Source organism: Bacillus sp. LR_5 (genome assembly GCF_042709275.1).
In genome coordinates this window covers 1-53,078 of sequence record NZ_JAVAXX010000020.1, presented here as the reverse complement: position 1 = coordinate 53,078, position 53,078 = coordinate 1, and the positions used below count along the sequence as shown (strand labels likewise).

59 protein-coding genes are annotated in these 53,078 nt (G+C 45.3%); 8 read left to right on the top strand and 51 right to left on the bottom strand.

What is annotated here, in order from left to right; genetic code table 11:
* From artM to brxB, 4 genes are all read right to left on the bottom strand, one after another.
* The coding region (gene artM, locus RAC86_RS07120) for an arginine ABC transporter ATP-binding protein ArtM (protein ID WP_377885452.1) at positions 1–660 on the bottom strand (660 nt) is incomplete at its 3' end.
* On the bottom strand, positions 653–1,312 hold the full coding sequence (gene artQ, locus RAC86_RS07115; protein ID WP_003230340.1) for an arginine ABC transporter permease ArtQ: 660 nt from the start codon (positions 1,310–1,312) through the stop codon (positions 653–655). The genes artQ and artM, both read right to left, overlap by 8 nt.
* Positions 1,313–1,391: 79 nt before the next feature.
* Positions 1,392–2,159, bottom strand: a complete 768-nt coding sequence (gene artP, locus RAC86_RS07110; RefSeq protein ID WP_080529520.1) for an arginine ABC transporter substrate-binding protein ArtP — start codon at positions 2,157–2,159, stop codon at positions 1,392–1,394.
* 256 nt (positions 2,160–2,415) lie between these two features.
* Positions 2,416–2,853: a bacilliredoxin BrxB gene (brxB, locus tag RAC86_RS07105; RefSeq protein ID WP_003226477.1), complete on the bottom strand. Its 438-nt coding sequence runs from the start codon at positions 2,851–2,853 to the stop codon at positions 2,416–2,418.
* Positions 2,854–3,012: 159 nt separating this feature from the next.
* Between brxB and RAC86_RS07100 the strand changes: the two genes are divergently transcribed.
* The 3 genes from RAC86_RS07100 to bmrR all read left to right on the top strand — a co-directional run bounded on the left by RAC86_RS07100 (position 3,013) and on the right by bmrR (position 6,057).
* A complete protein-coding gene (locus RAC86_RS07100; protein WP_014114322.1) occupies positions 3,013–3,897 on the top strand; it encodes a YegS/Rv2252/BmrU family lipid kinase in 885 nt (294 codons plus the stop codon).
* Positions 3,898–3,978: 81 nt separating this feature from the next.
* A complete protein-coding gene (gene bmr / locus RAC86_RS07095) occupies positions 3,979–5,148 on the top strand; it encodes a multidrug efflux MFS transporter Bmr (RefSeq protein ID WP_014114323.1) in 1,170 nt (389 codons plus the stop codon).
* Between the two features lie 72 nt (positions 5,149–5,220).
* A complete protein-coding gene (gene bmrR, locus RAC86_RS07090) occupies positions 5,221–6,057 on the top strand; it encodes a multidrug efflux transcriptional regulator BmrR (RefSeq protein ID WP_061186907.1) in 837 nt (278 codons plus the stop codon).
* Between the two features lie 60 nt (positions 6,058–6,117).
* Here bmrR and RAC86_RS07085 read toward each other — a convergent pair whose 3' ends face one another.
* The 8 genes from RAC86_RS07085 to RAC86_RS07050 form a co-directional block, all read right to left on the bottom strand.
* Positions 6,118–7,395 (bottom strand): dihydrolipoamide acetyltransferase family protein, encoded by a 1,278-nt coding sequence (locus tag RAC86_RS07085; protein WP_072566524.1) that lies wholly within the window; start codon positions 7,393–7,395, stop codon positions 6,118–6,120.
* 21 nt (positions 7,396–7,416) lie between these two features.
* On the bottom strand, positions 7,417–8,400 hold the full coding sequence (bfmBAB, locus tag RAC86_RS07080) for a 3-methyl-2-oxobutanoate dehydrogenase subunit beta (RefSeq protein WP_061186905.1): 984 nt from the start codon (positions 8,398–8,400) through the stop codon (positions 7,417–7,419).
* 13 nt (positions 8,401–8,413) lie between these two features.
* Complete coding sequence (gene bfmBAA / locus RAC86_RS07075; protein ID WP_072566525.1) at positions 8,414–9,406, bottom strand: 3-methyl-2-oxobutanoate dehydrogenase subunit alpha; 993 nt, start codon at positions 9,404–9,406, stop codon at positions 8,414–8,416.
* A 21-nt stretch (positions 9,407–9,427) separates the two neighbouring features.
* Positions 9,428–10,852, bottom strand: a complete 1,425-nt coding sequence (gene lpdA, locus RAC86_RS07070) for a dihydrolipoyl dehydrogenase (RefSeq protein WP_072566526.1) — start codon at positions 10,850–10,852, stop codon at positions 9,428–9,430.
* Positions 10,853–10,873: 21 nt separating this feature from the next.
* A complete protein-coding gene (buk, locus tag RAC86_RS07065; RefSeq protein ID WP_014114329.1) occupies positions 10,874–11,965 on the bottom strand; it encodes a butyrate kinase in 1,092 nt (363 codons plus the stop codon).
* A gap of 18 nt (positions 11,966–11,983) precedes the next feature.
* Positions 11,984–13,078: a branched-chain amino acid dehydrogenase gene (gene bcd, locus RAC86_RS07060; RefSeq protein WP_003236852.1), complete on the bottom strand. Its 1,095-nt coding sequence runs from the start codon at positions 13,076–13,078 to the stop codon at positions 11,984–11,986.
* An 11-nt stretch (positions 13,079–13,089) separates the two neighbouring features.
* Positions 13,090–13,989, bottom strand: coding sequence for a phosphate butyryltransferase (yqiS, locus tag RAC86_RS07055; protein WP_014114330.1), 900 nt, complete (start codon positions 13,987–13,989; stop codon positions 13,090–13,092).
* Positions 13,990–14,113: 124 nt separating this feature from the next.
* Positions 14,114–16,189 (bottom strand): sigma-54 interaction domain-containing protein, encoded by a 2,076-nt coding sequence (locus RAC86_RS07050; RefSeq protein ID WP_014114331.1) that lies wholly within the window; start codon positions 16,187–16,189, stop codon positions 14,114–14,116.
* A gap of 152 nt (positions 16,190–16,341) precedes the next feature.
* Between RAC86_RS07050 and RAC86_RS07045 the strand changes: the two genes are divergently transcribed.
* Entirely contained in the window at positions 16,342–16,578 is a 237-nt protein-coding gene (locus RAC86_RS07045) for a DUF2627 domain-containing protein (RefSeq protein ID WP_072566527.1), read from the top strand.
* A gap of 43 nt (positions 16,579–16,621) precedes the next feature.
* Here RAC86_RS07045 and prpB read toward each other — a convergent pair whose 3' ends face one another.
* The 9 genes from prpB to RAC86_RS07000 form a co-directional block, all read right to left on the bottom strand.
* Positions 16,622–17,527 (bottom strand): methylisocitrate lyase, encoded by a 906-nt coding sequence (prpB, locus tag RAC86_RS07040; RefSeq protein ID WP_072566528.1) that lies wholly within the window; start codon positions 17,525–17,527, stop codon positions 16,622–16,624.
* A 19-nt stretch (positions 17,528–17,546) separates the two neighbouring features.
* Positions 17,547–18,965: a bifunctional 2-methylcitrate dehydratase/aconitate hydratase gene (locus RAC86_RS07035; RefSeq protein WP_072566529.1), complete on the bottom strand. Its 1,419-nt coding sequence runs from the start codon at positions 18,963–18,965 to the stop codon at positions 17,547–17,549.
* 21 nt (positions 18,966–18,986) lie between these two features.
* Positions 18,987–20,105, bottom strand: coding sequence for a citrate synthase (gene mmgD, locus RAC86_RS07030; RefSeq protein ID WP_072566530.1), 1,119 nt, complete (start codon positions 20,103–20,105; stop codon positions 18,987–18,989).
* Positions 20,106–20,137: 32 nt separating this feature from the next.
* On the bottom strand, positions 20,138–21,277 hold the full coding sequence (locus RAC86_RS07025; protein WP_014114336.1) for an acyl-CoA dehydrogenase: 1,140 nt from the start codon (positions 21,275–21,277) through the stop codon (positions 20,138–20,140).
* A 27-nt stretch (positions 21,278–21,304) separates the two neighbouring features.
* Positions 21,305–22,168 carry a 3-hydroxybutyryl-CoA dehydrogenase gene (locus tag RAC86_RS07020; RefSeq protein ID WP_072566531.1) on the bottom strand — a complete coding sequence of 288 codons (864 nt, stop codon included), beginning with the start codon at positions 22,166–22,168 and terminating at the stop codon, positions 21,305–21,307.
* Between the two features lie 25 nt (positions 22,169–22,193).
* A complete protein-coding gene (locus RAC86_RS07015; RefSeq protein WP_072566532.1) occupies positions 22,194–23,375 on the bottom strand; it encodes an acetyl-CoA C-acetyltransferase in 1,182 nt (393 codons plus the stop codon).
* A 127-nt stretch (positions 23,376–23,502) separates the two neighbouring features.
* On the bottom strand, positions 23,503–24,234 hold the full coding sequence (locus RAC86_RS07010) for a glycerophosphodiester phosphodiesterase (protein WP_014114340.1): 732 nt from the start codon (positions 24,232–24,234) through the stop codon (positions 23,503–23,505).
* A 79-nt stretch (positions 24,235–24,313) separates the two neighbouring features.
* Complete coding sequence (locus RAC86_RS07005; protein WP_072182040.1) at positions 24,314–24,934, bottom strand: N-acetylmuramoyl-L-alanine amidase family protein; 621 nt, start codon at positions 24,932–24,934, stop codon at positions 24,314–24,316.
* Between the two features lie 18 nt (positions 24,935–24,952).
* Positions 24,953–25,249, bottom strand: a complete 297-nt coding sequence (locus RAC86_RS07000) for a hypothetical protein (protein WP_014114342.1) — start codon at positions 25,247–25,249, stop codon at positions 24,953–24,955.
* 324 nt (positions 25,250–25,573) lie between these two features.
* Between RAC86_RS07000 and RAC86_RS06995 the strand changes: the two genes are divergently transcribed.
* Positions 25,574–25,708, top strand: a complete 135-nt coding sequence (locus tag RAC86_RS06995; protein WP_152024368.1) for a hypothetical protein — start codon at positions 25,574–25,576, stop codon at positions 25,706–25,708.
* A 72-nt stretch (positions 25,709–25,780) separates the two neighbouring features.
* Complete coding sequence (locus RAC86_RS06990; protein ID WP_072566533.1) at positions 25,781–26,899, top strand: NADH-dependent flavin oxidoreductase; 1,119 nt, start codon at positions 25,781–25,783, stop codon at positions 26,897–26,899.
* Positions 26,900–27,115: 216 nt separating this feature from the next.
* On the opposite strand, the gene RAC86_RS06985 is transcribed toward RAC86_RS06990, so the two are convergent.
* The 28 genes from RAC86_RS06985 to RAC86_RS06850 all read right to left on the bottom strand — a co-directional run bounded on the left by RAC86_RS06985 (position 27,116) and on the right by RAC86_RS06850 (position 50,254).
* Positions 27,116–27,295, bottom strand: a complete 180-nt coding sequence (locus tag RAC86_RS06985; RefSeq protein WP_061186895.1) for a hypothetical protein — start codon at positions 27,293–27,295, stop codon at positions 27,116–27,118.
* 146 nt (positions 27,296–27,441) lie between these two features.
* On the bottom strand, positions 27,442–28,245 hold the full coding sequence (gene spo0A / locus RAC86_RS06980) for a sporulation transcription factor Spo0A (RefSeq protein ID WP_003226427.1): 804 nt from the start codon (positions 28,243–28,245) through the stop codon (positions 27,442–27,444).
* 276 nt (positions 28,246–28,521) lie between these two features.
* Positions 28,522–29,802, bottom strand: coding sequence for a SpoIVB peptidase (gene spoIVB, locus RAC86_RS06975; RefSeq protein WP_014114356.1), 1,281 nt, complete (start codon positions 29,800–29,802; stop codon positions 28,522–28,524).
* Between the two features lie 175 nt (positions 29,803–29,977).
* Complete coding sequence (gene recN, locus RAC86_RS06970) at positions 29,978–31,708, bottom strand: DNA repair protein RecN (RefSeq protein ID WP_072182046.1); 1,731 nt, start codon at positions 31,706–31,708, stop codon at positions 29,978–29,980.
* 35 nt (positions 31,709–31,743) lie between these two features.
* Positions 31,744–32,193 (bottom strand): arginine repressor ArgR, encoded by a 450-nt coding sequence (argR, locus tag RAC86_RS06965; protein ID WP_014114358.1) that lies wholly within the window; start codon positions 32,191–32,193, stop codon positions 31,744–31,746.
* A 96-nt stretch (positions 32,194–32,289) separates the two neighbouring features.
* Positions 32,290–33,135 (bottom strand): TlyA family RNA methyltransferase, encoded by an 846-nt coding sequence (locus tag RAC86_RS06960; RefSeq protein WP_072566534.1) that lies wholly within the window; start codon positions 33,133–33,135, stop codon positions 32,290–32,292.
* The gene (dxs, locus tag RAC86_RS06955) at positions 33,132–35,033 is read right to left on the bottom strand and encodes a 1-deoxy-D-xylulose-5-phosphate synthase (protein ID WP_072182048.1); all 1,902 of its coding nucleotides are present in this window, start codon (positions 35,031–35,033) and stop codon (positions 33,132–33,134) included. Before dxs ends, RAC86_RS06960 begins: the two co-directional genes overlap by 4 nt.
* Positions 35,034–35,213: 180 nt before the next feature.
* Positions 35,214–36,104 (bottom strand): polyprenyl synthetase family protein, encoded by an 891-nt coding sequence (locus RAC86_RS06950; RefSeq protein ID WP_072182049.1) that lies wholly within the window; start codon positions 36,102–36,104, stop codon positions 35,214–35,216.
* A complete protein-coding gene (locus tag RAC86_RS06945; protein ID WP_003226409.1) occupies positions 36,094–36,348 on the bottom strand; it encodes an exodeoxyribonuclease VII small subunit in 255 nt (84 codons plus the stop codon). Before RAC86_RS06945 ends, RAC86_RS06950 begins: the two co-directional genes overlap by 11 nt.
* The gene (gene xseA, locus RAC86_RS06940) at positions 36,345–37,691 is read right to left on the bottom strand and encodes an exodeoxyribonuclease VII large subunit (protein ID WP_072566535.1); all 1,347 of its coding nucleotides are present in this window, start codon (positions 37,689–37,691) and stop codon (positions 36,345–36,347) included. The genes RAC86_RS06945 and xseA overlap by 4 nt, the downstream gene beginning before the upstream one ends.
* 137 nt (positions 37,692–37,828) lie before the next feature.
* A complete protein-coding gene (gene folD, locus RAC86_RS06935) occupies positions 37,829–38,680 on the bottom strand; it encodes a bifunctional methylenetetrahydrofolate dehydrogenase/methenyltetrahydrofolate cyclohydrolase FolD (protein WP_072566536.1) in 852 nt (283 codons plus the stop codon).
* A gap of 11 nt (positions 38,681–38,691) precedes the next feature.
* Positions 38,692–39,087, bottom strand: a complete 396-nt coding sequence (gene nusB, locus RAC86_RS06930; RefSeq protein ID WP_014114366.1) for a transcription antitermination factor NusB — start codon at positions 39,085–39,087, stop codon at positions 38,692–38,694.
* 264 nt (positions 39,088–39,351) lie between these two features.
* Positions 39,352–39,759, bottom strand: coding sequence for a fatty acid biosynthesis protein YqhY (gene yqhY, locus RAC86_RS06925; protein WP_003236896.1), 408 nt, complete (start codon positions 39,757–39,759; stop codon positions 39,352–39,354).
* A gap of 20 nt (positions 39,760–39,779) precedes the next feature.
* The gene (gene accC, locus RAC86_RS06920; RefSeq protein WP_014114367.1) at positions 39,780–41,132 is read right to left on the bottom strand and encodes an acetyl-CoA carboxylase biotin carboxylase subunit; all 1,353 of its coding nucleotides are present in this window, start codon (positions 41,130–41,132) and stop codon (positions 39,780–39,782) included.
* Between the two features lie 11 nt (positions 41,133–41,143).
* Positions 41,144–41,626, bottom strand: a complete 483-nt coding sequence (gene accB, locus RAC86_RS06915) for an acetyl-CoA carboxylase biotin carboxyl carrier protein (RefSeq protein ID WP_014114368.1) — start codon at positions 41,624–41,626, stop codon at positions 41,144–41,146.
* Positions 41,627–41,782: 156 nt separating this feature from the next.
* Positions 41,783–42,439 carry a stage III sporulation ratchet engulfment protein SpoIIIAH gene (gene spoIIIAH / locus RAC86_RS06910; RefSeq protein WP_014114369.1) on the bottom strand — a complete coding sequence of 219 codons (657 nt, stop codon included), beginning with the start codon at positions 42,437–42,439 and terminating at the stop codon, positions 41,783–41,785.
* Complete coding sequence (spoIIIAG, locus tag RAC86_RS06905; protein WP_014114370.1) at positions 42,440–43,129, bottom strand: stage III sporulation protein AG; 690 nt, start codon at positions 43,127–43,129, stop codon at positions 42,440–42,442.
* On the bottom strand, positions 43,122–43,742 hold the full coding sequence (spoIIIAF, locus tag RAC86_RS06900; RefSeq protein ID WP_014114371.1) for a stage III sporulation protein AF: 621 nt from the start codon (positions 43,740–43,742) through the stop codon (positions 43,122–43,124). The genes spoIIIAG and spoIIIAF overlap by 8 nt, the downstream gene beginning before the upstream one ends.
* Positions 43,743–43,755: 13 nt before the next feature.
* On the bottom strand, positions 43,756–44,955 hold the full coding sequence (gene spoIIIAE, locus RAC86_RS06895) for a stage III sporulation protein AE (protein WP_014114372.1): 1,200 nt from the start codon (positions 44,953–44,955) through the stop codon (positions 43,756–43,758).
* 18 nt (positions 44,956–44,973) lie between these two features.
* Positions 44,974–45,375, bottom strand: a complete 402-nt coding sequence (gene spoIIIAD / locus RAC86_RS06890) for a stage III sporulation protein AD (RefSeq protein WP_003230228.1) — start codon at positions 45,373–45,375, stop codon at positions 44,974–44,976.
* Positions 45,376–45,381: 6 nt separating this feature from the next.
* Entirely contained in the window at positions 45,382–45,588 is a 207-nt protein-coding gene (spoIIIAC, locus tag RAC86_RS06885) for a stage III sporulation protein AC (protein ID WP_003153142.1), read from the bottom strand.
* A 22-nt stretch (positions 45,589–45,610) separates the two neighbouring features.
* The gene (spoIIIAB, locus tag RAC86_RS06880; protein WP_003226383.1) at positions 45,611–46,126 is read right to left on the bottom strand and encodes a stage III sporulation protein SpoIIIAB; all 516 of its coding nucleotides are present in this window, start codon (positions 46,124–46,126) and stop codon (positions 45,611–45,613) included.
* Positions 46,120–47,043, bottom strand: a complete 924-nt coding sequence (spoIIIAA, locus tag RAC86_RS06875) for a stage III sporulation protein AA (RefSeq protein ID WP_072566537.1) — start codon at positions 47,041–47,043, stop codon at positions 46,120–46,122. The genes spoIIIAB and spoIIIAA overlap by 7 nt, the downstream gene beginning before the upstream one ends.
* A gap of 75 nt (positions 47,044–47,118) precedes the next feature.
* On the bottom strand, positions 47,119–47,400 hold the full coding sequence (locus RAC86_RS06870; RefSeq protein WP_003226379.1) for a YqhV family protein: 282 nt from the start codon (positions 47,398–47,400) through the stop codon (positions 47,119–47,121).
* A gap of 143 nt (positions 47,401–47,543) precedes the next feature.
* Positions 47,544–48,101, bottom strand: coding sequence for an elongation factor P (gene efp, locus RAC86_RS06865; RefSeq protein WP_003226377.1), 558 nt, complete (start codon positions 48,099–48,101; stop codon positions 47,544–47,546).
* Between the two features lie 24 nt (positions 48,102–48,125).
* Complete coding sequence (gene papA, locus RAC86_RS06860; RefSeq protein WP_014114376.1) at positions 48,126–49,187, bottom strand: aminopeptidase PapA; 1,062 nt, start codon at positions 49,185–49,187, stop codon at positions 48,126–48,128.
* A gap of 2 nt (positions 49,188–49,189) precedes the next feature.
* Positions 49,190–49,630: a type II 3-dehydroquinate dehydratase gene (aroQ, locus tag RAC86_RS06855; protein WP_014114377.1), complete on the bottom strand. Its 441-nt coding sequence runs from the start codon at positions 49,628–49,630 to the stop codon at positions 49,190–49,192.
* A gap of 87 nt (positions 49,631–49,717) precedes the next feature.
* Entirely contained in the window at positions 49,718–50,254 is a 537-nt protein-coding gene (locus RAC86_RS06850) for a YqhR family membrane protein (protein ID WP_014114378.1), read from the bottom strand.
* Positions 50,255–50,479: 225 nt separating this feature from the next.
* On the opposite strand from RAC86_RS06850, the gene RAC86_RS06845 reads away from it, so the two are divergent.
* Positions 50,480–51,436: a DUF1385 domain-containing protein gene (locus RAC86_RS06845; protein WP_061186885.1), complete on the top strand. Its 957-nt coding sequence runs from the start codon at positions 50,480–50,482 to the stop codon at positions 51,434–51,436.
* A gap of 39 nt (positions 51,437–51,475) precedes the next feature.
* Positions 51,476–51,871 (top strand): SA1362 family protein, encoded by a 396-nt coding sequence (locus tag RAC86_RS06840; protein ID WP_014114380.1) that lies wholly within the window; start codon positions 51,476–51,478, stop codon positions 51,869–51,871.
* Here RAC86_RS06840 and RAC86_RS06835 read toward each other — a convergent pair.
* Both RAC86_RS06835 and RAC86_RS06830 read right to left on the bottom strand, forming a co-directional pair.
* Positions 51,868–52,743 (bottom strand): patatin-like phospholipase family protein, encoded by an 876-nt coding sequence (locus RAC86_RS06835; RefSeq protein WP_014114381.1) that lies wholly within the window; start codon positions 52,741–52,743, stop codon positions 51,868–51,870. The two genes, RAC86_RS06840 and RAC86_RS06835, sit on opposite strands and share 4 nt — an antisense overlap.
* A 124-nt stretch (positions 52,744–52,867) precedes the next feature.
* On the bottom strand, positions 52,868–53,078 hold a 211-nt coding region (locus tag RAC86_RS06830), incomplete at its 5' end, for an iron dependent repressor, metal binding and dimerization domain protein (RefSeq protein ID WP_377885448.1).

The window sequence follows — 53,078 nt, the reverse complement described above, 5'->3', positions numbered from 1 at the left end:
CGGATTGCCGTCTTCGACAATCATTCCTTGGTCCATAAACAGCACACGGTCTGCCACTTCTTTTGCGAAGCCCATTTCATGTGTGACAATCACCATGGTCATGCCGGTTTCGACCAGCTCTTTCATGACCTGTAGCACTTCTTTGACCATCTCTGGATCAAGGGCGGAGGTCGGCTCGTCAAACAGCATGATGTCCGGATTCATCGCAAGAGCCCTGGCAATCGCGACACGCTGTTTTTGTCCGCCAGACAAACGGTTTGGATAGTCATTTCGCTTTTCAAACAAACCGACTTTGCGGAGCAGGTCCTCAGCTTTCTCCTTTGCAGCCTGTTTTGATTCTTTTTTTACATTGACAGGCGCGTACATGATGTTTTCGAGAACCGTTTTGTGCGGAAAGAGATGAAAATGCTGAAAAACCATCCCGATGTTTTCCCGGACCTTTAATGTGTTGGTTTTTGGCTTCGTAATCTCTGTGTCTTTTATTGTAATGGTTCCGCCGTTAGGCTTTTCCAACAGGTTTAAACAGCGTAAGAACGTTGATTTGCCTGAGCCTGAAGGACCGATCACGGCAACAACCTCACCCTCAGCGATTGTTGTTGAAATGTTTTTTAATACTTCGTGTTTCCCAAATGATTTTGACAGCTTTTCAACCTTAATCATTGGATTTCAGCTTCCTTTCTACAGCCTTGCCGATAAACGTTAAAATCAGGACAAGCACATAATAAATCAATCCCGCGATAATAAGCGGCTCAAGGTAATTGTAAGTGGCGGCGCCAGCTTGATATGCGCGTCTCATGACATCACCAAGCCCGATGACGGTGACGATCGCCGATTCTTTTGTTAACGTAATTAATTCATTCACAATTGCAGGTGATATATTTTTGAAGGCCTGCGGCAGCAGCAGATCCTTCATCATTTTTCCATACGGGACACCGAGTGCAACAGCAGCTTCTTTTTGCCCTTTATCAATGGCATTGATTCCGGCTCTGATAATTTCCGATACATAAGCGGCGGAATTCAAAGACAATGCGACAACCGCAGCCCAAAACTGGTCAATTTGAAATCCGAGCAGCTGAGGAAGGCCAAAATAGACAATCATAAGCTGCAGCACTAAAGGCGTGCCTCGGAACACTGATGTATAAAAATCAGCGATCCAGATAAACGGGCGGAATGTGCTGATCTTGCATAAGCTTAGCACAATACCGAGTATAAGTCCGATAATAGCAGATACAACAACAATTTTTAATGTAATTGCCAAGCCTTCTAATATAAAAGGAATTTGGGGGATCGTTGCTGAAAAATCCAAATTCATAGCCTTTGTCTCCTTTTCTTACAGGAAAAAGTTTCCTATTCAATAAAAAGGCTCAACGAAAAAGTTGAGCCGCTTTTTTTTACTTCTCGCCAGTGAACCATTTTTTCTTCAATTTCTCAAGCTCTCCGTTATCTTTCATTTCCTTGAGCGCTTTATTGAATTTGTCTGTCAGTTCACTGTCCTTTCTGAAAGCAATTGCTGAACCGGCTTCTTCCGCTTTCGCATCAGGAATCACAAAGCCTTGCAGGTCATCATTTGATTTGAAATACCCTTCTGCAACAATGTCTTCAATAATCGCGGCATCGAAACGGTCAGATTTGATTTCCTGCACCAAATCAGAAATTCTGTTGCGGTCTTCTGTTTTAAAACCATATTCCGGAGAAAGCTCTTTCCCCTTCTCTTCCTGAATAGAGCCAAGCTGAACGCCAACTGTTTTTCCTTTCAGGTCTTTCAAAGATTGAATGCCGCTGTCTTTTTTGCTGACAATCATATGGTTCGCTGTGTAATACACATCGGAAAAATCAACTTGTTTTTTACGCTCAGGCGTTGGTGTCATTCCTGACAGAACGAGATCCACCTGTTTTGATTTAAGCGCTGTAATTAAGCTGTTGAAGTCCATATCCTGCACTTCAATTTCATAGCCTGCCTTCTTTGCCAGAGCTTTTGCCAGCTCTACATCAAAGCCGACAATATTATCTCCTTCTTTATATTCAAACGGTTTGTAATCCGCCGAAGTACCCATAATTAATTTTTTCTTTCCGCTTTCTGAACCTGAATTGCTTGAGCCGCACGCAGTTAATGCAAAGGTGATGCAAGCAGCTACAAGTAATAAGAGCCATTTTTTCATGATCCATTTCCCCCGTATTCATTACTTTTGGTGTATTTGAATATTTATTCGTTAATTTGTATTTTAAACAGTTTCTCATTTTTATGCAATACTATTTTTAAAAATTATCTTCAAGCTTATTTTTCCAACGGTATTACTAGATAAAAATAGATTCATTGCATAATTGGATTGAATAATCTCTTAATATTTATTCATATCTCTTTGGGATTTTATGCATAAAAAAACCGGGGCCGCTTAGGCACCCGGGTTTTTCGTCTTATACTTCTTCACAATATTCTTCAAAAGCTTCTTGCAGCTTTGCCACTACTGCCATCGGCTCATGGCCTTCAATTTCATGGCGCTCTACCATTTTCATGATTTTTCCGTCTTTCAAAATCGCAAAGGACGGAGAAGATGGCGGATATCCTTCAAAATAGTCACGCGCTCGCGCTGTCGCTTCTTTATCCTGTCCGGCAAAGACGGTAACGAGCTGATCAGGTCTTTTATCATAGTGAACGGAATGGTATGCAGCCGGTCTTGCAATTCCTCCGGCGCATCCGCAAACAGAGTTTACCATGACTAACGTCGTTCCTTTTTTCGTAAGTGCCTCATCCACCTCTTCAGCGGTTTTCAGCTCAGTGTATCCGGCAGCGGTAATTTCTTGTCTCGCTTGGCGGACAATATCATTCATAAATAAATTAAAGTCCATGTTCAATGAAGACCTCTCCTTTTTCATCATCTGTTCTTATGATAGCAAGGAAACGCCCATATCGGCAAATAACATTGCTTGACCGTACACTTTTTTGGTCTCCGTTTACAGCTTACAGAAAAAGGGGATTATATAACCAGATGTAAAATAAAGGAGCAGTTTTGTATGAGCCACCGGAAAGCGTTACTGATTCATAACGGAAATGCCGGCAACAAAAATATAGAAAAAGCGTTAGGGGCTGTGGTACCGGTATTATCACAAGCTTTAGATGAGGTGATCATTAGACAGACAAAGAAAAAAGACGATGCGTATTATTTTTGCCAATCCATTGATGATTCTGTCGACACCGTCTTTATTCTCGGCGGCGACGGTACAGTCCATCAATGCATTAATGGCATCAGCGCTTTAGAAAGAAAGCCTGCGGTCGGGATTTTGCCCGGCGGAACATGCAATGACTTTTCAAGAGTGCTGGGCATCCCTCAAAATCTCGCAAAGGCGGCGGAAGCACTTGTGTCAGGAAAAAAAACAAGCGTAGACGTATGTCAGATGAACGAGCGTTATTTTTTAAATTTCTGGGGGATCGGTCTGATTACAGAAACGTCGAATCAAATCAACGAAACCTCAAAAGCATTATTGGGAAAAATCAGCTATTTTACAAGTGCACTCCGAACAGTCTCATCTGCCGGATCGTTTCCGATGACATTAAAAATTGATGGAAAAGAAATTAAAGAAGAAGCCGTTATGCTGCTAGTTATGAACGGACAATACATTGGAACGAACCGAATTCCCCTGCCGGATGCCAGTATAGATGACGGCTTACTCGATATCCTCATTTGCCGCGGCACCAATCTCTCCGCATTGCGGGAGCTGATGAGCATGGAACAGGGCACAATTGATCGTTTTACCGGAGAGCTGTCCTATATCCAGGCCTCTCGTATCGAAATTGAAACAGACACTGTCAAAAAGGCTGATACAGATGGAGAAGTCTATACTCATACGCCCGCGGTAATTCAAGTCCTGCCGCGGCACATTGATATGCTAGTCCCGTAAAGATTTTGTAAATCCGTTGACTCTCCTCTAAGAGGAGGCATTAGAGTATAAGGGATACACTTTCGAAAAAGGGGAAGTTACATGGAGAAACAAAATATCACCTTAACAATATTATTAACCAATTTATTTATTGCGTTTTTGGGGATCGGACTTGTGATTCCGGTAACACCTACCATTATGAATGAGTTGCATTTATCGGGCACCGCGGTCGGCTATATGGTTGCCTGCTTCGCTGTTACACAGCTCATTATTTCACCAATAGGCGGACGATGGGTTGACCGCTTCGGACGTAAAATTATGATCGTGATCGGCCTGTTGTTCTTTAGTGTTTCGGAGTTTTTATTCGGCATCGGAAAAACAGTTGAGGTTTTATTTATCTCCCGTATGCTTGGCGGTGTCAGCGCTGCCTTTATTATGCCTGGGGTCACGGCTTTTATCGCTGACATCACGACCATTAAAACAAGGCCGAAAGCGCTAGGTTATATGTCAGCCGCTATTTCAACAGGCTTTATTATCGGTCCTGGCATCGGGGGGTTTTTAGCGGAAATCTATTCCCGTTTGCCTTTTTTCTTTGCGGCAGCCTTTGCCTTGCTAGCAGCCATTTTATCAATGCTCACGCTGCGCGAGCCGGAACGAAATCCTGAAAATCAGGACATAAAAGGGCAGAAGACAGGCTTCAAACGAATTTTTGCACCCATGTATTTCATTGCTTTTCTCATTATCCTGATTTCGTCTTTTGGTTTAGCGTCATTTGAATCTTTATTTGCGTTATTCGTTGACCATAAATTCGGATTTACGGCCAGCGACATTGCTATTATGATTACAGGAGGAGCGATTGTTGGCGCCATTACGCAAGTCGTCTTATTCGACCGCTTTACAAGGTGGTTTGGCGAAATCCATTTAATTCGGTATAGCTTAATTCTCTCGACGAGCCTGGTATTCTTAATGACATTCGTGAATTCTTATGTTGCGATTCTGCTAGTTACAGTCACCGTATTTGTCGGATTTGATCTCATGCGGCCTGCGGTAACGACTTATCTGTCAAAGATTGCGGGAAATGAACAGGGGTTCGCCGGCGGTATGAATTCAATGTTTACAAGTATCGGCAATGTATTCGGGCCTATTATCGGCGGAATGCTGTTCGATATTGATGTAAACTACCCATTCTACTTTGCAACGGCAGCTTTAGCCATAGGCATTGCGCTGACCATTGCTTGGAAAGCGCCTGCACATCTCAAAGCCAGCACATAATAAAAAGCGCATTCTTTGTGTACTGCAAAGTATGCGCTTTTTCATTATACTGATCATAGAAGGAGTGGTGGCATGAAAGAATCGTATTACTCAATTGGAGAAGTTTCAAAACTGGCAAACGTGTCGATTAAAGCGCTCCGTTATTACGATAAAATTGATTTATTTAAACCCGCCTACGTCGACCCGGATACCAACTACCGCTATTATACAGATTCTCAGCTCATTCATCTGGATCTGATCAAATCATTGAAATATATCGGCACACCTTTAGAAGAGATGAAAAAGGCACAGGACTTAGAAATGGGAGAACTATTTGCTTTTTATACAGAGCAAGAGAAGCAAATCAGGGAGAAATTGGACTTTTTATCAGCATTGGAAGAAACCATTTCACTGGTGAAAAAGCGGATGAAACGGCAGATGGAATACCCTGCGCTCGGCGAGGTGTTTGTTTTAGATGAAGAAGAAACACGTATCATTCAGACAGAGGCAGAGGGAATCGGGCCTGAAAACGTGCTCAACGCCTCCTACAGCAAATTAAAAAATTTTATCGAATCAGCAGATGGATTTACGAACAATAGCTACGGTGCCACTTTTTCATTTCAGCCGTACACCAGCATTGATGAAATGACTTACCGCCATATCTTTACGCCTGTATTGACGAATAAACAAATTTCTGCCATTACGCCGGATATGGAAATCATAACGATTCCTAAGGGCAGATATGTTTGTATCGCGTATAATTTTTCACCTGAGCATTATTTTCTCAACTTACAGAAGCTTATCAAGTATATCGCAGACCACCAATTAACAGTTGCCAGTGATGTTTACGAGTTAATTATACCGATTCATTACTCACCCAAAAAACAAGAAGAATATCGGGTCGAAATGAAAATCCGAATCGCTGAATAATGCTGCATAGAAAAAGAGCATTTTTTGAAGTTATGTTTCAAAAAATGCTCTTTTTGCTTATTAGTAAACAGATGTTTTCTCGTCAATCGATTCTAAAATTTGTTTCACGCGTCCGAGGAATCGTCCGCACACAAGGCCGTCAAGCACTCTGTGATCCAAGGACAGGCACAGATTGACCATATCTCTGACAGCAATCATGCCATGATCCATGACAACCGGGCGTTTGACAATGGATTCCACTTGAAGAATCGCAGCCTGAGGGTAGTTGATGATGCCCATCGACTGAACAGATCCGAACGAACCCGTGTTGTTGACGGTAAACGTTCCCCCCTGCATATCATCTGCTGAGAGTTTTCCGTCTCTAACTTTTTTGGCAAGATCAGTAATTTCTCTCGCAATGCCTTTAATTGTTTTTTCATCAGCGTTTTTAATCACCGGAACAAATAAAGAATCCTCTGTCGCAACTGCGATTGAAATATTGATATCCTTTTTCTGAATGATTTTATCGCCCGCCCACATGCTATTCATTTGCGGGAATTCTTTTAACGCCTGAGCGACCGCTTTGACGAAAAAGGCGAAAAAGGTTAAATTAAAGCCTTCTGTTTTCTTGAAGGAATCTTTTATGCTGTTGCGGTATGCGACCATGTTTGTGACGTCGACTTCCATCATCGTCCAAGCATGTGGAATTTCTGTTTTGCTTCGTTTCATATTGGAAGCAATTGCTTTTCTCACGCCTGTGACAGGGATTTCTTTATCTCCGGCTGTAGACGCAGGATATGAAATCTCTTCCTTCTTCGGCTCTGGTTTTGGTGAAGGCGCAGGAGCTGCTGTTTTAGGCTCCTCAGGTCGTTCTTTCACGCCGCCTGTTTCAATGATGCGCTGAATATCTTTTCGCGTAATGCGGCCGCCGGCACCTGTTCCTGTCACTTGATCAAGATCAATGCCGTGCTCTCCGGCCAAACGAAGTACAGCTGGCGAGTAGCGCTTTTTATTGGGCTGACTGGCTTCTTCGGCGCGGTTTTCTGCGGCAGGTGCAGGTGTCTCAGCTGCTGCTGACGCCTCCGGCTGCTCTTGTTTTTGTTCAGCCGGATTGGCGCCTTCTGTTTCGATTTTGCAAATGATTTCCCCGACTTGCAGGGTCTGGCCTTCTTCACCCACAAGCTCTGTTATCGTACCTGTAAAAGAAGACGGAACCTCTGCATTCACCTTATCTGTCATGACTTCCGCGATCGGATCGTATTTGTTCACTTTATCACCGGGGGCGACAAGCCATTTGCTGATCGTCCCCTCTGTCACGCTTTCTCCAAGCTGCGGCATCGTCATTTGTTCAATTGCCATGATTGTATCCTCCTTACGTCTTTAAAACTCCGCTAATTCTCTCATCGCCGCTTCCACTTTATCAGGGTTGACCATAAAGTATTTTTCCATTGTCGGCGCATAAGGCATAGCCGGAATATCAGGACCTGCAAGCCGTTTGATCGGCGCGTCTAAGTCGAACAGACAATGCTCGGATATAATCGCGGCCACCTCACTCATGATGCTGCCTTCTTTTGTATCCTCTGTGACCAAAAGGACCTTACCGGTTTTTGATGCGGCTTCGATGATTGCTTCTTGATCGAGCGGATAAACCGTTCTTAAATCCACCACATGCACTGAAATGCCATCTTTTTCGAGACGTTCTGCAGCCTGTAACGCGAAGTGGACACACAGGCCGTATGTAATCACTGTGATATCGTCGCCTTCCCGTTTTACATCAGCCTTGCCGATTGGCAGGACATAATCATCTGCCGGAACCTCTCCTTTTATCAGGCGATACGCGCGCTTGTGCTCAAAAAACAGCACCGGATCTTCATCACGAACTGCGGCTTTTAAGAGGCCTTTCGCGTCATATGGCGTTGAAGGCATCACAATTTTCAGTCCGGGCTGATTGGCGAAAATCGCTTCGACTGATTGAGAATGATAAAGCGCTCCGTGCACGCCGCCACCATAAGGGGCTCTGACAACGATCGGGCAGCTCCAGTCATTATTGCTGCGATAGCGGATTTTAGCTGCCTCAGAAATAATCTGGTTAATTGCTGGCATAATAAAATCAGCAAACTGCATTTCGGCAATCGGTCTCATGCCGTACATAGCCGCTCCGATACCGACACCGGCGATCGCTGATTCAGCAAGCGGCGTATCCATAACACGCTCTTCTCCAAATTGTTCGTACAGGCCGGCTGTGGCTTTAAATACACCGCCTTTTTTTCCTACATCTTCCCCAAGAACGAAGACACGTGAATCTCGTTCCATTTCTTCTTTCATTGCCAAATTGATCGCATCAATATATGACATTACTGACATTTGTACTTCCTCCCTACTTCGCATACACATAATCGAGCGCTGACTCAGGAGCTGCATAAGGAGCGTTCTCCGCTTCATCTGTCGCCTCGTTTATGATTGCCATGATTTCATCCAGCATGGTTTGTTCTGTCTCTTCGGACAGCAGGCCTGCTTCCTTTAAGTAAGCTTGATAAGTAAGCAGAGGATCACTTTTTTTCGCTTCCTCTACTTCTTCACGGCCTCTGTAGCTGCTGTCATCGTCATCACTGGAATGCGGTGTCAGACGGTAAGAAATCGTTTCAATTAATGTCGGGCCTTCTCCTCTGCGCGCGCGTTCACGCGCTTCTTTCACCGCTTGATAAACCTCCAGCGGATCATTTCCATTCACAGTTACGCCAGGCATTCCATAGCCTACGGCACGGTCGGAAATGTTCTCACATGCGACTTGCTTATCGTAAGGCACTGAGATTGCGTATTTGTTGTTTTCACACATGAAAATCACCGGCAGCTTATGGACAGCGGCAAAGTTTGCTCCTTCATGGAAATCGCCTTGGTTTGAAGAGCCTTCACCAAAAGTAACAAAGGCTGCGATATCCTTTTTCTCCATACGTCCCGCCAGCGCAATGCCGACTGCGTGCGGAACTTGCGTTGTTACTGGAGACGATCCTGTCACGATGCGGTTTTTCTTTTGTCCGAAATGCCCCGGCATCTGACGGCCTCCTGAGTTTGGATCTGCAGCTTTGGCAAACCCGGACATCATTAAATCCTTTGCTGTCATGCCAAACGCCAGCACGACGCCCATGTCTCTGTAGTACGGCAGTACATAATCCATTTCACGGTCAAGAGCAAAAGCCGCCCCTACCTGCGCTGCTTCCTGTCCTTGACAAGAGATCACGAACGGGATTTTGCCAGAGCGGTTTAACAGCCACATTCTTTCATCGATTTTTCTTGCTAACAGCATGGTTCTATACATATCAACGGCTTCCTGATCAGTCAGCCCTAGTGCTTGATGTCGGTTTGTATTCATTCAAGCCCCTCCTTTGTGCTTTTAAAAATGAATGGCTTTGCCGTCTGCGGCAAGCGCTGCTTCTCCAATCGCTTCAGAAAGCGTCGGATGCGGATGAATCGTTTGTCCGACCTCCCACGGCGTCGCGTCCAGTACTTTGGCAAGCCCCGCTTCTGAAATCATGTCTGTGACATGAGGGCCGATCATATGCACGCCGAGGATATCATCCGTGTCACGATCCGCCACGATTTTTACAAATCCGTCGCTATCTCCGTATACAAGCGCTTTTCCTATTGCCATAAATGGGAACTTGCCGATCTTGACATTGTGCCCATTCGCCTTTGCTTCATCTTCTGTTAAGCCGACACTGGCAGCTTCAGGACTAGAGTAGATGCACTTCGGTACAAGCGTTGGATCAAGCGAATGCGGATTGAGACCTGCAAAATGCTCAACGGCAATGATTCCTTCATGCGATGCAACGTGAGCTAACTGAAGGCCACCGATTACGTCTCCGATTGCATAAATATGAGATTCCTTCGTTTGACAGCTTTCATTGACTGAAATGACGCCTTTTTCAGTGACAATATCGGTGTTTTCTATGCCGATGCCTTCGATATTTGCCTGTCTGCCGATGGAAACTAGCATTTTTTCAGCAGAATAAGTAATGGTTTCTCCGTCTTTTTCCGCTTGTATACTGATGTCGTCTGACGTTTTTGTCATTGTGTCAGGCAGCACTTTTGCCCCTGTAACGAACTGAATGCCTTTTTTCTTAAGATGACTTTCCATTTCTTTTGAAATGTCTTGATCCTCAGTCGGCAATATGCGGTCCGCGTATTCAATAACCGTTACCTTCACGCCAAAATCATGAAGCATAGACGCCCATTCGATACCAATAACGCCTCCGCCGACGATGATGATCGATTTTGGCAGCTCCTCCATTTGGAGAGCCTCATCCGAAGTCAATACATGCTTGCCGTCCGCTTCAAGACCCGGAAGCATTCTTGGTCTTGATCCTGTTGCAATAATGACTTGTTTCGGGATTAGCATGTCATTTTCTTCGCCATTTCCCCGTTCAACAGAAATCGTTCCCGGCAGCGGGGAGAAGATTGACGGTCCGAGGATACGGCCATATCCGTCGTACACGTCGATTTTTCCTTTTTTCATTAAATGATTCACACCGGCTGCAAGCTTATCCACAACAGCTTGCTTACGCTGCTGCACTTTTTCAAAGTTGAGGGACACGCCAGCCGTTTCCACTCCGAATTGATCGGCTTCACGAGCTGTCCGGTATACCTCCGCGCTTCTAAGCAGCGCTTTACTCGGGATACAGCCTTTATGCAGACATGTCCCCCCGAGTTTTTCCTTTTCCACAACGGCTGTTTTTAAGCCGAGCTGAGCGGCTCTGATGGCCGCAACATAACCGCCGGTACCGCCGCCCAGAATGACTACGTCATACTCAGTTGCCATGGTGACTCACTCCTAGTCTGTCTATTCAATACGATATTGTTTGGATTGCTCTTCGCCCAGCAATACCCTGAGCGCCCCTTGGGCCAGAGACTGCAGTTCATTTTCTCCCGGATAGACTAAAACGTCTGAAATCCAATCTATGTATGATCTGATATTGGAAACAAAGCTTTTGCCGTACGCAAGTCCTCCCGTCAGCACAATCGCTTCAACTTCACCTTTTAATGCAGCGCTGGCTGCCCCGATTTCCTTTGCTACCTGATACGCCATGGCATCAAAAATGAAACGGGCTTTTTCATCGCCCCCCTGAATCATCTGTTCCACTTTTACTGCGTCATTCGTACCGAGATAGCCGAAAAGCCCGCCGGTGCCCACCAGTTTTTTCATGATTTCTTCTTTTGTATACTGTCCTGAAAAACATAAATTCACAAGATCTCCCGCAGGCACTGTTCCTGCACGTTCAGGACTGAATGGCCCCTCTCCGTGAAGGCCGTTATTGACATCTACCACTCGCCCGTGGTCATGGACGCCAATTGTAATCCCGCCGCCCATATGGGTAACAATCATTTTCATGTTCTCATATCGTTTGCCGAGAGAGGCTGCCGCCTTACGGGCGACAGCTTTTTGGTTTAACGCATGGAAAATACTTTTCCGTTCAATTTCGGGCATACCTGAAATTTTTGCGAGCACTGACATTTCGTCTACGACAACAGGATCGACGATATACGAAGGGATATTCAGACCGTCAGCGATTTCTCGCGCGATAATACCGCCGAGATTAGAAGCATGCTGGCCGGCATAGCCGCTTTTCAAGTCCTCAATCATGTCATCGTTCACTTCGTAAGTTCCGCCTTCAATCGGCCGGAGAAGGCCGCCTCTGGCGCAGACTGCATCAAACTTTGAGATATTGATTCCCTGTTCATGAAGCGTTTCGAGAATATGGTTTTTACGAAATTCATACTGATCAATAATATAGTCAAATCGCTGCAGCTCTTCTATGTTGTGTCTCAATGTTTTTTCAAAAATGCTTCGTTCGTTATGAAAAACACCGATTTTCGTTGAAGTTGAGCCTGGATTAATTGTGAGAATGCGTTTTTCATCATGTAGCACTTTCATAACCTCCAGATCAATTTCTTAACGTCTGCTTAATACACTGTGACCGTTTTGCAAAAACTGGCTTCTTGAGCGGCGCATGCGTTCAATCCGTTCCTCTGCCAAGCGGTCAGCCGCTAAATACGTCGGAATGCCGTCACGCTGAGAAATTTCAAGTACACGCTCAATATTGCCGTAAATGCCTTCAACTTTCTTCAATGCGCGTTCTGCATTATAGCCGTAAAGCTCATCTGCCACGTTGATGACGCCGCCAGCGTTAATGACATAATCCGGTGCGTAAACGATGCCCATTTCGTGAATTTGATCGCCATGGCGTGTTTCTTTTAATTGGTTGTTAGCCGCACCCGCGATGACTTTCGCCTTCAGCTGTTTAATGGTGTCGTCGTTGATTGTCGCACCAAGGGCACACGGCGCATAAATATCGCAGTCTTGTGAATAAATCTCTTCCGGATCAACCGCACGGGCGCCAAAATCTTCAACTGCGCGCTGTACTGACTGTTTGTTGATATCCGTAACGATTAAGTTTGCCCCTTCTTCATGCAGGTGGCGGCATAGGTTGTAGGCTACGTTCCCTACACCCTGTACAGCGATGGTTTTCCCTTCAAGAGAGTCGGTTCCGAAAGCAGCTTTAGCGGCTGCTTTCATTCCTCTGTACACCCCGTACGCTGTAACTGGGGAAGGATTTCCAGAAGAGCCGAAAGCAGGAGAAATCCCTGTGACATAATCTGTTTCATCATGAATAATGTCCATATCCTCAACCGTTGTGCCTACATCTTCAGCTGTAATGTATCTTCCGTTCAGTCCTTGAATATAGCGGCCAAACGCGCGGAACATTTCTTCATTTTTATCTTTGCGCGGATCGCCGATTATCACTGTTTTTCCGCCGCCAAGGTTTAAGCCTGCTGCCGCGTTTTTATAGGTCATGCCTCTTGCCAGTCTGAGCGCGTCTTCAATTGCCGCTTCTTCATTTTCATATGTCCACATTCTCGTTCCGCCAAGCGCCGGACCAAGCGTTGTATCATGAATTGCGATAATCGCTTTTAAGCCTGATTGTTCATCTTGGCAGAATACCAATTGTTCGTAATCGTATTTCTCCATATATTTAAAAAGTTCCATGTTCGTTCCTCCTAGTGTGTGTATTCTTCAGATGCGCATATCGCTAGCGCAATAGAATACAGTTTATTTTCAGCGGAATCCGCTCTACTCGTTAAGGCAATCGGCGCTTTTGCTCCCGTAATCACAGCCGCCACGCTGGCCTTCGCAAAATAAATTAGTGATTTATATAAAATATTGCCGGCCTCAATTGTTGGGACGAGAAGGATATCAGCGTTGCCCGCTACATTTCCCGAAATCTTTTTCTGGGCTGCAGCAATTTGTGATACTGCGTTATCCAAAGCAAGCGGTCCATCAACAATGCAGCCTTTGATCTGGCCTCTTTTGCACATTTGAGCAAGAGCAGCAGCATTCACTGTCGCTTCCATTTTCGGGTTCACCGTTTCGACCGCTGCCAAAGCAGCTGCTTTTGGCATATTGTTCCCTACTGCATGAGCCACATGAACGGCGTTTTGCAAAATCTGCCGAAGCTCTTCCAGCGAAGGGGCAATATTCATAGCCGAATCTGTCACAAACATCAATCTGTCAAAGTCCGGTATATCAAACACAGCCACGTGGGAAAGGACACTGGATGACCGAAGCCCCTCCTGTCTGTTCAACACCGCTTTAAGCAAAACAGAAGTCGGCACATTCCCTTTCATTAAAACGTCCGCTGTTTTGTGATGCACAGCACGAACTGCTAATTTTGCCGATTCCTCAGGCGAATCGGCATGAACGATTTCCACATGATGCCCTTGCATAGATGATGTCAGATCGTTTAGTTTCTTGCTGTCGCCCACTAACAAAAAACGGGCGGATAGGTGCTCGGCTGCCAGCTTTACAGCCCGGATCACTTCCTCATCCTCAGCATGGGCAACCGCAATGGTCTTGTTTTTGTACATCGATGCTTTGCCGATCAAATCTTTCAGCTTCATCTGTTACCACCTCTCTTGTTTCGACTCCGCCTTTTATTATGCAAGTTCCATGCCAGCTCCTCGCCATGCTGTCATAACGGATGTATTGAAAAATTCGTGCAGATGTTTGCGTTCATTCTGCAAATTATTGCATGCCTTCATTTGCAAGGCCGTATTTATCCATTTTGTAATATAAATTCCGAATGCTGACACCGAGGGCTTTCGCTGTTTTTGTCCGGTTAAAATGATGCTTTTCGAGCGTTTGCTGGATCAAATGCGCTTCAAATTTTTCTACTGCGACAGACAGCTTTTCGCCTTTAATATCCGGAAAATCAAACCCTGCACCTTGTTCTGTGTCACTTTCTTTTTGCACAAGTTCGAATACAGGCAAGTGATCTTTTTCAATCCATTCCATATGCGGATTCAGAAAAATCATGGCTCGTCCAAGGACATTTTCCAGTTCGCGGACATTCCCAGGCCAATGGTATGCGGATAAGGCACGCAAAGCTTGCTGCGAGAGCCCCTTTACATTCCTGCCGTAATCCCGGTTGATCTTTTGGATAAGCCGGACGCTGAGTGCCTCAATGTCCTCCAGCCGCTGCCGCAAAGGCGGAATAGAGATCGGATAGCGGTTAATCCGGTAATACAGGTCTTCGCGGAATGTTCCATCCGCCATCGCCTTTTCGATATTTACATTTGTCGCCGCGATCACTCTGACATTGACAGGGATCGCTTTCGTGCCGCCCACTCTGACGATTTCCTTCTCTTGAAGGACGCGGAGCAATTTCGCCTGCATATTTTGTGTCAGCTCGCCGATTTCATCTAAGAAAATGCTGCCATTATTGGCTTCTTCGAATAAGCCCTTTTTACCTCCGCGCTTCGCTCCTGAAAACGCACCATCCTCATAGCCGAACAATTCTGATTCAAGCAGGTTTTCAGAAAGGGCTGCACAATTCACGCGAATAAATTTATTGTATTTCCGGTCGCTTTCGTTATGGATGGCATGGGCGAACAGTTCTTTTCCTGTTCCCGATTCCCCGCGTAGCAAAATCGTTGCCGGCGTTTTCGCCCCGAGCTTCGCCTGTTCAAGCGCAACCAGCATTTGCTCGCTTTTGCCGATAATGTCGTCAAAAGTGTATTTCGCTTCAAGCGTCCGAATGATTTGCCTTGCGCGGTTAAGCTCCGCTGTCAACATTTTAATTTCGGACACATCGTGAATCACACCGACGCTGCCTTTCAAAATCCCGTCTACAATGACCGGCGCTACATTTACGATGACCTCTTTTTCATTCGGGCCGACCTTCATTCTGACACCGCGGACAGGCCGTCTTGTTTCAAGCACCTTTAAATGCATGCTTTCACCTTCAGAGATATCAGTGTTTGCAGGCTTGCCGATGACTTCTTTTTCAGAAAGCCCCGTCATTTTCGTATACGCTTTATTGATCAAGAGTCCGATGCCGTTTTCATCAACGACAGAAATTGCCTCGTCGGAGGATTGAATAATCGCCTCCAGCATCGTGCGCACCTGTTTGAGATTCGTCACTTCCTCCGCCAGCTCAACGGCATCCGTTATATCCTTGAATACACAGAGCGCTCCGAGCAAACGGCCGCCTTCATCAATGATCGGCAGTCTGGTAGTCACGATTTGATTCTCACCTAAAAGCTGCTTTTGGTTGTATTCAGGCTCTCTCGTTTTTAAAATCCGCGGCATCTTTGTGCTCGGAATGACTTCTTTGATCGGGCGCCCGATGACTTCCTCGCGTTTTTTCCCGACCATCTTTTCGGCCATATGGTTAAAGAGAATGATTTCTTCATTGATATCAATAAAAATCATCCCGTCATGGGTAGAATTAAAAATTCGATCGTGTTTATATGTTTGCTCTTTTAGCATTTGAATCAGGTGCTGCTTTTCTTCCATCAGCTGAAAAACGATGTACGCCATTTTCCCTGGCATAACAATAGTCTCTTCATGCTTTTCCTGAAGGAGTTTGTCAAACACGGCTTGATCGCCGGTGGTATGAATGACGATATCCGGTTTTTGTTGTATGTAAGGTTTCCAATCAGATGAAACGGCAATCCCATACTGTTCTGCTTCTATCAATCCCGGCGCCTCGGGGTCTTTGTCAACCACGGCAATGATCTCTATGATGGCTGTTTTGATCAGAATGTGTAATAACGCCGTTCCCCTTTTGCCGGCACCTACAATCAGTACCTTTTGCATCCCGCTACCCCTTTGCATGAAAAAATTTGCACACCTATTTATTCCGTTGCAATAATTTGCACAACCCTATGTTACCACGTTTTCTTCTCTTGACAAAATATTTTTTCCGCTGGACAATAAAGGAAATGAAAAGATAAAGGAGTTTTCTGAGGATGAGCCGAATTCTTGCGCTTTTGATATTAGTCATCCCCGGTGCCATTTCCGCTTTAGGCATTAAACTGATGAGGGATACGCTTTTCGGCCATACGATAAAGCCATTCGGAGCTCTTTGGCTCCAAGGTTTGTCAGGATTTATCTTTTTTGTGTTCGGCCTTTATGTGCTGGCCGGGTTCATTTTATTCAGAGACAGAAAACGCAATCAAGTCAGCCCGCGATTCAGAAAACGATAGCTGCAAAAAAGCCGGAGAACTCTCCGGCTTTTTTTAGTCGAAACTATTCGTCAGGCAAAACGGTCTTGGCAATTGTTTTATCCAACGCTTCATAGTCATAATAAGAAATCGTCTCGTACAGTTCTTTTCGTGTCTGCAAATGATGAAGCCCTTCTTTTTGTGAGCCGCGCTCCTTCATCAAACCAAACATTCGTTCATAAGCTTTTGCCGCCGCTCGAAGCGATGTGACAGGATAAATCACCATGCGAAACCCCATATCTTCAAATTCATCGGCGCGATAATACGGCGTTTTCCCAAATTCGGTCATATTCGCAAGGAGCGGAACGGAGATGCACTCAGCAAACTGGCGGAATTCGTTCTCCGCCTGAAGCGCTTCCGGAAATATCGCGTCCGCTCCCGCTTCAATGTAAGCCTCTGACCGTTTTATTGCGGCATCAAGTCCTTCCTGTGCCCTAGCATCAGTACGGGCAACAACGACAAGGGAGGGCGCCGCTTGTTTGATCGCTTTTATTTTTTGAGCCATTTCCTTTATCGGAACAAGCTGTTTGCCATTTAAATGTCCGCATTTTTTCGGAAGCTGCTGGTCTTCGATTTGAACGGCGGCTACTCTGGCTTCAAGCATCTCGCGGGCGGTTCGGGCGGCATTTAACACACCTCCAAATCCCGTATCGATATCAACAAGCAGAGGCAGGTCTGCTGCACGCACAAGATCTTTGGCCCGATCAGCCATTTCTGCCGACGTGATGATCCCTAAATCAGGAAGCCCCCTGCTGGCTGTATATGCCGCACCAGACAAATAAATGGCAGAAAAACCGGCCTCCTTTGCAAGCAAGGCGGCCATCCCGTCATGAGCGCCGGGAATTTGCAGAATGTCCGGCGCTGACATCAGCTTGCGGAAACGCCCGGCAAGCTCCTCTTGTGACGATTGTTTATTGACGATCCACGACATGACGCAAGCCCTCCTTCTTTTACATGCAGAACATATCTACGAATTCATTTACGCGCATCGTTTGTAATGTCTCATAGCTGGTACAGCGCTCATAAATGTGTTTGTGCTGTTTATCAGCATAATGAGTTTTGAGATTGGCAGAAAACTTTTCCAGCAGTTTCGGCACTGCTTCGTCTCTTCGAAAACGATGGCCGAGCGGAAATTCACATTCCACCATTTCCGTGCTCGTTCCGTCTTTAAAATAAACTTGAACGGCATTTGAAATGGAACGCTTATCGGGTTTCAGGTAATCCTCCGTATATGTTTTATTTTCAGTCACTTCCATTTTATCCCGTAGCTTATCTATTCTCGGATCACTCGCTGTTTCAGCTTCATAATGCTGCGCGGTAATATCACCAAAAAGCAAACCGATTGCTGTAATGTATTGGAGGCAGTGATCACGATCAGCGGGATTGTGAAGCGGGCCTTTTTTATCAATGATTCGGATAGCGGATTCGTGCGTTCTGATGACAACTCGGTCAATCTCATCAATCCGGCCCTTTACCTGGGGATGAAGAATGACGGCGCACTCTGCCGCTGTCTGGGCGTGAAATTCCGCAGGATAAGACACTTTAAATAACACATTTTCCATGACATAAGCATCGAGCGGACGGGCAAGTTTGATCTCTTTCTTATTGAATAGAACGTCTTGGAAGCCCCATCCCGGTGCGCTTAACGCTGTCGGATAACCCATTTCCCCTTTTAACGCCATCAGCGCCAAATGAACACCTCTGCTAGTTGCATCTCCTGCCGCCCATGATTTACGCGAGCCTGTATTCGGTGAATGCCGGTATGTCCTCAAGGCTGCATTGTCAATCCATGCATTCGAAAGCGCATTTTTGATTTCTTCTCTTCTGCCGCCCAAAAGCTTTGCTGCAACAGCAGTTGTCGCAATTTTGACAAACAGTACATGATCAAGGCCGACTCGGTTCAAGCTGTTTTCTAACGCCAGCACACCTTGAATCTCGTGTGCTTTGATCATCATTTCAAGTACGTCGCGTACCGTTAAAGGCTCTTTTCCTTCAGACAGCCTTACTCTCGATACATAATCAGCAGCGGCAAGGATTCCTCCCAGATTATCCGACGGATGCCCCCACTCCGCCGCCAGCCACGTATCGTTGTAATCGAGCCAGCGGATCATGCACCCGATATTAAACGCTGCCCTCACCGGATCGAGAACATATGATGTTCCCGGTACTTTGCTTCCATTCGGCACAATCGTTCCGGGAACAATCGGGCCAAGCAGCTTTGTGCATTCGGGATACCGGAGCGCCAAAATCCCGCAGCCCAGCGTATCCAGCAACACATGCCCCGCTGTTGTATATGCCTCTGAGCTTGTAATCTCTTTCTCAAGCACATAGTCTGTAATTTCTTCAATGACATGATCCGTTTTCAGCATGCTACCAGTTCCTTTCATGATTTATGATTCGGCCTGATGGCGCGGGCCCATATAGCTGACACGGGGGCGGAAGAGACGGTTATTGGAATGCTGTTCGATCACATGGGCGCATAAACCGGACGTTCTCGCGCTGAAAAAGACAGGTGTATACAAAGGAATCGGTATGCCGAGCATCCAATACACCGGGGCAGCGTAATAATCCAAATTCGGGTAAAGCCCTTTTTCCTTCTCCATCAGCCGCTCTCCTGCTTCACACATCTCGTATAAACGATGGTCACCGGCTTTATCGCATAATTGTTGCAGGGCCTCTTTCATCATGAGTGCTCTCGGGTCCATTTTTTTCATATACACCCGGTGGCCGAATCCCATAATTTTTTCTTTTCTTTTCAGTTTTATTTGCAGAAGCTGCTCAAAATCGGACGTTGTTTTCGCCTCCAAAAGCATATACATCACAGCTTCGTTTGCTCCTCCGTGAAGATTCCCTTTCAGGGAGGCGACAGCTCCTGTCAAAGCACCATAAAGATCCGAATGTGTAGAAGCAATGACCCTTGCCGCAAAGGTTGAATTCGGCATCTCATGCTCACTGTACAGGACGAGGGAGCGGTCAAAAATCCGTTCTTCCAGTGAGGACGGCAATTTCCCTGTCATCATGTATAGAAAGTTTGCACTGTAGGATAGGGTTTGAAGCGGAAGAAGCGGCTCTTTCTTATTGATGATCCTGTAGCTGGCAGCAGTGAGGGCAGGCATTTTCCCGAGAAGCTGATAGGCGCGTTCTTTGTTTGCAGAAGGAGTGCGATCATCTATTTGCCGATCATAGCCGGCAAGTGCCGACAGACCGGTACGCAGGCTATCCATCGGATGAGTGTGCTCAGGGAGTAGTTCAAACAGACGGAGATGATCAGCAGGCAGGCTTGATGCACTGTTTATGTTTCTTTCCAGCGCTTCCATTTCACTTTCTTCCGGCAGCCTGCCCTCCAGCAATAAATGAACAATCTCCAAGTAGCTTTTTGTTTTAGAAAGATCTATTAAATCATAGCCTCGTATCAAAATCTGGCTGGACTGCGTGTCAAGATAAGAAATATGAGTTTCTGTCGCGATCACACCGTCCAAACCCGGAGAATAATGCTGTTTCTCCTCCATATCCTCAACCTCCGTTTTGCGTTTTTTGTCTATCAGGTTCCGCCAAGCAGATGCTTGGAAATAATCAGTCTTTGAATCTCGTTCGTCCCTTCATAGATTTGCGTCACCTTTGCATCGCGAAGCAGCCGCTCGACCGGATAATCCTTCATATAGCCATAACCCCCGTAAATTTGGACGGCGTCTAACGCCGCCTTCACCGCGGAATCTGAAGCAAATTGTTTAGCCATAGACGCTTCTTTTCCGCAGGCCAAGCCGCGATTATGAAGGTCTGCGGCGTGGTAGACAAGATGCCTTGCTGCCTCAGCCCTTGTCGCCATGTCAGCCAGCTTAAACGATATGCCTTGATTGGCTGCGATAGGCCTTCCGAATTGCACCCGCTGCTTCGCGTAACCAACGGCATGCTCAAGAGCCGCCTCTGCAATTCCGAGCGCTTGGGCCGCAATGCCGATGCGGCCGACATTTAAATTCGCCATGGCAATGTGAAAGCCATCACCCTCTTTGCCAAGCAAATTTTCTTCAGGCACTTCTGCATTATCAAAAATCAGTTCCGTAGTATTGGAACCATAGAGCCCCAGCTTTCTTTCTTTTTTTCCTACAGTAAAACCGGGTGTGCTTTTTTCAACGATAAAAGCCGAAATCCCGTGCCTGCCTCGATCTTGAGCTGTTAAAGCAAAGGTGATATAGATATCGGCGGCTCCTCCGTTCGTAATGAATATTTTCGATCCGTTTAATAGGTATTTGCCGTTCTTTTTGATGGCTGTTGTGCGGAGGCTTCCAGCATCCGACCCTGAGTGAGGCTCTGTCAGTGCAAATGCGCCCAAATGGTCTCCTGAAGCGAGCTTCGGTACATATTTCATCTTCTGTTCTTCGTTGCCGAAGTACAGAATCGGATTTGTGCCGACCGAGGTATGAACGGAAAGAATGACACCGACAGCCGCGCTGATTCTAGAAATCTCATGAATCGCCAAAATATAAGAAATAACATCCGCCCCTGCGCCGCCGTATTGTTCCGGCACCGGTATTCCCAACAAGCCGTGTTCACCCATTTTTTTGATCAACTGAAACGGAAATTCGTCCGTTTTCTCCATGATTTCAGCAGCGGGAGCAATTTCTTTTCGGGCAAAATCACGCACCATTTTTCGCATCATGACTTGCTCTTGGGTTACATGCAACTCGGCCACCCCCGGATGGAATTGACTTCAGAAAGTCCTCTCCTCATATTGATAAAAACCGCGTCCACTCTTTTTGCCAAGCCAGCCCGCTTTGACATATTTGCGGAGCAGCGGGCAAGGACGATATTTGGAATCGCCAAGGCCGGAATAAAGAACTTCCATAATCGATAAACACGTATCCAGCCCGATAAAATCCGCTAATGTAAGCGGGCCCATCGGATGGTTCATGCCCAGCTTCATCACCTCGTCTATTGCCTCCGGCTTCGCCACCCCCTCATACACGCAATAGATGGCTTCATTAATCATTGGAAGAAGAATGCGATTGGAAACAAACCCCGGAAAATCATTGACCTCTACCGGTGTTTTCCCCATCTTTTCCGCTAATCCCATAACAACTAAGGCCGTTTCTTCTGATGTAGCCAAGCCGCGAATCACTTCAACTAGCTTCATCACAGGGACAGGATTCATAAAATGCATGCCAATGACTCGTTCAGGCCGGTTTGTCACAGCAGCGATTTCAGTAATAGGCAAGGAAGATGTATTGCTGGCCAAAATCGTATGAGGCGGGCAAATGTGATCAAGTGTGTTAAACATTTCAGTTTTCGCCGTCATGTTTTCTGCAATAGCCTCAATCACAATGTCCGCATGCTTTGCCTCCTCAAGCGTTCGAGAGAGCGAAATGCGGCTGATCACACCCTTCACTTCCGCTTCGGTCTTTCTTCCTTTTTCAGCATCACGGGTCAGCTGTTTCTTCAACCGCTTCAATCCTGCCTCCGCAGCCTCCGGGTTCACATCGTACATCCGCACATAAAAACCTGCGTCGGCAGCTGTTTGAGCAATTCCGCTTCCCATCTGACCTGCACCGGCCACCATGATATGTTTAATCTCCATTTAAATCCCCTTTTTCGTCATTGTTTTAATGAACCTGCACTAAGACGGCATCTCCCTGAGCCGCACCGCTGCAGATGGCGGCAACTCCCAGTCCCCCTCCCCGGCGCTTTAATTCATAAACAAGCGTCATGAGAATTCTTGCCCCGCTTGCGCCGATCGGATGGCCGAGCGCGATCGCACCGCCGTTTACATTTACTTTTTCAAGATCGAAACCGACGATTTTTTCACATGTCAAAACAACAGAAGCAAACGCTTCATTTACTTCAAACAAGTCAATATCTTGGACAGTTAAACCGTTCTTTTTCATGAGCTTGTTAATTGCAAACCCCGGAGCTGCCGCTAGCTCATTCGCTTGCATTCCCATAGTTGAAAAACCAAGAATTGTAGCCAGAGGCCGTTTGCCAAGCCTAGCAGCTTCGTCCTCAGACATCAGCACGAACGCACCGGCTCCGTCATTGACCCCGGGAGCATTACCGGCTGTGATGGAACCATCACTTGTATAAATGGGAGAAAGTTTTGCAAGCTGATCCAGACTTGTGTCACGCCGAATCGCTTCATCTTTTTCGACCATATTTGTTTTTCCTTTTCGGTTGGTCCAGCTTACGGGAACAATTTCATCATGAAGCTTTCCTTCATCGGCTGCCTTAGCTGCTCGCGCATGACTTCTCAGCGCCCATTCATCCTGCTCCCTGCGAGAGATTCCATATTCCTTGGCGGCTGTATTTCCGTGAACAGCCATATGCACCTCATCAAACGCGCATGTTAACCCGTCATAAACCATTAAGTCCCTAAGCTCACCGTCTCCCATCCGCGCTCCCCAGCGCCCGGCGGGAACGGCATATGGAATATTGCTCATGCTTTCCATTCCCCCGGCGACAAGAATGTCCGCATCTTGCGCCCGAATCATTTGATCACACAGGGTGACAGCGCGCAGTCCGGATGCACAGACTTTATTTAGCGTTTCTGACGGCACACTCCAAGGCATTCCAGCCAGACGGGCAGCTTGGCGGGAAGGAATCTGCCCTGAGCCGGCTTGGACAACCATGCCCATAACAGTTCCTTCCACCTCATCTCCAGATACTCCAGCGCGATGTAACGCCTCCTTCATCGCAATGCCCCCAAGCTCAGCAGCTTTCACCTCTTTCAATGCACCGCCGAATTTGCCAAATGGTGTTCTTGCAGCACTTACAATGACTGTTTTCCTCATGGTTTCACCTCATTCAGAAGATAGACAGCGCTTACAATTTCTAGTTGTCTTCTATGAATGTATGCTTTGAAACGGGCATGAATGAATGAAAAAAGAAGGCTGCGCCAACAGCCTCCTTCCAACACAACTATTTATTTTTTAGCAATGCCAAAGCCTTTGCAGGAAAATCGGTGAAAATGCCGTCTGCCCCCGCTTCAAAGAGGCGCTTCATATCTTCCGGCCGATTGACTGTATACGGCCTTACCTTGATCGAACTGTTCCTCATTTTCTTCAGTACTTCATCTGCTGTCCCCGGGCTGTTCAGCTTCGGGTGATAGCCGGAAGCTGGAATTGATGTGATATACTGATCAGCCTGATAAAGCACATCTGAAGTCAATGCCGCCCGTTCGATATGGGGAGCGAGCCGGGCGCATAGCGCTAAGCTTTCATGATTAAATGTGGACAGGATGATTCTTTCCTCTATATTGAACCTCTTCACTGCCTCCAGTACTTTTTCTTCCATTCCTTCATAGCGGATCACGCTGTTTTTTAATTCAATGTTGATGAGAAAATCCTTTTTGTCCGCCCACAAGAGCACATCTTCAAGCAGCGGCACTTTGATATCTCTGTACGTTTGATCATAACCAGCGGCGGCATTCGCAGTCTTTATCACATTATACACTGTATCCTTCACGAATCCTTTGAGCGATGTCGTCCGGTCAAGTCTTTCATCATGTATCACAACAATGCGTCCGTCTTTTGTCAGTTGCACATCAAGCTCAATTCCGTCCGCTCCGGCTTCAATTCCTTTTTCAAATGCAAGCATGGTATTTTCGGGATATTGACCTGATGCCCCCCGATGGGCAAAAATCTTTGTCATCGTTTCACCTCAAGCCCTAAAGTTTTCTCCATTATACTGATTTTGGCGGTTCCACTCTAGGATTAAGGCTGTATCAATCTTACTGATCATAATAAGAGTCAATGCCGGTGACAATCGCATCTGCGGCTTTTTGCTGGTATTCTTCACTTCCAAGCTTGTCCGCGTCAGAGCTGTTTGTCATAAATCCAAGCTCCGCCAGCACACTCGGCATTTGTGAATATGTAATGACGTAAAAGTCTGATTCTTTCACGCCCCTGTCTCTCGTTTGTAAGGATGACACCAGCTGGGACTGAATATCTGACGCCAGACGCCGGCTGTTTTCCCCTTCATAATCAGACTGAAAATACGTTTCTGTTCCTGAAGCTGAAGCAACCCCTGAATTCACATGAATGCTAACAAAAAGATCGGCCTGATTGGCACTTGCCTTTGCCACTCTTTCCTCCAGGGTCAGAAAATGATCGTCGGATCTGGACGCAACTGGATTGGCTCCCTCCGCTTTCAGCTTGTCCGTCACATGCTCGGAAACTGCTAAATTAATATCCTTTTCAAAGAGCCCGTTTCCGACCGCTCCACTGTCTTCACCTCCGTGTCCGGCATCAATGTATACTGTTTTTCCTTCTATTGGCTCTGCTGCCTGTGCATAGGGTCCGAGCGTCAAAGCCAATCCGCATAAAGCTAAGCTCCTCCATAACATTCTCAACTTTCTCCCTCCGGTCTTTTATGACGAGTTCTTCTGCAGCTGAATATCTTGCAGTTGTAACGTTCCATTATCCTTTTTTATATATTTCACCAGGACATTTGTGTGATCTGGCAGTGATTCACATTCATCACGTTTATCCTTCGGAACCTGTATCATGGTTTCTTCTCCATTCAAAGAAACCGCAATCGTATGAGGATCAGCCGAGCCAATGTATTTTCCCTCTTCGGTAAACTTTGGGACTGAGTCATCCGCACTTGCAATACTGCACCCTGAGAGAAACAGCACAGTAAACAGCAAAAGAGCCGTTTGTTTCACATGATCACCTCTTCCTGATGTTTGGCTTTTATCTTTGACCAGAATGGCAGATTTGTAAAGCCGACGCGTAAGACGGCACTGGATTCCACATTTTTCAAAAGGGCTATCCGACCTGATCATTTCCTGTTGTTAGAAAGAAAGCAATCGCATTTGTCTATGAGGATGGCTCTAATTGAGGCGCATATTAGAAAAAATTAACGGAAAGAAGCAACTTTTTATTCATTTTAAAAAATTTGAGGAATGATGTGAGCAAATCGTTTGACGAGTGGATCAGCCAGGCGTAACCTTTTAAAGGATATTCACTTTACAGAAAGAGTTACAGCCATGAAAAAATTCGTACTGTTGCTCGCTGCAGCGGTCATCACTTGCACCATCGGCCACCAAATCAGCGGCGGCTACAAAGCCCCCGAAAAAGAGCGCAGAAAACATCACTCTGCTCTCAAGATATTCAGCCGGTAAAGCAGATCAATTGCATTAATTTTTACATATAGGCTAGAATATGTGCGAATCCAAACGAAAGAAGATGATCAAATGAATCCTAAGTATAAACCGCTGTTTGAACCATTTACATTTAAAAGCGGCGTTACAATCGACAACCGGATCACAGTAGCACCAATGACTCATTACGCTTCTAATGAAGACGGTACGATATCTGAAGCAGAGCTTGACTACATCATCCCCCGCTCAAAAGAGATGGGAATGGTGATTACAGCCTGCGCAAACGTCACGCCGGACGGAAAAGCATTTCCCGGGCAGCCGGCCATCCATGATGACTCCAACATTCCAGGTTTAAAAAAACTAGCGCAAGCGATTCAGGCGCAAGGTGCTAAAGCTGTTGTGCAAATTCATCACGGCGGCATTGAATGCCCGTCTGAGCTCGTTCCGCAACAAGAAGTTGTAGCGCCAAGTGACGTGTTTGATGACGGCAAGCAAATTGCCCGCGCCTTAACAGACGAAGAAGTGGAAAACATCGTGAAAGCATTTGGAGAAGCGACAAGACGCGCCATTGAAGCCGGCTTTGACGGTGTCGAAATTCACGGCGCAAACGGCTACTTGATTCAGCAGTTTTACTCTCCGAAAACCAATCAGCGCACAGACCGCTGGGGAGGAAGCGACGAAAAACGATTAGCCTTCCCGCTTGCTATTGTCGATGAAGTGAAAAAAGCTGCTGCAGAACATGCGAAGGGTGCATTCTTAGTCGGCTATCGCCTGTCTCCGGAAGAACCTGAGACACCAGGATTAACAATGACTGAAACCTTTACGCTTGTTGACGCTTTAGGAGATAAAGAATTGGATTACCTTCATATCTCACTGATGGACGTGAACTCAAAAGCGCGCCGCGGTGCAGATCCGACTCGCACACGCATGGACTTATTGAATGAACGTGTCGGAAACAAAGTGCCACTTATCGCCGTCGGTTCCATTCATTCCGCAGATGACGCACTGGCTGTGATCGAAAACGGTATTCCGCTAGTCGCTTTGGGACGCGAAATTTTAGTTGACCCTGACTGGACAGTGAAAGTAAAAGAAGGCCGGGAAAAACAAATTGAAACCGTGATAAAAGGCACTGACAAAGAAAAATATCACTTGCCTGAACCGCTATGGCAAGCAATTGTGAACACACCTGGCTGGGTGCCTTATAAAGATTAATGTGCAAAGACTGCCGAAACGATTCGGCAGTCTTTTTTCAACTTTAAATAAATAATTTATGTAAACATCTAAACAGCAGGAGAAGGAGCTCGCCAGCTGCTTGGGGAAGCAAATCTAGGAGAAGCCCGTCACGCTTTCTTGCTTTTTTCTTTTTCATTCGTACGTCTCCTTTGTTCATGAATGCTTCCTTACTTACGATTTTACAGGGAAAAGGTTTCAATTTGATCCTGATTGTTTGTTTTTTATGATCCAAGCAGCGAAAACACATGAAACCATGACTGCAAATGAAATAAAGTCAATCAGGGTGCCTAGTATGTGTGATTCTGTCATGATGTTTGAATTCACGCAAAGCGCCAGGATAAATAACGCCATCAGCAGTCCGTATTTTTCAAACACCTGTATCACTCCTCCTTGCGGAAAATAGATCCTTCATATTCATCACCCATGAAACAAATGTCCCCAAAACAAAACGCCTCCTATTTATCAGCGCAAACTAATAAATAAAAGACGTTTGATTTAATCATCAGTTAATATGCTCATGCTTAAGAAGCCTTATGCTCTAATCTCAGCTTATCCGCAACCATCGCAATGAACTCTGAGTTTGTCGGCTTAGCTTTTGTCATACTGACTGTATAGCCGAACAACGAGGAAATGGAATCAATGTTACCTCTGCTCCATGCCACTTCGATCGCATGGCGGATCGCTCTTTCTACACGGCTAGCGGTTGTGTTGAATTTTTTGGCGATGTCCGGATAGAGGACTTTTGTAATACTGCCGAGCAATTCAATGTCATTGTAAACCATTGAGATTGCTTCGCGCAGATAGAGATAGCCTTTAATATGTGCTGGGACGCCGATTTCATGGATAATGCTTGTGATGCTCGCGTCGAGATTTTTCTTCTTTGGTTCAGGCTGGCTGCTGCGTATAATGCTGCTTTGCGATGATGGCGCACGATGCGTCACGCTGCTGGCATTTCCGCTGACTTGGCGGATATGTCCGACAAGGTTTTCCATATCAAACGGTTTGAGAATAAAGTAGGAAGCGCCTAAATCGACGGCCTTTTTCGTGACATCTTCCTGTCCAAAGGCTGTCAGCATAATGACATTCGGCTGTTTTTTCAGATCTGATTCCCTCAGCCGCTCTAAAACCGCAAGTCCATCCAAATGCGGCATAATAATATCCAATACGAGCACATCGGGATCTTTTTCTTTAAACAACGACAGGCATTCCTGTCCGTTATAAGCAACACCGATCACTTCCATGTCTTCCTGTCCTTCTATATATTCACTCAACAGGCTTACCAGCTCTCGATTATCGTCAGCAACACAAACTTTAATTTTCTCCACGTTTCTTCCTCCCCAAATGTAGTTAACAGGATTCACCCTTGCTACATGTTTACATTCGACAAAACCGCTATATACCCTCTAAAAAAAATCATAATCACCAATATTAGTGGCATATCTTTGTTATTCTATGTTTTTCTCCGTTTTTCGACTAAAAATGAAATTTGACAAACAAGGAAACGTGAATTTGTCGAAAAATCTTCTTTTGTACATTTTACCGTATGTATTCCGAGAAGTGAAGAGGGATCAAAACAAAAAAACTGCCGGAAATACCGGCAGTCAGCTTGCTTTTTCTTTTTCGTAAATATCGATTCCTGCTTCTGACAGCATCCATTCAATATGAACGCCGTAGCCGCTTGTCGGGTCATTTACAAACACATGGGTGACAGCGCCGATCACTTTTCCATTTTGAATGATCGGACTCCCGCTCATCCCCTGTACGATGCCGCCTGTTTCTTTCAACAGTCTTGGATCGGTTATTTTTAAAACCATTCCTTTTGTCGCCGGGAATTTTTGCGGTGTTGTGCTGACGATTTCAATATCAAACTTTTCTACCTTGTCATCATCAATGACCGTTAAAATTTCAGCAGGCCCTTTTTTGACTTCAGTAGAAAACGCAACCGGCAGTGCTTGATCTGAAATGTTGTTTTGAATCGGCTGATGCAGTGTGCCGAAAATGCCAAATGGGCTGTTTCTGTTAATATCCCCGATCGTTTTGCGTTCTGAGGAAAATCGCGCCAGTTTTTCTCCCGGATTTCCGCCTGTCCCCTTTTCAATGGATGTTACAGTTGATTTAACAATTTCTCCATTTTCCACTACGATTGGTTTCTTTGTGTCCATGTCAGAAATCACGTGGCCAAGTGCTCCGTATTTTTTTGTTTTCGGTTCATAAAAAGTCATTGTGCCGATGCCAGCAGCAGAATCCCTGATGTATAAACCAATTCTGTACTTGCCTTCTGCTTCATCCTTTTCCGGAATGAGCTTTGTTTTGATTTTTTGTTTGTCACGTTTAATGAGCAAATCTAAAGATTCTCCGGTTTTACCGGCTTTCTGAATAAATGGGGCCACATCATTCATTTTTTCAATTTTCTGTCCATTCATCTCGATAATGATGTCGCCCGCTTCAATACCGGCCGTTTCTCCCGGAGATTTTTTGCCTTCACTTGTATTGATTTGATGAAATCCGACGACAAGAACACCGACGGAATGAAGCTTTACCCCGATTGATTGTCCGCCAGGTATGACCTTTAAATCAGGAAGAACCTGCACTTTTGTTTTTTTGATTGGAAATCCGGCAAGATCGTATACTAACTCTGACTCACCTGATTTTTTGCCTGTCACCTTGATTTCATGCGGGTCTTTCTTTACTGTAAACGCTTCTGATGATTCTTGTGCATGAGCGTTTACCGATAAACCTGTTTCAATCGCTTGTGTTTGGGTTTCAAATACTCTCATTTGCGTTGGAATCAGTAAATACTCTTTTAGCGGTTTGCATAAACCTACACTTAATAACGAAACAAGGAGAATTAAACCTACTGCTTTTCTGATGTTATCGGGCATTCACTACTTCACTCTCCTCGCTCCTATCCCACACCTTCTTTATGTCTTGCTGCTACATCTTTAATTTTGCCTTCTGACACTTTATTTATAACTGTCATATAAAGAAAAACATTGGATATACTGATGAACGAATGGATGTGTGCGAAAAAAAAATAAGCTGCGCTTCTCGCGCAGCTTACCCAGTTGTTTTGACTTGATCCGCTTGTTTTAGAAGTTCTTTCGCATGGCGTTTCGTCAAGTCTGTTACTTCGACTCCGGCAATCATGCGCCCGATTTCCACTACCTTTTCCTGCTTAGACAGCGGCTTGACACGTGTCGTGGTTCTGCCGTCTTTTAACTCCTTCGCAATATAAAGATGCGTATCGGCCATGGCAGCTACCTGAGGCAAGTGTGTAATACACAGCACTTGTGATCCTATTGAGACTTTATGGATCTTCTCAGCGATTGCCTGCGCGACTCTGCCGCTTACACCGGTATCTACCTCATCGAATATAATCGACGTCACATCCTGCTGCGAGGAAAAAATGCTTTTGATGGCAAGCATCACCCGGGACAGCTCCCCTCCGGAAGCGACTTTCGAAAGGGATTTCAAAGGCTCGCCTGTGTTGGTTGAAATTAAAAACTTGACCAGATCAATTCCTTGGTCAGTCAGCTGAACAGGCTGGCCGTTTACAATCGGCGCCTCCTCATTGCGAGACGCTGTTCTGACCTTAAATTCCGTATCAAAAGTTGATTTTTCCATATAGAGGCTTTTTAATTCTCGATGAATCTCATCGGCCAGCTTTTTCGCCCATGCTTTCCGGATTTGTGAAACATTTGCCGCTTCCACCGCAACATCTTTGCCGACTGAGTCAAGCTCCTTCTTCACGCTTTGAAGATGGCTGTCCCTGTTTTCAATTTGGTCAATCTCTTCTTCAATTTTAGAGGCGTATTCCAAAATCTCCTCAACAGTTGCACCGTATTTTCGTTTCAGCTGTTTGATTTCATTAAGACGCGTCTCAATATAATTCAGGCGTTCCGGGTCATATTCAAGCTCATCCAGCATATTTCTCATCTGAAATGTAGCGTCCTCCAGCAGATAGTAAGAGTTCGACACACTTTCAGACAGTTTTTTCAGCGGTTCGTTAATATCGGATATATCTTCGAGCTGCGCTGATGCCATTCCGACCCAGTCCAGTCCGCCCTGCTCACTGCGAAGCGCGTTATATGCATTTTGCAGCGATTCATAGATCTTCTCAAAGTTTGAAATTTGCTGGCGCTCTTCTTGGAGCTGTTCATCTTCATTAAGCTCGAGCTTTGCCGATTCGATTTCTTCGAGCTGAAATTGAATAAGGTCCAGGCGGTGGGCCATTTCCTGTTCGCTTTCAGAAAGCTGTTTTAGCTTTTTAAGCAGCTTCATATACCGATGGTACCCTTCCTGATATGCTTGAAGCGCGCTTTCTACTTCGGCTCCGGCAAACTTGTCCAAAAGCTGGAGATGATTTTCGTCCTCCATTAACAGCTGGTTATCGTGCTGCCCGTGAATATCTAATAAAAGCCTGCCGATCTCTCTTAACGAAGCAATCGTGACAAGCTTGCCATTAACACGGCAAACGCTTTTTCCGCTCGTGCTGATATCCCTTCTCATGACGATCATTTCGTCTGAAACGTCGATTCCCTGCTCAGTGCATACGTCAAAAACGGGGTGGCCGCTCTCCAATAGAAACAGCCCTTCAAGCTCGGCTTTTGTCTCTCCATATCTGACAAATTCAGATGATCCGCGGCCTCCGACTAAAAGAGAAATGGCGTCTATGATGATGGATTTGCCGGCTCCGGTTTCTCCTGTTAAAACCGTGAGCCCTCGTTCAAAAGAAACCGTCAGTTCCTCAATAATGGCAAAGTTTTTAATCGATAGTTCAGCTAACAAACAGCATTACACCTCTTATCTTTGTTAGATTTCTGTTACAGCAGCTCAAGCAGCCTGTTTTTTACGCCGTCTGTATCTTCAGGAGTCCGGCAAATAATTAAAATCGTGTCATCTCCGCAAATGGTCCCCATAATTTCATCCCAGTCCAAATTGTCCATCAGCGCTCCGATTGCCTGGGCGTTTCCCGGCATCGTTTTCAGCACAATCATATGGCTTGCTGAGTCTATTTTCACAAATGCGTCCATCAATGCCCGCTTCAGCTTGGACAACGGATTGAAACGCTGGTCTGCCGGAAGACTGTATTTGTAAGAGCCGTTATTCGTAGGCACTTTCACAAGGTGAAGTTCTTTGATATCCCGTGAAACCGTGGCTTGTGTTACTTTGTATCCATCCTGCTTCAGCATGTCGACCAATTCATCCTGCGTTTCGATTTCATTGCTTGTAATGATCTCTCTGATTTTAATATGCCTCTGGCCTTTGTTCATGTAAGCACCTCTATTTCCAGCTTATCTGTTCTTTTATGTTATATGATTCTCTGCAAATTGTACATGAATGCAGAAAAAAGGAATAATAGCGCCCTATTATTCCGGTACATCTGCTTTTTTTTCTTTTAACGTCTTATGTGCCTCTTCTACAACGCGGATGATCTCTTCTTCCGGCAGCTCTTGTCCTTCCTGTCCCTCTCCCGGCCAATGCAAATGAAGGAGAAATTCAATATTTCCGTCTCCTCCCGTAATTGGAGAAAATGACAGGCCTTTGCAAATATAGCCTTCAGCCGCAGAGAAACTATTCATTCGCTTGAGAACATCCACATGCACTTTAGGATCTCTGACAATCCCTTTTTTGCCGACGGATTCCCGTCCCGCTTCAAACTGCGGCTTAACAAGAGCCATGCAGTCACTGCCCGGTACAAGCAATGTCTTGAGGACAGGCAGGATGAGCCGCAGTGAAATAAAGGACACATCAATTGTGGCAAACTCCGGCATGCCCTTTGTAAAGTCTGCCGGTGTCGCGTAACGGAAGTTTGTCCGTTCCATCACGACGACACGTTCATCCTGTCTGAGCTTCCACGCAAGCTGATTGTAGCCTACATCCACCGCGTATGACTGTTTAGCTCCGTTTTGCAGAGCGCAGTCCGTAAAGCCGCCGGTGGAGGAGCCAATATCAATCATGATTTTATCCTTAACTGAGACAGGAAACTCCTTCAGCGCTTTTTCAAGCTTTAAGCCGCCTCTGCTCACATATCTCAACGGGTTTCCTTTGACGGTTAACGGAAGGTCGCGGTCAATCTTTTCCCCAGGTTTGTCCAAGCGGTTTTCGTTTGAATAGACGATCCCTGCCATAATGGCTCTCTTGGCTTTTTCCCGCGTTTCCGCCAGCCCTCTTTCTACTAGTAATACATCTAATCGTTCTTTCTTTGACGTCATGATCCAATTCCTTTGTGTGTCTTTGGAGGCATCAGTAATCTAATACGGTTTGCCACCTGCTGTTTTGTTAGTCCAATCTCTTCAAGAAGCGCCGTTACGCTTCCGTGTTCGATAAACCGATCAGGGATACCCATTCTGTCGATCGGTGTAAGATATTCACCTTGATCATGAGCGAATTCTAAAATCGAGCTTCCGAAACCGCCTTCTAAGACCGCTTCTTCAATCGTTAAAATTGGCAAGCCTTCTTTTAGGATACCCTTCATCATCTTTTCATCAATCGGCTTAATAAAACGCGCATTTACAACGCGCACGGAGAGGCCTTCTTTTTGCAGCTCTTCAGCTGCTTCAAGCGCCATTTCGATTGTTGTTCCAAATGTTAAGATGACAGCATCATTCCCCGGACGCAGCACCTCCCACGTACCGATCGGAATCGTTTTCAGCTGTTCATCCATTTTTACGCCGAGTCCGTTTCCGCGCGGAAAACGCATCGCAATCGGGCCTTCGTCATAGCTGAGTGCTGTATGAACCATATGCTGTCCTTCATTTTCATCTTTCGGCATCATTAAGACGATGTTTGGAATGTGGCGCATAAACGCAATATCAAACACACCTTGATGTGTCTCACCGTCAGCACCTACGAGTCCTGCACGGTCAATTCCAATAAACACATTGGCGTTTTGGCGGCAAATGTCATGAACCACTTGATCATATGCCCTTTGCAGGAAGGTTGAATAAATCGCCAAAAACGGCTTCATCCCCTGCATTGCCATTGCTGCAGCCATCGTTGCGGCATGCTGTTCTGCGATTCCTACGTCGAACATTCGGTCAGGGAATTCCTTTGCGAAGCCTTCTAGCTTTGAGCCGACAGGCATAGCCGGCGTAATGGCTACAATGCGTCCGTCCTCGCGCGCCATTCGCTGCACAGTGCCGCTGACAAGGCCGCTCCATGAAGGAGCTGCTGCTTTCGGTTTTACAAAGTCACCGGTATTGATTTTATATGGTCCGGTACCGTGCCATGTTCCAATCGTATCGGTCTCAGCCGGTTTATACCCCTTCCCTTTTTTCGTGATGACATGCAGGAGAACAGGGCCTTTCGTTTTTTTGGCGTATTGAAGATTCTCAATCAGCTCATGATAAGAATGTCCGTCCACCGGGCCTAAATACGTAAAACCAAGCTCCTCAAAAAACATTCCGGAGACGAGCATATATTTCAGGCTGTCTTTGATCCGTTCCGCCGTGGCGGCAAGTTTGCCTCCAACTGCCGGAATCTTTTTAAACAAGTATTCGAGCTCATCTTTGACCCACTGGTACTTCCCGGCAGTGCGCAGCCTTCCGAGCATAGAATGAATGGCACCGACATTCGGTGCAATACTCATTTCATTATCATTTAGGATGACAATCATGTCTTTTTTCTCGTCGCCGATGTGGTTCAAGGCTTCAAGCGCCATTCCGCCGGTCAGCGCGCCATCACCAATAATCGGAATAATAAATTCATCCGTTCCTTTAATATCACGTGCAGCTGCCATTCCCATCGCGCCTGACAGAGAAGTTGAGCTGTGCCCGGTTTCCCAAACATCATGCTCGCTTTCACTCCGCTTTGGAAATCCGCAAAGCCCTTTGTATTGGCGAAGCGTCGCAAATTCTTTTCCGCGTCCTGTCAGCAGCTTATGGACATACGACTGGTGGCCTACATCCCACAAAAATTTGTCTTTTGGGCTGTTAAATTCCTTATGCAGCGCAACAGTAAGCTCTACGACACCTAAGTTTGGGCCGATGTGGCCGCCGGAAGCGGATAAAGTTGTAATTAAAAATTGACGGATTTCATCACTTAATTTCTCTAATTCATCAATGGACATGTTTTTTAAAAACGACGGGTCCTGTATTGATAAAAGATCCAAAGCGGATCAACTCACTTTCAGCATGAATTTCTGCAATGATACATGTCTTCTGCATGTCGAGCTGGACAACAGCCAGATCTCAGACATAAAAAAAGACAAACGCGCTTTTCCTTTTCATTTTTCATATAAACTGCTTACATTTTACCATATCTCGTGCAGCCGCTTCAAATTAGGATCGGTTTAGTGATCTCTTGCCGCAATTAAATCACAAAGCTCATATAAAAGGTCTTTTTGAAGAGAGAGTCCGCCGATCAAACGCTTCGCCTCTTTTATGTGAACATCCAATTTATGTTTGGCCCCTTCCAGTGAAAGAAGTGACGGGTAAGTCGATTTTTCGTTTGTTGTATCCGAGCCGACACGTTTGCCGATTTTCTCTTCACTGCCTTCTAAATCTAAAATATCGTCTCTGATTTGAAAACCGATTCCAATGTGGCTGCTGAAGGTACGCAGCGTTTCGATATCTTCCTCAGGCGCATCCGCCAAAATAGCACCGGCGATTACGCAAAAACCGAGGAGCTTGGCGGTTTTCCGTTCATGAATGGATTCGAGTTCTTCAAGCGTGACTTGGCGGTTTTCCGCTTCCATATCAGCTACTTGTCCCCCGACCATGCCTTCAGTGCCTGCCGCTGAAATCAGCTCATTCACAAGCCGAAGGCGCTTTTCTGCTGACACCTCGTCTGACACGTGGGAGGTGATCAGCTTAAAGCTTTCCGTCAGGAGCCCGTCACCCGCTAATACTGCTGTCGCTTCACCGAACACTTTATGGTTTGTCGGCTTCCCGCGGCGCAAATCGTCATCATCCATACAAGGAAGGTCATCATGAATCAATGAATACGTGTGAATCATTTCGACAGCACACCCGACCGGAATGCCGTCCTTTTCACTTTTCCCGTATGCGTTTAAAACGGCTAGTACAATGAGAGGACGCAGCCGCTTTCCGCCAGCCTCAAGGGAATACAGCATAGATTTTTTTAATGAGTCCGGCATATCGAGCTTTTCTGTATAGACAGAAAGCTGATTTTCAATCGTTTTTTTCCGCTCCGCCAGAAAGCTCGTTAATTTATTTGTCACCTTCGTCTTCCTCCTGAACACTGAAAGGTGCCAGTTCGCCGTCTTCTTTTAAAATGAAGTCCATTTGTTTTTCGACTTTTTGCAGCTTTTCGTGACACATTTTTGAAAGAGCCATGCCTTCTTGGAAATAGTTAATCGCTTGCTCTAAAGGCACATCACCCTCTTCAAGCTTTGACACAATGCTCTCAAGCCCTTTCATCGCTTCTTCAAATGTCATGTTTTCATTTTTTTTCACGTCTGTCATTTTTCTTCCCCTCTCTTTTCTAATACTTCACAGGTCAGCACGCCATCCTTCAGCTTGACCTCAAGCTGGTCCTTCTCTTCTATTTGACTGACACTTTTAATGAGTTCGTCTTCTTTATAAGCCAAGCTGTATCCTCTTTCCATCACTTGAAGAGGACTTAACGCATTCAGCTTGCCAAGAACAGTTTGAAATTGGGAATGCAGCTGCTTCATTTGGATATTCATATTTTTTCTCAGCTGATTTGTTTGTTCCTCATATCGTGTTCTCGCTTGCTTCAGCTGTTCATGTGGATGCAGCGCCTCTAATCTGTACGTTTCACGCTCCAGCTGTCTGTTTTTTCGATCTAAAAGAGCGGTAAGCTGTGCTTGAAACTGCTGATAGGCAAGGTCAAACTGCTGCTCTTTTTGCACATACAAACGCTTTGGAAAACGAAAGGCATACGAGGATTGCAGCGTTTGAATCCGTTCTTTTTTCTGACCGAGATGCTGCTGCATCGCTCTTGTCATTCTGACTTCCGCTGTTTTTGTCCGTTCGATTAAATCAGTGGTATGCGGTACGGCAATCTCAGCTGCTCCTGTCGGTGTCGCAGCTCTAATATCAGCGACAAAATCACTGATCGTAAAGTCGGTCTCATGCCCGACAGCCGATATAATCGGAATGTTAGAAGCAAAGATCGCACGTGCTACAATTTCTTCATTAAATGCCCACAGTTCTTCTATCGAACCGCCGCCTCTCCCGACAATTAATACGTCGCACATCTCTTTTTCATTTGCCTCTTCAATGCGGCTAACGATGGATCTGCTTGCATTTTCGCCTTGTACGAGCGCTGGAAGAACAATGACTTTTACAAGGGGATATCTTCTTTTGAGAGTTGTAATGACGTCTCTAACAGCGGCACCCGTCGGAGATGTCACAACCCCGATTGTGGCTGGAAATGCGGGGATTTGTTTTTTGTAGCGGTCGTCAAATAAACCTTCTCCGGCAAGCTTCTTTTTTAACTCTTCGTACGCTAAATAAAGTGCTCCGACCCCGTCAGGCTGCATTTCTTTGGCATATAATTGGTAGTTTCCGCTCGGTTCATATACGGAAATTCCGCCTCTGACCAGCACCTTCATGCCGTTTTCAGGTTTAAAAGGCAGACGCTCGCTCTGTCTCGCGAACATCACCGACTGCATTCTGGCGTTTTCGTCTTTCAATGTGAAATAAATGTGGCCTCTTGTGTGTATTTTTACATTCGATAATTCGCCTTTAATCCAAATATTTTCAAGGTGAGGATCTACATCGAATTTTCGTTTTATATACTTTGTCAGCGCTGAGACGGTAACAAACGCTGTTTCACCCATGTCTCAAACTCCTCTCATAAGCATTCCTGCACCATAACTAAAGAAAACCCGCCCTGGCTTTAGGAGCCTGAAGAAGCGGGTATCGTGCTCATATTCACGGCGGGCAAAACGCCCCGCCTGTGAATATCTCCAATTATCTATGATAACGTACGTTTCGCAGATTTAACAGTATTATGCGCAAGCATCGTGATGGTCATCGGACCTACTCCGCCCGGAACCGGCGTGATGAAGGATGCTTTTTCCTTTGCCCCTTCAAATTCAACATCTCCGCAAAGCTTTCCGCTTTCCAGACGGTTAACGCCTACGTCAATGACAACAGCGCCTTCTTTGATCTGGTCTGCACTGATGAAGTTGGCTCTGCCGACTGCGACCACCAGGATGTCCGCTTTTTTCGTATGTTCGGTCATATTTTCTGTTTTTGAATGACAGTAAGTAACTGTCGCGTTTTCATTTAATAAAAGCTGGCCGACAGGTTTGCCGACAATATTGCTTCGGCCGACTACAACAACCTCTTTACCGGAAAGGTCGATATTGGTTTTCTTCAAAAGCTCAACAATTCCGTGAGGCGTGCAAGGAAGAAACGTATCTTCGCCAAGCAGCATTTTCCCTACGTTTAACGGATGAAAACCGTCTACATCTTTATCAGGAGAGATACGTTCGATCACCGCTTTTTCAGAAATATGGTCTGGAAGCGGAAGCTGAACGAGAATGCCGTGAAACTCAGGGTCTTGATTGTATTGATCGATAATGGAAAGCAGTTCAGCTTCTGTGAGGCTGCTGTCAAATTGATCAAGCTTGAAATTCATTCCCATTGTTTCAGCCGCTTTTTTCTTTCCTCGCACGTAAGAGTGAGAAGCAGGATCATCTCCAATCAAAATAACCGCCAGTCCGGGGGTGACCCCTTGCTTTTTAAGCTCTTCTACCTCTTTTGCCAATTGTTCGCGTTTTTCTCTAGCCGTTTCTTTTCCGTCGATGATTGTTGCAGTCATTTTCTTTCCTCCTATGATTGGTCAATATCAGATTTAATGTTAGAAAGAACCCCGTTTACAAATTTTGTCGCTTTGTCATCACCAAACCGTTTTGCCAGCTCAATCGCTTCGTTCATGGAGACATTCACCGGAATGTCTTCGGCATATGCCATTTCGTAAGCTGCCAGACGCAAAATCGCGCGGTCAACATTGGCAATCCGATCAAGCTTCCAATTCACCAGATGCTTGGAGATCATTTCATCCAGCTGGACTTGATGTTCCAATACCCCGTGTACAAGCTGTTCAAAGAATGGATCTGTTTTTTCTTCATCCAGTGCGTGTTCTATGGCTTCATTCACTGCAATATCGCTGACATCAATTTGAAATAGTGCCTGCAAAGCTTTTTCTCTTGCTGTTCTTCTTTTCATTTTCTTTCTCCTTTGATCCTCTTTATCCGCTTGTCGTTAAGCCACAAAGAGATCATAACATATTTTTTTCGTATCCGCATATTGAAATCAAGGTTTTTTCACCCTATTACCGAATATTTTCATGTACCTTAATATGATCATTCGGATTTCACGATCATGAAGAAACTCGGCTGCCTTGAGCCGGCTTTCTTCATGCTTTGAAATAAAGGGTAACGTGTAAAAAAACCAAAGGGCCGCCCTCCCCTTGGTTTCGTGTTAAGCCATTTACATTTCTTCGTCGATTTGGACTTCCTGGGCTTTTGTGTCAAATTGAATGCCGACGATGTGAATATTGATTTCATTAATCGAAAGAGACGTCATATTTAATAAGGTTTGACGAATGTTTTCCTGAACGGACGCTGCAACTTTCGGAATCGAAACACCAAATGTAACGACACAGTATACATCGATCGTAATTCCATCATCCGCCAGATCGACTTTGACACCTTTGCCATGATTCACTTTACCGAAGCGTTCGACGACGCCTGTCGCAAAGTTTCCGCGCATTTCGGCAACACCGTCAACTTCTGAAGCTGCAATGCCGGCAATGACCTCAATGACTTCCGGGGCAATCTCAACCTTACCCAAATGCGTATCTTCTTGATCCATTTTAAGCAAGCTGTTGTCTTTCATTCAATTCACCTCCGTAAAAATTATGAGCCCATTACATCATATGTTTCTAAAAATTTCGTATTAAACTCTCCGCCAACAAATGTTTCGTGTTCAAGCAGTTTTAAGTGGAACGGGATTGTTGTCTCAATGCCTTCGATGACAAATTCGCTCAATGCGCGCTTCATGCGGGCAATCGCTTCATCTCTCGTTTTTCCGTATGTGATCACTTTTGCAATCATGCTGTCATAGTACGGAGGGATGGAGTAGCCCGGGTACGCAGCTGAATCGATACGGACACCAAGACCGCCAGGAGGCAGGTACATTTTAATTTCACCAGGTGACGGCATGAAATTTTTACTTGGATTTTCTGCGTTGATTCGGCATTCGATGGCCCAGCCTTCAAATTCAACATCTTCTTGCTTGAGGCTCAGTTCCATTCCTGATGCCACTTTGATTTGTTCCTTAATCAGGTCAGTTCCCGTCACCATTTCTGTGACTGGGTGCTCTACCTGAATTCTCGTGTTCATTTCCATGAAGTAATAGCGCTGTTCATTGTAGTCATATATAAATTCAACTGTTCCAGCACCTGTATAGCCAACCGCTTTTGCAGCCTTTACCGCTGCATCGCCCATCTGCTCCCTAATTTCTGAATCAAGCGCAGGAGATGGTGATTCTTCCAAAAGCTTTTGCAGGCGTCTTTGGATCGAGCAGTCGCGTTCCCCTAAATGGATGGTATTTCCGTAGTTATCGGCAAGCACTTGGATCTCAACATGACGAAAATCCTCTATGTATTTTTCGATGTAAACACCTGGATTTCCAAATGCAGTTGCAGCTTCCTGCTGGGTAATCTTAATGCCGTTAATCAGTTCCTCTTCGGTGCGGGCAACCCTGATTCCTTTTCCGCCTCCGCCTGCTGTGGCTTTTATAATTACAGGATACCCAATTTCATTAGCAAGTGAAACCGCTTCTTCCACATTTTCTATAATTCCTTGTGAACCCGGTACGATCGGCACGCCGGCCTGTTTCATCGTTTCCCGCGCAACGTCTTTTGTTCCCATTTTTGAAATGGCGTCAGCGCTCGGGCCGACAAATGTGACGTTAACTTCTTCACATAATTCCGCGAAATCAGCATTTTCAGCTAAAAACCCATATCCCGGGTGAATAGCATCCGTGCCTGTCAGCTTCGCAACACTCACAATATTTGTAACGTTTAAATAGCTGTCTTTTGATGCTTTCGGACCGATACAAAAAGCTTCATCGGCCATTTGAACATGAAGGGCATCTTTATCAGCTTCTGAATAAACAGCGACAGTCTCAATTCCGAGCTCTTTGCAGGCTCTGATGATTCTGACAGCAATTTCTCCTCGGTTGGCGATCAATAGCTTTTTAATCATGTTAAGTCTCCTTACTCTGCTTTTACAAGAAATAGAGGTTGTCCGTATTCGACCAGCTGGCCGTTTTCTACTAATACTTCAACGATTTCGCCTTTTACTTCCGCTTCGATTTCGTTGAAAAGCTTCATCGCTTCTACAATGCAGACAACTGTGTTTTCATTTACTTTTGAACCAGCCGTTACATACGGGCCAGCTTCCGGAGATGAAGATGCATAAAATGTTCCTACCATTGGTGAAGTGATTTTATGCAGATTCTCATCTTGCTTAGTTTCTTCTTGGGCAGGTGCCGGCGCTGCTTGCTGCGCTTGCGGCTGAACTGCCTGCGGAGCCTGTGCCTGTACAGGTGCTGCCGGCGCCTGCTGCATGACTTGAACAGTGCCTGCTTCATGTTTTTTCAGTTTTAAGGATACACCTTCATTTTCATATACGAATTCGTCAATTGTAGACTCGTCAATTGCTTTAATCAGCTCGTGGATTTCTTTAATATTTAACATTCAATCGCACTCCTATGTATGAAATTTCTTTTTTATAGGTTACTACTAAAAGTACATACTATGTTCATCTTACAGGAGCGGACTTTTGAATTCAACTCTAATATGATTGGCACGCCAAAAAGCCCGCTGTTTAAGCGGGCGTGTTTTTCCTCTTTTTTACTTGGATGGTTCAAATGTGACAGCGACGTCTTTCATTGTTTTGATTTCTTTTGCCACAAGGTCTATAATGGCTGTCGCCTTCGATTTGGAGTGTTTGTCTGATTTGACTGTAATGTTGATTTTATCTCCTTCAGCATTGACGAGCGCGTCTTCGTAGCCTTGTGTTTTAATAAGCGTTTCCAGCTGTTTTTCTGTTCCTTCCACTTCACTGAGAGCCGTCATTTTATCATATGCTTCGCTCTTTTCCTTTGCTGTTGCATCATCGCTTGACACAATGGCATTCAGTTCTTCTCTTTCTTTGCTTCTGGCATCTTCTAAATCAAGACGGTACGTCGTGAACAGATCATCATCGGCTGTTTCTGTTACAACAGTTCCTTTTTCACTAGCTTCAGCGGATGTCTCCTTGTCTGCTGATGAATCTTTTGTGCCCTTTGTTCCATCCTCTTTTTCTGTTTCAGTTTCTGTACCGTTTTTTTCCTTTGTGTCTTGCTTGGGAGGAGCTTTTTCAGTTGCGACCTCTCCACTGTCAGACGCGCTTTTTTCACTTTGCATTTGCACGGCATTTTTGCTTTCCGGCGACATGATATAGTAGACGCTTAACACCACGACAAGACTGAGCATTGTTAATAGCCAAACGGTTTGTTTTTTGAGCATTTATGAATCCTCCTTTATTTTTTTAGGGGCAACCGCAACCCGGTGGCTTGGAACATCCAGGACCCGTGTCACCGCTTCAATAATGGTTTGTTTTATTTGAACGTTGTCCACTCCTTGAGCAACAACGAGTACACCGCGTATATCAGGCTTTTTCGTTTGGACGACGACTGGTGTTTCCTTATCGCCGTTTTTGATCATGACGATTTCTTCTTCTGATGTCTGGTCTGTAACGCTTCTTGTTCCGCCTTCTTTGTCTGTTTCTTCAGTGGTTGTATTTTTGTTTGATTTGTTTTTTTCGTATACTTTCAGCGACGTTGCATCAACATTCACGACTACAGAGACATCGTCCACACCTATGATCGTTTCAAGAATTTCTTTCAGCTGATTTTCGTATTCTTTTTCATAATCATCGATCGAGTCCTTAGGTTCATCAGATTTTGAGGCTTTAAACACTTCGGCTGTTTTCTCTTTGCTGTCTTTGGTATCTTGTGATGATACTGGCGTTATCGTTTTGGCGTTTTCTGTTTTCTCAGGTGAAGAAAACAGCTGGCTGACAAGCATAAAGGAAACTCCGAGAACAAAAACGAACAGAAAGTAATGATATTTGGTCAGCTTCGGCTTTTCACCGTCCTTCGTTTGCCCCGGAAGAAACTGCTTTTTCAATACATTCCATAATCCGTTTTTATTCATTGCCGACACTCTCCCCGCCTTCCATATAAACCGTAATTTTCTCACTTCCGATTTCCCAAATGTCCGCGAGCTGTGACTGGATCTGTTTGGCTTCTTTTTGTTCGGCTGCTTCTTTCGTTACGTATGCATGATCTGTATCAATGTGGACCGGCGCGACCGTTTGGACCGTTTTTTCAGAAGACGGGGCCATATACACGCTGATTGTTTGAATATCCTCTTCTGAATCTACCTTTTCTCCTGCCGTGAGTTTGATGTTGCCTACTTTGTATTCATCATGACTGAATCTCTCCTCCGCTTTCTTTTTTAGTTGGACAGCCATTTCTTCTAAAATATATGCACGCTGGGAAGCTTGTATTTCTATTTTTTTTGAATTGATTTGATTTTTTATGTCGGCAGACTCTGACTGCCCGTTTTTTGTAAGATATTCAAAGATGACTGCAGGGTCTGTGTTGAAAAGCTTAAAAATCGGCGTGAGCATGACGACAATTAAGAGCAGGCTGACTACCATTTTTGCGTACTTTTGCATGCTAGAGCTTGGCAGCAGCATATCAATCACAATTGCAAATAGGATAAACAACACGATGGTGGTAAGCCATTCAGTTAAAAAACTCATCCGCCAGCCTCCTTTATTTCATCATCATCGTGAGGTTTCCGGCTGTGATTATGACGGTAAGGCTTAAAAAAAACATGAGAGACACAATGGCGAGAGCTGCAAAAATATAAATGACGCTTTTGCTGATGACATCGAGGCAGGTTATGACGGGCCCGCCTCCAAGCGGCTGAAGAATCGCGGCTGCCAGCTTATAAATAAAAGCGAGGGAAAGCACTTTGATTGCCGGAAAAGCCGCAATACAGATCAAAATAGCGACTCCGAGAATCCCTACTGTATTTTTCAGCAGTAAGGAAGCGCTGATCACTGTATCTGTCGCGTCTGTAAACATTCGGCCAAGCACAGGAATAAAGTTTCCGGTTATAAATTTAGCCGTCCTGAGCGTAATGCCGTCTGTCACTGCAGCTGAGGCTCCCTGAACAGAGATGACACCGAGAAAAATGGTGAGAAAGACGGCGAGCGCCCCGATGGCGATATTTCTGAGCAGGTTGGCCAGCTGCGTTACTTTATATTGTTCGGTCATTGTGCTGACAATGCTCAGAATCGCTGATAAGAAAATGAGCGGCATGACAATATTCTGAATCAAAAGACCGCTCGTGTTCATCAGAAAGAGGATAACAGGATGAAAGAAGGCTGCAGATACAGCTCCGCCTGAGGAAGCCAAAAGCGCTAAGAGGAGCGGAATGAGCGCCAGGATAAAGCTGGTCATCGTCTGAATGGCCTCTGTCGCATAATTGATTGCCACATGAAAACTGTTTAGCGCAAGGATAATCAGCACCATGTACACAATTGAGTAAGCGACCTTACTGACGGTGCTTTGTTGAAATGCATTTTGCAGAAGCTGCAGGATAACGCAAAATATCGTGAGCAAAATCAATGTGCCCAATAGCTTTCCGTTGGCAAGCACTTCATGAAACAAATAAGAAAAGAGAGCTTTCAGCCATTCTTGCGGTGAAAATGATTTATCGCCATTGATAAACTCAATTATGCTGCCTTTTTGACTTTCCGGCAGCAGTCCGCCGTACTCTGTCATAATGTCATTCCAAAATTCACTAATCTTGTCTGTTTCAAGCGAGGCCGCTGTCCTTTCCGCTAATTGCTCAGCCGTTTCAGCATGGTCTTCCGTTTGTTCGGCGTCACCGGCTGCTTGTACAATGTCTGCACGGCCTGCTATGATCAGCACGGCCAGAAGCAAAGCCCATTGAAAACGCTTCAATCTACCGCCTCCTTTCGGTTATGACATAGAAGGTATAAGTCCGAGAATCGTTTCGATAATGACGGTTAAAATAGGCACAGCCATAACGAGAATTAAAATTTTCCCCGCCAATTCTATTTTCGAGGCGATGGCCCCTTGTCCGGCATCTTTTGTGAGCTGCGCCCCGAATTCAGCAATATAGGCAATTCCGATAATCTTTAAAATGGTTTCAACATAGACCATGTTGACGTTTGCATTAATCGCGATTTTCTCTATCATTCGAATAATGTCGTAGATTTGGTCTACCAAATAAAGAAAAATGGCACATCCGGCAAACACGACGATTAAAAACGCAAAAGTCGGCTTTTGTTCTTTTACAATCAAAGAAAGGAAGGTGGCGATCAGCCCTAAACCTACAATTTGAACAATGTCAATCTGCAAGCCCCCCTATCCTTGGAATAAAAACACAGCTTTTATCTTTTTAAAAAGGTCATCTACAATCGTTGCGACCATAAATAAAATATAGATAAAACCTAACAGCGTCACCCACTGGGCGTATTCTTTTTTGCCCATCTGATCCAAAATCGTGTGTAAAAATGCAACCACGATTCCCACTCCGGCGATTTGAAATATGACATTCACGTCTACTCCCATTTTATTTTTGCTCCCCTCACGTTTACATCAATAGAAGAATGAGTAACAAGCCCGCTAAAAAGCCCAAACTTTTTATCATTTTTTCATTTTTCGCTTGTGCCTGCTCAGCATCCGCTTCCGAGGCTTCCAAATGTGTCAGCGCCAGCTTGATGTGCTTTTGCTGCGAGATTCGATCATGAATCCCGAGCGTCTCACCAAATTGCTTCAGCACTTCATATTCGCTTTTTTTCAAAGACATGGTGTCCCACACCTTCTTTAAGCTTTGCTCCCACGCCGTTTTCGCAGAATCACTTCCTTTGTCCAGCTGATCACTGAACGTGATAAAAAGAGCTGAAACAGGCTGTGCCAGCTGCTTGGCAATCTGCTGTGAAGCAATATGAAGCGGTGTATGGCCGTACATGATTTCAGCCTCGAGGGATTGGAGCGCCGCACGCAGCTGGCGGATTTGCCGCGGCCGTTCTGTGTAAATCTTCGCCATCTCAAAACCTGTCCATGTTGTCGCCACCACAATGAATACAGCACCCAGCAGCTTCAGCATGTCTTCACGCCCATCGTCCCAGACAACACATTTCCGTCTTTGTCATAAATTCGGCTTACTGTGCCCGGTCCCTTTGCTCTCGATAATTCCAAATAGCGGTCAAAGGCTCTTTCTTCCCACAAACGCTTCAATGAAGGACGCTTCATCAGGTCGGATAGGCTCCAGCCATGCGCCGAGACGATTACTGAAACACCTGCATGCAGCGCCTCAAGAAGTGCATCTGTATCTTCAATGCGCCCGATTTCATCGACAATGATCACCTCAGGGCTCATGGATCGAATCATCATCATCAGCCCCTCAGCCTTTGGACAGGCGTCTAATACGTCAATCCTCTGTCCAAATTGATGCTGCGGAATGCCGCGCAGGCATCCGGCAATTTCTGACCGTTCGTCGACGATTCCTGTCTTTACGGGCAACATATGGTTTTTGCCGGTGCTCGAGAGTCTCGCAAGATCCCGAAGAAGTGTTGTTTTACCGGTTTGCGGCGGACCGATAATCAGCGTATTCAGCCAGCTTTCTCGATATAAGAATGGAAACAGCGGCTCCGCAATCCCCAGCTTTTGCCGGGCAATTCGTATATTAAAAGATGTGATGTCACGGAGGCCTTTCACACCTCCGTTTTCCGTGATGACTCTGCCTGCCAGTCCGACTCTGTGACCGCCTCTGATCGTGACATACCCTTTCCTCAGCTCTTCTTCGAGCGTATACATACTATAGTTGCTGAGCCGGCTGAGGATCAGATGGGCATCCTCGACCGTGCCGGCATAGGACAAAAAAACAGGTTGTCCTTTTCGAATCAATTCAACAGGGCGGTTTACCCGAATTCTGACTTCTTCGATTTCCAGCCATTGTTGTTCCGGTATTTCAGAAAGGGCGTTTTTCAGGGATTCAGGGAGAACCTCAGCGATTTCATTCAACAGAGCCTCCTCCTTTCTACCGATTGGCTTCTTTAAAATGTATGATGTAAGGCAGACTTTATGACAAGCCTCTCTTTATTTATGAACACCCGCCAAAATCAAAACAACACCCGTAAAAATCAGAATCAGCTTTGCATACGACAGCTGTCCGGCAATTTGATAGATTCCAACAGTCATGGTGATGATAAAAATCAGCGGACCGACAATAGCGAGAATGCTGTTAACCACAACCGCCTTCCGGACATCATTTGTTACAAGCATGATAATCGCTGCCGTCAGTTCAATCATAGAGGATAATACTCGCAATCCGGCCATTGTTAAAACAGTAGAATTGATATTTCCAAGTAAAAATTTCATAGCACTCTCCCAACCTCCCATTTTTTTATAGGATATGCTCTAGCTTGCGGAAGTAGTCTTGTCATTTTCGTATAAAAGAAAGATTCTGTTTTTGGGCACAAAAAAAGCCTGCTCCCATTTGGGAACAGACTTCTTTTTTCTTTCTATGCTCTTGAAACGTAAGAACCGTCTGATGTATTGACAACAAGTGTGTCGCCTTCATTCACAAAGAACGGCACGTTTACAACAAGGCCTGTTTCAGTTTTCGCAGGTTTTGTACCGCCTGATGCTGTATCACCTTTAATGCCAGGTTCAGTTTCAACAACTTTCAGCTCAACTGTGTTTGGAAGTTCGATACCGAGCGTTTCATCTTGGTACATCATGATATGCACAGACATGTTTTCAAGCAGGTATTTTAATTCCTCTTCGATTTGAGTCGCGCTCAGTTCAAGCTGCTCATAAGAAGAAGTATCCATAAATACGTGCTGATCTCCGTTTGCATATAGGTATTGCATTGTTTTTGTTTCGATTTGCGCTTTCGCTACTTTTTCACCAGCGCGGAATGTTTTTTCCTGAATCGCGCCAGTGCGAAGGTTGCGGAGTTTAGAGCGGACAAACGCCGCGCCTTTACCAGGTTTTACGTGCTGGAAGTCAACGACGCGCCAAATGCCGCCATCTACTTCGATTGTTAATCCTGTACGGAAATCGTTAACTGAAATCATGTTTAATGTCCTCCTATATTCCAATCACAAAATAATAAGTTCTTTTGGGGAATGGGTGATTGTCCTGTTGCCGTTTTCTGTAATCACGATGTCATCTTCTATGCGGACACCGCCTGTTTCTGGTATGTAAATGCCCGGCTCCACTGTGACCACCATGCCCGGTTCAAGGATAGCTGAAGATCTGACGGACAATCCCGGCGATTCATGAACTTCCATGCCGAGCCCGTGCCCGGTTGAATGGCCGAAATATTCACCGTAGCCTTTTGCAGCAATGTGATCCCTTGTAAGGGCGTCAGCCTCTTTTCCTGTCATCCCCGGCTTAATATGTGCGACGCCAAACGCCTGAGCATCAAATACGACCTGATAAATCTCCTTCAATTGATCACTGGGCTGACCTACAGCGACCGTACGGGTAATATCAGAACAATATCCTTTATAATAAGCGCCGAAATCAAGCGTAACAAGGTCTCCACTTTCAATCAGTTTGTCACTGGCCACACCGTGCGGAAGGCTTGACCGAAGGCCCGAGGCGACAATCATATCAAAAGAAGAGCTGTCAGCTCCCTGGCTTCTCATATAAAACTCCAGCTCATTGGCAACAGCAATTTCAGAAATGCCGGGTTTCATAAACGTCAAGATATGTCTGAAGGCATCATCTGCAATCTTCGCAGCTTCCTCTAATATCTTAATCTCTTCACTAGACTTAATCAAGCGCAACTTTTCTACGGATTCAGCCACAGGCACTAATTCAGCCTCACTGATAACCGCGCTGTACGAGGCGTATGTGCCGTATGTCATGCTGTTCTGCTCAAAGCCGAGGCGCTTGATGCCGAACGCTTCAACCGTGTCGGCAGTGGTCTGAATCAAGCTGCCTCCATGTTCAATGATCTCAAAGCCCTTTACCTGAGCCTTTGCCTGCTCTGTATAGCGAAAATCAGTAATAAACGCTGCCCTGTCACCTGATATAACAGCCAAGCCCGCGGAACCTGTAAATCCGGTCATATAGCGTACATTTGTGCTGCTTGTTATCAGCATTCCGTCAATCCCCAGCTGTTCAAACAGGTTTCTTATTTTCTCTAGCTTCATCTTTATTCTCCCCCTTGCTGGCTTAATAAGTAGCGAACAGCAAGCTTGTAGCCTTCAGCTCCAAGACCGACAATCTGCCCTTTCGCAACCGGAGCGATAACCGACTGATGCCTGAATTCCTCCCTGGCGTATAAGTTTGATAAATGCACCTCAACCACAGGAAGACTGATGCTTGAAACAGCATCCCTGATCGCATAGCTGTAATGACTCAGGGCTCCAGGGTTCAGAACAATCCCGCCGTATTGCTCCTCAGCCTCGTGTATCGCATCTATCAAATCACCTTCGTGATTAGACTGAAAGAAAGTAAGCTGGATATGTAAGGCTTCTGCAAATTGAAAAAGATCTGTTTCAATATCGGTCAGTGTCTGGCGGCCGAATACCTCCGGTTCACGCTTCCCCAGCCGATTGACATTCGGCCCGTTCAAAATTAAAAAATGAGGCACATGAATCTCTCCTTTTCGCGAGGGTTTCTCATGTAAAAAATGTTCACTTCTCGTGAACATTTTATCATACTGCAAAAGGATAATACACTATTCTCTATGTGTTCCCAACGCACGTGCCAGCTTTTCCGAATTCAGCTCATTGTATTCAAATGAAATAGAATAACCAACAAACAGCCCGTAAAGCAAATAGATGCAAATGGTCGTAATAACTGTATCTGCTTTCAGTTCGGTCACCGCGCGAACATCAGGAAAAATCGGATTAAAAACAAAAAACACGATCAGCCAAAGCAGCAAGCCGTATAAAACCCCCGGCCACATTGTTTTTAAACGTTTCAATAGAAGATAATAAAGAAACGCTGCGCCAATTGAAAGAATTCCGATCAAAATAATGCTGATTACGGTTCCCAGTCCATGTTTTTTCCACTCCCCTAGCACAAATGGCTGCAAAATCATATTCGGACTGATTTCGGAAAAATGAAATAAATACGCTATATAAGCAATGAAACTCCATAATACGCCTCCGCAAAAACCTGTTGCCGCCACCCTTCCGGCCATCGGAACAGGCGGTCCTTGCTTCTCATTCAATTGTTGATCTTGTTCTGTATCTTTTTCGCTTGTCATCATGGCACCTCCAGTTAAAGTGTGCCCAAAAAATAAAATGTCAATAAAAAAGCTCACACTTTTTGGCAGCAGCGAGTAAAATTTGAAAATAACGGGTATAATGCATGTAGAAAAAGCAAGGCTATGACAATTTTTCAGCCTGTCAATCTAGAGGTTTAGCGCTGTTTCCTGTACAATAGAGTGAAAGGAAATGGTTAGCAATCCTAAAGAAATAGGCAGGTTGATAATATGTCAAAACATAAAATTCCGCCCGCTTACGGCGGGCAGGCAGTTGTGGAAGGCGTTATGTTTGGCGGAAAGCATCATTACGTTACGGCTATTAGAAGAACGGATGGAAGCATTGACTTCTTTAAGCTTCCCCGCAAACACAATCCGAAACTGAACATCGTGAAAAAGATACCGTTTTTACGGGGGATCGCGGCCATTATTGAAGCGAGCGCAAATGGCACAAAGCATTTGAATTTTTCAAGCGAACGTTACGGGCTCGATCCATCTGAAGACGAGACACTTGAGCAGGAAGAAAAAAAAGCCTCCGGGCTGTCTATGTATCTCAGCCTCGCGGTAATCGGCGTCTTATCATTTTTGTTCAGTAAATTCGTATTTACATTGGTTCCTGTTTTCTTAGCTGAACTGACAAGGCCGATTTTTTCATCGGACATCACTCAGATTGCGGTTGAAAGCCTGTTTAAATTGATTTTGCTGCTCGGTTACATTTATTTTTTGTCCATGACGCCGCTCATTAAAAGAGTGTTTCAATATCATGGAGCCGAACATAAAGTCATAAACTGTTATGAACAGAATTTGCCAATTACAGTGGAGAATGTTCAAAACCAGTCCCGGCTTCATTACCGCTGCGGATCAAGCTTTATTTTATTTACGATTATTGTCGGCATGTTTGTCTATTTGCTTGTTCCGACAGATCCGCTTTGGCTGCGTGTTATAGATCGTGTTGCACTGATACCGGTCGTACTCGGCATATCCTTTGAAGTTCTGCAGCTGACAAATAAAGTTCGTGATATTCCCGGACTGAAATTCCTTGGCTACCCGGGCCTCTGGCTTCAGCTGTTAACAACAAAAGAACCTAAGGATGACCAGGTTGAAGTTGCCATCGAAAGCTTTAACGAGCTTCTCAGACTCGAAGAAATGTCTGGACAAAATCAGAAGCCTTCTCACAACGTCATCTAGTATCCGTTGCCCTGCTATTACTTTCGGAGGTGGACAGTTATGAATCATCGTGTACAACCTATTATTGCTGTATTAATTGCGCTGGGAGCGTTCGGTTTCCTCTATATGTTGGTAACCACTCCCGGAGAAATGGCAAAAATGGCGGTAACCGTCATCGTGGCAGGTATCATTATTTATTTTATTGTGAAATATGTAATGAATCGAAATGCGGGCAGCGAAGGAGCAGCATTCAAAAAAGCGGCGAAACAATCACGGCGCCGGATGAAAGAACAAAAAGCAAAGCACCGCGCCGGACATAAGGGACGTGTCAGCCACCTGCGAAGCGTTCCGAGCGCCAGCAAGCCTAAGCCGATGATTCTCAAGAAAAAAAGCCAGACTCAACTGACTGTTATAGAAGGGAAAAAAAATAAAAAGAAAAACAGAGCGCTTTTTTAATAGGTCCACTGTTTTAAAAACTGCTCTGTCCGTCTTTTACCTAGCTCAATCAGGGCTAGTTTTTTTTGTTGTGTTAAATGAAAATCGGTCGCCATTACGTCGTCAACCGGCAGAAAAATGATGTTTTGTTCATAGCGTGACGCAATATGCCTTGCGTCATGTGCATCCTTCATCGTTTCAAACAGGGCGCCAAACAGTTCGAAAGCGTTGCGGATATTTTTTTTCGGACGCTCTCTTTCACGCGGCGCAAGCGTTACACCGATCACTGGGCGCTTTCTTTCCTTTGAAAACAGCCAGATTGGAAAATTGCTTAACACCCCTCCGTCAACTACCGTGGCGGTGCCTTTGTCCGTTTTTAATTTTATCGGTTCAAAGAAATACGGAATGCTGCAGCTCATTCTTACTGCTCTGGCAACAGGAAACATATCGGGATTTAACCCGTAACGGACCAAATCGTCCGGCAAAACAATCATGGTGCCGTTTGTCAGATCAGAAGCGATCAGTCGCAGAGACCCTTTCTGTAAATCACCGAAAACCCTTATGCCTTTCGCTCTTAACAGATCAGCAATCCATTTTTCTATCGTGTCGCCTTTGTATAAGCCGAGACGCCAGTAGATGGACACCCACTGGAGCATCTTTAAGGGGAGAAATGAGTATCGCTGGTCCAGCAATTTCTCTCCGTCCACTTCTTTAATCAAAGCGTGGATTTCCTTACTGGTGTAACCTGACGCAATGAAAGCGGCAATAATTGCGCCAGCGCTTGTACCCGCAACCCTTTTAAAGCGGAAGCCTTTTTCCTCAAGCACTTCATAAGCGCCTGCCAGCGCAATGCCTTTTACTCCTCCGCCGGAAAACACACCGTCAATATACATCTCATTCTCTCCCCCTTCATCCGATCGTTTACTATCATTTTAAGAAAACACGCGAAGAAATAGACCAACGAATGACGCGAGGCGCAGCGCATCAAAAAAGACGGCCTCCTTTGAGACCGCCTTTTTACTGATTATGATGTTCTGATTTCTTTTGGATTGATTTCAGATCTTTTTTACGGGCATCATCTTCTTCAAAGTATTGAACAAGATCCCCGATGCGATCAATGCTGTTCCAGCTTAAATGATGTTCGATTCCTTCAACATCGTTATATATTTTCTCTTCATCAACACCAATGATTCTTAAAAACTGCTCAAGCAATTCATGTCTGTATACT

Bases quoted from the DNA above. Each gene is read 5' to 3' on its own strand.
- spoIIIAB (WP_003226383.1), bottom strand. From the start codon at position 46,126: ATGCTGAAGCTGCTGGGTGCTGTATTCATTGTGGTGGCGACAACATGG.
- artP (WP_080529520.1), bottom strand. From the start codon at position 2,159: ATGAAAAAATGGCTCTTATTACTTGTAGCTGCTTGCATCACCTTTGCA.
- accC (WP_014114367.1), bottom strand. From the start codon at position 41,132: ATGATTAAAAAGCTATTGATCGCCAACCGAGGAGAAATTGCTGTCAGA.
- bcd (WP_003236852.1), bottom strand. From the start codon at position 13,078: ATGGAACTTTTTAAATATATGGAGAAATACGATTACGAACAATTGGTA.
- RAC86_RS06990 (WP_072566533.1), top strand. From the start codon at position 25,781: ATGAATCCTAAGTATAAACCGCTGTTTGAACCATTTACATTTAAAAGC.
- mmgD (WP_072566530.1), bottom strand. From the start codon at position 20,105: ATGGAGGAGAAACAGCATTATTCTCCGGGTTTGGACGGTGTGATCGCG.
- spoIIIAG (WP_014114370.1), bottom strand. From the start codon at position 43,129: ATGAATAAAAACGGATTATGGAATGTATTGAAAAAGCAGTTTCTTCCG.
- papA (WP_014114376.1), bottom strand. From the start codon at position 49,187: ATGAAGCTAGAGAAAATAAGAAACCTGTTTGAACAGCTGGGGATTGAC.
- RAC86_RS07035 (WP_072566529.1), bottom strand. From the start codon at position 18,965: ATGCTGAAAACGGATCATGTCATTGAAGAAATTACAGACTATGTGCTT.
- bfmBAB (WP_061186905.1), bottom strand. From the start codon at position 8,400: ATGTCAGTAATGTCATATATTGATGCGATCAATTTGGCAATGAAAGAA.
- argR (WP_014114358.1), bottom strand. From the start codon at position 32,193: ATGAACAAAGGCCAGAGGCATATTAAAATCAGAGAGATCATTACAAGC.
- RAC86_RS07100 (WP_014114322.1), top strand. From the start codon at position 3,013: ATGAGCCACCGGAAAGCGTTACTGATTCATAACGGAAATGCCGGCAAC.
- spoIVB (WP_014114356.1), bottom strand. From the start codon at position 29,802: ATGCCCGATAACATCAGAAAAGCAGTAGGTTTAATTCTCCTTGTTTCG.
- RAC86_RS06945 (WP_003226409.1), bottom strand. From the start codon at position 36,348: ATGACAGACGTGAAAAAAAATGAAAACATGACATTTGAAGAAGCGATG.
- bmrR (WP_061186907.1), top strand. From the start codon at position 5,221: ATGAAAGAATCGTATTACTCAATTGGAGAAGTTTCAAAACTGGCAAAC.
- accB (WP_014114368.1), bottom strand. From the start codon at position 41,626: ATGTTAAATATTAAAGAAATCCACGAGCTGATTAAAGCAATTGACGAG.
- artQ (WP_003230340.1), bottom strand. From the start codon at position 1,312: ATGAATTTGGATTTTTCAGCAACGATCCCCCAAATTCCTTTTATATTA.
- RAC86_RS07015 (WP_072566532.1), bottom strand. From the start codon at position 23,375: ATGAGGAAAACAGTCATTGTAAGTGCTGCAAGAACACCATTTGGCAAA.
- RAC86_RS07085 (WP_072566524.1), bottom strand. From the start codon at position 7,395: ATGGCAATTGAACAAATGACGATGCCGCAGCTTGGAGAAAGCGTGACA.
- efp (WP_003226377.1), bottom strand. From the start codon at position 48,101: ATGATTTCAGTTAACGATTTCCGTACAGGATTAACAATCGAAGTAGAT.
- RAC86_RS07050 (WP_014114331.1), bottom strand. From the start codon at position 16,189: ATGCAAAAGGTACTGATTGTAGGTGCCGGCAAAAGGGGAACGGCGTTA.
- RAC86_RS07045 (WP_072566527.1), top strand. From the start codon at position 16,342: ATGAGCCGAATTCTTGCGCTTTTGATATTAGTCATCCCCGGTGCCATT.
- RAC86_RS07020 (WP_072566531.1), bottom strand. From the start codon at position 22,168: ATGGAGATTAAACATATCATGGTGGCCGGTGCAGGTCAGATGGGAAGC.
- bfmBAA (WP_072566525.1), bottom strand. From the start codon at position 9,406: ATGAATACAAACCGACATCAAGCACTAGGGCTGACTGATCAGGAAGCC.
- yqhY (WP_003236896.1), bottom strand. From the start codon at position 39,759: ATGAAAGACAACAGCTTGCTTAAAATGGATCAAGAAGATACGCATTTG.
- spoIIIAF (WP_014114371.1), bottom strand. From the start codon at position 43,742: ATGAGTTTTTTAACTGAATGGCTTACCACCATCGTGTTGTTTATCCTA.
- RAC86_RS06835 (WP_014114381.1), bottom strand. From the start codon at position 52,743: ATGTATATTGACGGTGTGTTTTCCGGCGGAGGAGTAAAAGGCATTGCG.
- bmr (WP_014114323.1), top strand. From the start codon at position 3,979: ATGGAGAAACAAAATATCACCTTAACAATATTATTAACCAATTTATTT.
- xseA (WP_072566535.1), bottom strand. From the start codon at position 37,691: ATGGGTGAAACAGCGTTTGTTACCGTCTCAGCGCTGACAAAGTATATA.
- RAC86_RS06845 (WP_061186885.1), top strand. From the start codon at position 50,480: ATGTCAAAACATAAAATTCCGCCCGCTTACGGCGGGCAGGCAGTTGTG.
- spoIIIAH (WP_014114369.1), bottom strand. From the start codon at position 42,439: ATGCTCAAAAAACAAACCGTTTGGCTATTAACAATGCTCAGTCTTGTC.
- nusB (WP_014114366.1), bottom strand. From the start codon at position 39,087: ATGAAAAGAAGAACAGCAAGAGAAAAAGCTTTGCAGGCACTATTTCAA.
- buk (WP_014114329.1), bottom strand. From the start codon at position 11,965: ATGAAAGTGCTACATGATGAAAAACGCATTCTCACAATTAATCCAGGC.
- RAC86_RS07010 (WP_014114340.1), bottom strand. From the start codon at position 24,234: ATGACAAAGATTTTTGCCCATCGGGGGGCATCAGGTCAATATCCCGAA.
- prpB (WP_072566528.1), bottom strand. From the start codon at position 17,527: ATGTCGTGGATCGTCAATAAACAATCGTCACAAGAGGAGCTTGCCGGG.
- RAC86_RS06850 (WP_014114378.1), bottom strand. From the start codon at position 50,254: ATGATGACAAGCGAAAAAGATACAGAACAAGATCAACAATTGAATGAG.
- folD (WP_072566536.1), bottom strand. From the start codon at position 38,680: ATGACTGCAACAATCATCGACGGAAAAGAAACGGCTAGAGAAAAACGC.
- yqiS (WP_014114330.1), bottom strand. From the start codon at position 13,989: ATGAAGCTGAAAGATTTGATCGGCAAAGCATCGATGTACAAAAACAAG.
- RAC86_RS06995 (WP_152024368.1), top strand. From the start codon at position 25,574: ATGAAAAAATTCGTACTGTTGCTCGCTGCAGCGGTCATCACTTGCACC.
- RAC86_RS06870 (WP_003226379.1), bottom strand. From the start codon at position 47,400: ATGAAATTTTTACTTGGAAATATCAATTCTACTGTTTTAACAATGGCC.
- lpdA (WP_072566526.1), bottom strand. From the start codon at position 10,852: ATGGCAACTGAGTATGACGTAGTCATTCTGGGCGGCGGTACCGGCGGT.
- RAC86_RS06960 (WP_072566534.1), bottom strand. From the start codon at position 33,135: ATGACGTCAAAGAAAGAACGATTAGATGTATTACTAGTAGAAAGAGGG.
- spoIIIAC (WP_003153142.1), bottom strand. From the start codon at position 45,588: ATGGGAGTAGACGTGAATGTCATATTTCAAATCGCCGGAGTGGGAATC.
- RAC86_RS06840 (WP_014114380.1), top strand. From the start codon at position 51,476: ATGAATCATCGTGTACAACCTATTATTGCTGTATTAATTGCGCTGGGA.